The following is a 56,832-nucleotide window of genomic DNA, read 5'->3' as shown; positions in this document are numbered from 1 at the left end:
TCAGATGTGACCATTGCTTTTCCACCGTCCGGAAGGGGGCCGCTCGCGTGAGTGTGCTCGACGAGATCATCGACGGAGTCCGTGCCGACCTGGCGGAACGGCAGGCGCGCGTCAGCCTCGACGAGCTCAAGGAGCGCGCGGCGAAGGCTCCCGCGGCCAAGGACGGGATCGCCGCCCTGCGCGGCGACGGCGTCAAGGTCATCTGCGAGGTCAAGCGCTCCAGCCCCTCCAAGGGCGCGCTGGCCGCGATCGCCGACCCGGCGGGCCTGGCCGCGGACTACGAGGCGGGCGGCGCCGCCGTCATCTCCGTCCTCACCGAACAGCGCCGCTTCGGCGGCTCCCTGGCCGACCTGGAGGCCGTCCGCGCCCGCGTGGACATCCCCGTCCTGCGCAAGGACTTCATCGTCACGTCGTACCAGCTCTGGGAAGCCCGGGCCTACGGCGCCGACCTCGCCCTGCTGATCGTCGCGGCCCTGGACCAGCCCGCACTGGAGTCCCTCATCGAGCGCGCCGAGTCCATCGGCCTCACGCCGATCGTCGAGGTCCACGACGAGGACGAGGTCGACCGCGCGGTCGACGCCGGCGCCAAGGTCATCGGTGTCAACGCCCGCAACCTCAAGACCCTCGAGGTCGACCGCGGCACCTTCGAGCGCGTCGCCCCCGAGATCCCGGCCCACATCGTCAAGATCGCCGAGTCCGGCGTTCGCGGCCCCCACGACCTCATCGCCTACGCCAACGCCGGCGCCGACGCGGTCCTGGTAGGCGAGTCCCTGGTCACCGGCCGCGATCCCAAGTCGGCGGTCTCGGACCTGGTGGCGGCCGGCGAACACCCGGCACTGCGACACGGCCGTAGCTGATCGGCCGGTAGGATCCTCGCGATGACTCCGACGACCCCCTCCATGGACCGGTACGCCCGCCTCGCGCGCGGCTGCCGCCCCCGTGGCTGCCGCGCACCCGCACGCCGGGTGCACGGTCGTCGGGTGCGCTACGTCATCGGAGACGAGCCGGGGCAAGTGAACGGCATGCGATGGCAGCGGGCTTTCAGGGGCCCGGGGCTCTGATTGATCTGCGGCCACCGCCGCGCGGGTGCGACCAGTCCCCACGGACTCGCAGCCGACCAACACCCCCTGCCCCCACGGCGTTTAGTGCATTCTCCATAAACTCACCGTGAGGTTTCCGCATGCCCAGCGAGTTCTTCATCCCCGACCCCGAGGGTCAAGTCCCCAGCGCCGAGGGCTACTTCGGCGCATTCGGCGGCAAGTTCATCCCGGAGGCCCTCGTCGCCGCCGTGGACGAGGTGGCCGTCGAGTACGACAAGGCGAAGCACGACCCCGAGTTCGCCCGCGAGTTGGACGACCTGCTCGTCAACTACACCGGCAGGCCCAGCGCGTTCACCGAGGTACCCCGCTTCGCGGAGCACGCCGGTGGCGCCCGGATCTTCCTCAAGCGCGAGGACCTGAACCACACCGGCTCCCACAAGATCAACAACGTGCTCGGCCAGGCCCTGCTCACCAAGCGGATGGGCAAGACCCGGGTCATCGCGGAGACCGGCGCCGGCCAGCACGGCGTCGCGACCGCCACCGCCTGTGCGCTGTTCGGCCTCGAATGCACCATCTACATGGGCGAGATCGATACCCGGCGCCAGGCCCTGAACGTGGCCCGGATGCGCATGCTCGGCGCCGAGGTCATCGCCGTGAAGTCCGGCAGCCGCACCCTGAAGGACGCGATCAACGAGGCCTTCCGCGACTGGGTGGCCAACGTCGACCGCACGCACTACCTCTTCGGTACGGTCGCGGGACCGCACCCCTTCCCGGCCATGGTCCGCGACTTCCACCGGGTGATCGGCGTCGAGGCCCGCCGCCAGATCCTGGAGCGCGCAGGCCGTCTGCCCGACGCGGCCGTCGCCTGTGTCGGCGGCGGCTCGAACGCCATCGGCCTCTTCCACGCCTTCATCCCGGACGCCGACGTACGCCTCATCGGCTGCGAGCCGGCCGGCCACGGCGTCGAGACCGGCGAACACGCGGCGACCCTCACCGCGGGCGAGCCCGGCATCCTGCACGGTTCGCGGTCCTACGTCCTCCAGGACGAGGAGGGCCAGATCACCGAGCCGTACTCGATCTCGGCAGGACTGGACTACCCGGGCATCGGCCCCGAGCACTCCTACCTCAAGGACAGCGGCCGCGCCGAGTACCGCGCGGTCACCGACGACGCCGCCATGCAGGCCCTGCGCCTGCTGTCGCGCACCGAGGGCATCATCCCGGCGATCGAGAGCGCCCACGCCCTGGCCGGCGCGCTGGAGGTCGGCAAGGAGCTGGGCAAGGACGGGCTGATCGTCGTCAACCTGTCCGGGCGCGGCGACAAGGACATGGACACGGCCGCACGCTACTTCGGCCTGTACGACACGGACGCCGAAGTGGCGGCCAATTCCGCCGACACCGCCGAGATCGAGGGGGACGCCAAGTGAGCGGCAACATCCAACTGCTGTCCGACACCCTCGCCGCCGCCAAGGCCGAGGGATGCGCCGCGCTCATCGCCTACCTCCCGGCCGGGTTCCCGACCGTGGACGGCGGCATCGAGGCGGTCAAGGCCGCGTTCGACGGCGGCGCCGACATCGTCGAGGTGGGCCTTCCGCACAGCGACCCCGTCCTCGACGGCCCCGTCATCCAGACCGCCGACGACATCGCCCTGCGCGGCGGCGTCAAGATCGCGGACGTGATGCGCACGGTCCGCGAGGCACACGCGGCGACCGGGAAGCCCGTGCTCGTCATGACGTACTGGAACCCGATCGACCGCTACGGCGTCGAGCGCTTCACCGCCGAGCTGGCCGAGGCGGGCGGCGCCGGGTGCATCCTGCCCGACCTGCCCGTGCAGGAGGCGGGGCTGTGGAGGGAGCACGCGGAGAAGCACGGGCTCGCCACGGTCTTCGTGGTCGCGCCGAGCAGTAAGGCCGCGCGGCTCGCCGAGATCACCAAGGTCGGCACCGGCTTCGTCTACGCCGCCTCGCTGATGGGTGTCACCGGCACCCGTGAGTCGGTGGGCGCGCAGGCGCAGGACCTCGTCGAGCGCACCCGCGCCACCACCGACACGCCCGTGTGCGTCGGTCTCGGTGTGTCCGACGCCCGGCAGGCCGCCGAGGTGGCCCGCTTCGCGGACGGCGTGATCGTCGGCTCCGCCTTCGTCAAGCGGATGCTGGACGCGCCGGACGACGCGGCCGGCGTCGAGGCGGTCCGCGCACTCGCGGGCGAGCTGGCGAAGGGCGTGCGCGGACAGGCGTAAAGGAACATTGGTCCCTCGTATGGGTGGACCTGGGACCGGGGAGGCGCGCTGCGCCTCCCCGGTTCGTTCTGCGGGGTGTGAGCGAGAAGAACCGTGACGGAAAGCGCACCGCCCGCGAGCGGCTGGCGGTCGAGCGTGAGAACCAGAAGGCCGCGGAGAGGCGGCGGCGCACGCTGATCGTGGCCGCGAGCGTCGTCTGTGTGCTGGGCCTGGCGTCGGTGATCGGCGTCCTCGCCGCGAACTCCGGCAAGGACGACAGCGGCAGCGGTAAGGCGGGCCCGGTCGTGGCGCCCTCCGGGGCGACCGGCAAGGACAGCCTGGCGATCCAGGTCGGCAAGGACAGCGCGAAACAGACGCTCACGGTGTGGGAGGACTTCCGCTGCCCGGCCTGCCAGGCCTTCGAGACGGCGTACCGCTCGACGCTCCACGAGCTGACCGACTCCGGGCAGCTCAAGGTGCAGTACCACCTGGTCACCATCATCGACGGCAACCTCGGCGGCACCGGCTCCAAGCGCGCGGCCAACGCGGCGGCCTGCGCCCAGGACGCCGGAAAGTTCCGCGACTACCACGACACGCTGTACGAGAACCAGCCCAAGGAGACGGACGACGCGTTCTCCAGCAACGCCAAGCTGATCGAGCTGGCGGGCAAGGTGAGCGGCCTCGACACCCCCGCGTTCCAGAAGTGCGTCAACAGCGGTACGCACGACGGTTGGGTCACCAAGTCCGCCGCCGCGTTCCAGGCCGGCGGGTTCACCGGCACCCCGACCGTCCTCTTCGACGGCAAGAACATCTACGCGGACCAGACGATGACCCCGGCGAAGCTGAAGCAGTTGGTCCAGGCGGCCAACAAGGGGTGAGGTGGCGGGCCGGTTTTCACACCGGCCCGTTATGGAGCCGTAGCCGGGCCGCTTGCCGTGGTCGCGGTCCGGCACGGTAGCGTCGACCCTGCCATGGAACTTGCCTACATTCCCAGCCCGTCGCGCGGGGTCATCCACCTCGGCCCCATTCCGCTGCGCGGCTACGCGTTCTGCATCATCATCGGCGTCTTCGTCGCCGTCTGGCTCGGCAACAAACGCTGGGTCGCCCGCGGCGGCAAGGTCGGGACGGTGGCCGACATCGCTGTCTGGGCCGTGCCGTTCGGCCTCGTCGGCGGTCGCCTTTACCACGTGATCACGGACTACGAGCTGTACTTCAGCGAGGGCCGCGACTGGGTGGACGCCTTCAAGGTGTGGCAGGGCGGCCTCGGTATCTGGGGCGCGATCGCGCTCGGCGCGGTGGGCGCCTGGATCGGCTGCCGCCGCCGTGGCATCCCGCTGCCGGCCTGGGCCGACGCCCTCGCCCCCGGCATCGCCTTCGCCCAGGCCATCGGCCGCTGGGGCAACTGGTTCAACCAGGAGCTGTACGGCCGCGAGACCCACCTCCCCTGGGCGCTGCACATCACGTCCTCGACGGACGGCCGGGTGCCGGGCTACTACCACCCGACGTTCCTGTACGAGTCCCTGTGGTGCATCGGCGTCGGCTTCCTCGTCATCTGGGCCGACCGCCGCTTCAAGCTGGGCCACGGCCGGGCCTTCGCGCTGTACGTCGCCGCCTACTGCGTGGGCCGCGGCTGGATCGAGTACATGCGCGTCGACGACGCCCACCACATCCTGGGCCTGCGGCTGAACGACTGGACCGCGATGATCGTCTTCATCCTCGCGGTGCTCTACATGGTGATCTCGGCGAAGAAGCGCCCGGGCCGCGAAGAGGTCGTCGAGCCGGAGGCACCGGAGGCGGAGACCGCCGCCGACGCGACCGACGGCGACGACAGCGGGGCGGCCCCGGAAGAGGAGCCCAAGGAAGACGCGGACGCCGAGGACGCACCGGAAACGGACGTCACGGAGAAGAAGGACGAGGCCGAGTCGGCGAAGAAGAGCTGACGGCCGGTCCACTGGTTCCATTCCACCGGCTCACTGGTTCTACGACGATGAGGGCGTCCCGTGTCAGACGGGGCGCCCTCATCGCGTGTCAGGTGCGGCGCGCCAGCGTGAGGGTTCGCTGCGCCGCCGCCACCACGGCCGCGTCGATGAACCGGCCGTCGGGCAGGGCCTGTGCGCCCTTCTCGCGCATCGCCGCCTTGATGATCGTCTCGGCCTGTTCGATCTCCTCGGCGGTCGGGAGATAGGCACGTTCGATGACCGGGAGCTGGCGGGGATGGATCGCCGCCCGGCCGAGGAACCCCAGGGCGCGGCCGTGGGCGCAGGAGGCGGCGAGCGCTTCCAGGTCGCGGATGTCGGGATAGACGGACTGGGGCGGCGGCGCCAGGCCCGCGGCCCGGGCGGCGACGACCACCCGCGAGCGGCACCAGTCCAGGCCCTTGTCGTCGCGTACGCCCAGGTCGGCCATCAGATCCGCCTCACCGAGCGTGATGCCGCGCAGAGCGGGGTGGGCGGTGGCGACGGAGTAGGCCCGCTCGATGCCGAGGCCCGTCTCCAGAAGGGCGTACAGAGGGAGGCCGGGAGCCCTTTCCGCCACGGCCACGACCTCCTCGGCGGACGTGACCTTCGGGAGCCGTAGGCCGGACAGGCCCGGAAGGGGTGCGAGTGCCCGGAGGTCGTCCGCCGCCCACGGGGTGTCCAGGGCGTTGACACGGACATGGACGTCGGGCCGAGGCTGCGCGAGGAGTTCCGCCGTGGCCGCGCGGGCGTACTCCTTGCGGTCGGGGGCGACCGCGTCCTCCAGGTCGACGACGACCACGTCGGCGCCTGCGGCGAGGGCCTTGGCGACGATCGGGGGACGGTCGCCGGGGACGTAGAGCCAGGTCAGCGGGTACGCGGTCACAGGACGCCCGCCCGGCGGAGAGCGGCCAACTCGGTCTCGGTCAGGCCCAGTTCGGACAGGACCGTGTCCGTGTCGGCGCCGTGCGGGCGGCCCGGCCAGCGGATGGCGCCGGGGGTGGCGGAGAGGCGGAAGAGGACGTTCTGCATACGGAGGGGGCCGAGCTCGGGGTCGTCGACGGTGGTGATCGTGTCGAGGGCCTGGTACTGCGGGTCCGTCATGACGTCCCGTACGTCCTGGATCGGGGCGACCGCCGCCTCCGCCTTCTCGAAGGCGGCCAGGACCTCGGTGCGGGTGCGTCGCGCGATCCAGTCGCCGACCGCCGCGTCCAGGACATCGGCGTGCCGGGCCCGGTCCGCGCCGGTCGCGAACCAGGGTTCGTCGATCAGTTCCGGGCGGCCGACGAGGTGCATCACGCGTTCGGCGATCGACTGGGCCGAGGTCGAGACGGCGACCCAACTGCTGTCCGCCGTACGGTAGGTGTTGCGCGGGGCGTTGTTCTGGGAGCGGTTGCCGGTGCGCGGCTGGACGTGGCCGAGCTGGTCGTACCAGAGGGGCTGGGGGCCCAGCGCGGTCAGGATCGGTTCGATGATCGCCATGTCGACGACCTGGCCCTCGCCGGTGCGGTCGCGGGCGGCGAGGGCCGTCATCACCGCGTACGCCGTCGCCAGGCCCGCGATCGAGTCGGCCAGCCCGAACGGCGGGAGGGTCGGGGGCGCGTCCGGTTCACCGGTGATCGCCGCGAAGCCGCTCATCGCCTCGGCGAGGGTGCCGAAGCCGGGGCGGTGCGCGTAGGGCCCGAACTGGCCGAAGGCGGTGACCCGGGCGAGGACCAACCGCGGGTTGGCGGCGGAGAGTTCGCCCCAGCCGAGGTCCCATTTCTCCAGGGTGCCGGGGCGGAAGTTCTCGATGATCACGTCGGCGGTGGCGGCGAGGCGCAGGAGGGTGTCGCGTCCGCCCGGTTTCGACAGGTCGAGGGTGATCGTGCGCTTGTTGCGGCCGAGCAGCTTCCACCACAGGCCGACGCCGTCCTTCGACGGGCCGTGGCCCCGGGACGGGTCCGGCTTGGCCGGGTGCTCGACCTTGACGACCTCGGCGCCGAAGTCGCCGAGCATGGTCGCGGCGAGGGGCCCGGCGAAGAGTGTCGCGAGGTCCAGAACGCGCAGCCCTGACAAGGGAGTTGTGGTCGTCTCGGTCATGAGGCGTACTGCTTCTCGATCTCCGGGCGGTACGGCATCGACGCCGTCGCTCCCGGTCGCTGCACGGAGAGCGCGGCAGCCGCTGCCGCCCATCCCAGCGCTTCCCGCGTCGGACGGCCCTCGGCGAGCGCCACCGCGAGAGCCCCGACGAAGGTGTCGCCGGCGCCCGTCGAGTCCACGGCGGTGACTCGCGGTGCGGGGACGGCGAACGGCTCGGTGCCCCGGGCCGCGTACAGAATGCCCGCCGAGCCGAGGGTGATGATCACCTCGGGTACCTGGTGGAGAAGGGCGGCGGCCGCCTCGCGCGGGTCGGTGCGGCCGGTGAGGGTCGTGGCCTCGTGTTCGTTGGGCACCAACAGGTCTACGGCGGCGAGGAGTTCGGGTGGCAGGGGCTGGGCGGGGGCCGGGGTGAGGATCGTCCGGACACCGTGGCGGCGGGCCGCCTCAGCACCGGCGATCACCGCGGCGAGAGGGATCTCCAACTGGAGGAGCAGCGCGTCGGCGCTGGCGATCAGGCCCTCGTCGCCGGGGGCGAGGTGGTCGACGGTGCCGTTGGCGGCGGGGATCACGACGATCGCGTTGCCGCCCTCGTCGTCCACGACGATGTGCGCGGTGCCGGACGGGCCCTCGACGGTGCGCAGATGGTCGGTGTCCACGCCGGAGTGCTCGAAGGTGGACCGGAGTTGGGCGCCGTAGGCGTCGTCGCCGACCGCTCCGATGATGGTGACGTCGGCGCCCGAGTGGGCCGCGGCGATCGCCTGGTTGGCGCCCTTGCCGCCGGGGATCGTGCGGAACTCCCGTCCCGTCACGGTCTCTCCGCGCCGCGGGGCCTTCGCGACGTAGGCGACGAGGTCCATGTTCGTGCTGCCGAGCACGGCGATATGGGTCATGGGCGGGCGGTCTCCTGATGGGTGAGTCGGGCGAGGGTGTCGAAACCGATGCCGTTGAAGTCGCCTACGGAGGTGGCGAGTCGGTTCTTGAGGGGGGTCGTCCAGCGGTCGGGGAGTGCGGCGGGGGTGCCGGCGAGGAGGCCCGCGACGCTGCCGACCGTGGCGCCGTTGGAGTCGGTGTCCCAACCACCCGACACCGCACGGCAGATGGAGCCGCTGAAGTCGCCGTCCGCGTGGGTGAGGGCGGCGACGATCAGGGCGGTGTTGGGGATCGCGTGGACCCAGTGGTGGGTGCGCCCGTGGGTGGTGTGGAGTTCGTCCGCCACGGCGTCGAAGTCCCGGTGTTTCCGGGCCAGTTGGAGAGCGTGCTGGATCGCCTTGGCGAGGCGGGAGGCAGGCGGGACGACCGTCAGTCCGGTGCGCAGGCAGGTGTGGATGTCGTGGGTGCCGGTGGCCGCGTCGGCGATGACGGCCGCCGTGAACATCGCCGCGTAGACGCCGTTGGCGGTGTGGGTGAGGGTGGCGTCGCGGTGGGCCTGTGCGGCAGCCGCGCCCGGGTCGCCGGGGTGGGTCCAGCCGTGGACGTCGGCGCGGATCAGGGCGCCGATCCACTCGCGGAACGGGTTGCGGTGACGGGCCGTTCGCGGGGGTTCCAGGCCGGAGAGCAGATTGCGGTAGGCGATGCGCTCGGCGGTGAAGGTGCGGCCGGCGGGGAGTTCGTCGAGCCAGAGCTTCGCCACGTCCGCAGTGGTGAAGTCCTTGCCGTGGCGCTGTAGCAACAGGAGGTTCAGCAGGGGGTAGTTGAGGTCGTCGTCCTCGGGCATGCCGTCGATGTTCTCGGCGAGGGAGGTGGGGGCGGAGCGGCGGTTCCAGGGGTGGGCGGTGAGGAGTTCGGCGGGGACGCCCCGGGCGGTGAAGTACGAGGTGAGGGGCCAGTTGCCGGTGGCTCGGGCGAGTTGGCGGATGCCGTCGAGGGTGATCTTCTCGACGGGTTTGCCGAGCAGACAGCCGACGGCCCGGCCCAGCCAGGCGGCGTGGAGGACGGCGGGACGGGGCGGGGAAGTGGCTTGTGCTGTGGGCCAGTTGGGGCAGAGGGCTCTGATCCTCGCCAGGTCGGTCGGCTCCTGTTCCGCCAACCTGCTGGGCAGATCGGCCAGTTCGTCGAGGAGGTCCTCGGCGAGCAACCGGAGGTAGCGGGTGGTAGGTCCGGGCGAGGCTCCCGCCCGGGCCGGTGCCTCCGCGCCCCCCGCCGCCCGCCAGCGTGCCGCGATCGCCGACGGCTCGCGCCCGTCCTGGGCCGCCTGGCGCAGCTCGTGGCCGAGCAGGTCCTCCGGCTGGACCCAGGTCAGTCGGAGCACCGCACTCCTCCGATCGCGGTGAACGCCGCCTCGTGGGCCCGGCGTCGGCGGACGTCGCGCGCGAAGACCTCGCGGGTGACGGCGGTGAGGGTCGTCGCCGGTTCCCAAAGGTCCAGGCGGCTGGCCTCGGCGACCGACTTCGACCAGTCCTGCGGGACCGGCGAACCCAGGGCGCCGGCCACCGCGCCCGCCATGGTCGCGATCGAGTCGCAATCCCGGCCGTAGTTCACCGAACCCAGCACCGCGTGGCGGTAGTCGCCGCCGGAGACGACCAACATGCCCAGGGCGACGGGGAGTTCCTCGATCGCGCGGGTGCGGGAGGGGCGGCGGGCGTCAAGGGAGGGGGCGCGGTAGTCGGGGCCGACCGTGTCGTACGGCGCGACCGCCTCCCGCAGGGGGACCAGCGCCGACTCGAAGTCCGAGTGACGGGACGCCACTTCACAGACCTTCTCGATCGCCGTACGAGTGCCGTCCTTGGCCAGTGCCAGGCAGGCGGCCACCACCGAGTCCGGACTCGCCTCCGGTGCGCAGGCCGCGGCCACCGCCGCCGCGAAGACACCGGCCGCCTCACGGCCGTACGACGACTGGTGGGCGCCCGCGATGTCGAGGGCTTCCGCGTAAGCCCCCGCCGGATGGGCCGCGTTGACGAGACCGACCGGTGCCATGTACATCGCGGCACCGCAGTTGACGATGTTGCCGACGCCGGCCTCGCGGGGGTCGACATGGCCGTAGTGGAGGCGGGCCGCGAGCCACTTCTCGGCGAGGAAGACACGTTGGAGGGGGATGGCCTCCGACTCCAACTCCGGGATCCAGCGCGGGTTCGTCATCAGGTCGGGGACCAGGTGGTCGGCGATCGCGAACGCGTCGAGGTGGTCGCGGACGGTCGCGTAGACCCGTACCAGAGCGTGGGTCATCAAGGTGTCGTCGGTGACGTGGCCGTCGCCCTTGTGGTACGGCGCGATGGGGCGGGCGGTGCGCCACGCGTCGCCGTTCCAGGGGCCGACGATGCCGTGCACGCGACCGCCGTGCCGTTCGAGGATCTGGTCGGGGGAGTAGCCCTCGACGGGACCGCCGAGGGCATCGCCGACCGCGGCACCCACGAGGGCTCCGGTGATCCGGTCCTCAAGGCTGCTATCTGGTTCTTTGGGCGTCATGCCCCGAATCATCCTCCTGGTGGGGCCGGTTGCGTGGCTTCCAGGAGTTCGGCGAGTTCTACGAGATCGGTGCCGGTGAGGCGGGGGAGGGCGCAGCCGGAGAGGGTGCGGCAGGCGTCCCGCCAGGTGGCGGGGATTGCTTGTCCGCCGCTCAGTGCTCCGGTGAGGGCGCCGGCGAGGGCGGGCGCGGAGTCGGCGACGCGGGAGAGGCAGGCCGCGGCGGGGACCGCTTCCGCGATACGGCCGCGGGACGCGGTGGCGAGGGCGAGGGCGACCGGGACGGTTTCGGCGGCGGCGATGCCGTAGCTGTAGACGTGGTCGACGATCTGGTGTTCCAGGAGGGGGATCAGGGCGAACGCGCTGTCGCTGTCGCGCGCGAGTTCGAGCGCGTGGCGGGCGTTGCGGCCGATCTCCGTGGCTTCGGGGAGTTCGGCGAGGGCGGCCGCCACGCAGTCGTCCACGGTGGCGCCGATCAGGGCGAGTGCGAGGGCTGCCGCCATGGCCCTGGCACCGTGGACGCCGTCGCCGTCCTGGGTGTAGCGGGCGTCGAACTCGGCGAGGGCGGCGGCGAGTTGGGGGTCGCCGGGGTGCGCCACCGCGAGGACGCAGGCCCGTACGCAGGCGGCGTCGTCGAAGTAGTGCGGGTTGTCGTGGCCGGTCGCGGGTGGGCGCAGACCGGCGGCGAGGTTGCCGAGTCCGGCGCGTACGGAGATGCGGGCGCGGAGGGGGAGCACGGCCGACTCGACCTCTGGCGCCCGGTCCGCCGCGGCGGCGACTTCGCTGGCAATGGCGTTCCAGGTGAGGTCGATCGCGGCTCTGGTTCGGCGTTCCCTGCTGAGGTCGCCGAGGACGGTGTCGTCGCCGGCCCGCAGCACGGCCTCCGCGGCGAAGGCCGCCCACTCGGCGTCGTCGGAGGGGCCGAGGCGTAGGGGCTCGGGGGGTTGGTTCAGGGCGATGGGGACGGGGAGTGTCGTGGTCGCGTTCTGCTCGGCGAAGGTGTCGAGTTCGCGAGTGAGGCGCCGCGTCCACTCGGGCATACGAGCGGCCCGGTGCCTCGCCGCGGGCCAGCCGGCGGCATCACCTGCGGCGAGGCCTAGGAGGAGGCCTTCGATGCGGCGGGGTTTGTTGTCGGGTGCGGGTGGCGCCAGTAGGGCCGACAGGTCAGGTGCAGGTCGCGCCAGCAGTCCCAACTCGCTCTCCGTGTCCGCGAGTTCGAGCACCCTTGCCTGTCCCGTGACCCCCGCCTGCCTTCCCCGTGCCTCCCCGTCCTCACCGTGCCTCACAGCTCCGCCTCCTCCTCGTCCGCCGCCAGCACGTACTCCGTCCGATCCGATACCGGACTCACCGCGCCCCACTTCCCGCCCTCCCCTGGCACCAGCAACTCCGCGATGTCCAGGACGTGGTGGCCCGCCATCGCGGGCAGACAGCTACCCCGTGCCGGACCGATCGCCGTCGCCCAGTCGGGCGGGATCGAGGACGCGCCCCGGGTCGCGCCGGCCAGGGCGCCTGCAACCGCCGCTGTCGTGTCCGCGTCCCTGCCCATGTTGACGGCGGTGAGGACGGAGTCCACGAAGTCGCCGTCCGCCGCCGCGTAGGCGCCGAAGGCGAGGGCGACCGCCTCGGGGGCCAGGTCGGTCCAGGGGTAGCCGCCGATCACGACCGCCGAGCGGACCGCTCGCTCGCCTCGGTGGGCGACCGCCACCGCTCGGCGCAGGGAGCGGGCCGTCCAGGAGTCGTCCGGGACTACCGCGAGGGCCGATGCCACCACCGCGATCGTGGGGGCGCCCGCCATCGCCGCCGCGACACCCGCCGCGACCGCCTGGCCGCCGTAGATGCCCTCGCCGTCGTGGCTCACCGAGCCGTCGATCGCGACCAGGCGGGCCGCCTCGGCCGGGCGGCCCGCCGCGAAGACGCCGAAGGGGGCCGCCCGCATGGCTAGGCCGTCGCTCCAGGCGTGGCGGTGCTGGGCGGAGATGGGGGCGGCCAGGCCTCGGCGGAGGTTCTCCAGCGTGCCGCGTTCGCTGAAGCCCGCGCCCCGGAACTGGCCCTCGTCCCGGTCGGCGATCCACTCGTGCCAGGCCGACTCCACATGGGAGGGGGTGAGGGCCGAGCCGTGCCGGGCCAGCAGCAGGCCGGAGAAGATCGCGTACTCGGTGTCGTCCGTGCCCGCGGGGTGCTCCGCCACGTATCCCGTGATGCGGCCCCAACGGGCGCGGATCTCCGAGGGTTTCATGTTCTCCGCCGGTGCCCCGAGCGCGTCCCCGACGGCCAGGCCGAGCAACGCGCCGCGTGCCCGTTCGCGGAGATCGGTGGCGTTCTCGGGCGCCGGGACCGGGGGAATGCAGGCGATCGATGCCATACGCGGCCTCTCCTACGGGGTTCCCGCTAGAGCGCGGAACCCTTTGCGGATGTCTCCCACGGGAGGCCTTCCGCAGAGCCCGCCCCAGGGCAAACGTCACCCGGTCGACATCTGATGGGGCAACGGCGCGGATGAGCGTTCGAGGGTAAAGGCGCTGGTTAGCGCAGCCTTTCCTTGCTGGCGAGGGGGAAATGAACGGCGTAGGTTTGGTGTTGTCGAAGAGTAGAAGATGTCTAAACTTAGCCTTACCTAAGGATTTTGGGGGAGCCGGCATGGCCATCATCGAGACCGAGGCGACGCTTCACGAGGCGCACCGCGACAACCACACCCACCGCGATGTCAACGGCGGTTGGCTGCGGCCCGCGGTGTTCGGTGCGATGGACGGTCTGGTCTCCAACCTCGCCCTGATGACCGGTGTGGTGGGCGGTGCCGTGAGTCATCAGACCGTCGTCATCACGGGGTTGGCCGGGCTTGCCGCCGGTGCCTTCTCCATGGCGGCCGGTGAGTACACCTCCGTCGCCTCCCAGCGCGAGTTGGTCGAGGCCGAGCTGGATGTCGAGCGGCGGGAGCTGCGCAAGCACCCGGAGGACGAGGAGAGCGAGCTGGCCTCCCTGTATGAGAGTCGTGGCGTCGAGGCCGGGTTGGCCCGTGAAGTCGCCCGGCAGCTCTCGCGCGACCCCGAGCAGGCCTTGGAGATACACGCCCGCGAGGAGCTGGGGATCGACCCCGGTGATCTGCCTTCACCGCTCGTCGCCGCCGTGTCGTCCTTCGGCTCGTTCGCGCTGGGCGCGCTGCTTCCCGTACTGCCGTTCCTGCTCGGGGCGACCACGCTCTGGCCTGCTCTGCTGCTCGCGCTGATCGGGCTGTTCGGCTGTGGTGCGGTGGTGGCCCGGGTGACCGCGCGGACCTGGTGGTTCAGCGGGCTGCGGCAGCTCGCGCTGGGCGGTGCGGCGGCCGGTGTGACGTACGCCCTGGGCACAGTGTTCGGAACGGTCGTAGGATAGGTCGACGCGCACTTATGCGATGGGCCGCATAAGTAGCCGTTACTCGCTGGTTTCGAACGCTTAACCACCGGGCATGAGCCGTAAGCGCTGCGGGCAACGACGCCTGTGGCGCACCCGCGGGATGGGCGACGCCGCTCCCTCTGCCCCGGACCGACGGACATCGATCTGTCCGCTTTTGGTCCCCCTGGACTTCACCGCCTGGCGCGGTGCACCGCCGTGAACCCCGCGGCGTCCGCATGTTGGAACGGAGTATCCGGTTCCCGAGAACCGTCCCATCATGTAACCTGCACGAAATTTTGCGCTAACTCGCAGAGGGCCAACGTCGTCCCTATGCCCATGCATATGCCACGACGACGACGGGAGAGCCGATGCGTACGCCGCGCCAGCCGTCCCAGCAGACCACGAACGGCCAGAACTGGTCCTTCATGGATGCTCGCCCTGCCGCGCAGGGTATGTACGACCCCCGCAACGAGCACGACGCCTGTGGCGTCGGCTTCGTGGCCACCCTCACCGGCGAGGCGAGCCATGCGCTGGTCGAGCAGGCGCTCACGGTGCTGCGCAACCTGGAGCACCGCGGTGCGACCGGTGCCGAGCCCGACTCGGGCGACGGCGCGGGCATCCTGTCCCAGGTACCGGACTCCTTCTTCCGCGAGGTGGCCGGATTCGACCTCCCCGCCGCCGGTGGTTACGCGGTTGGTATCGCCTTCCTGCCCCCGGACGGCGCCGACGCGACCGTCTCACAGGTCGAGACGATCGCCGCGGAGGAGGGCCTCACCGTCCTCGGCTGGCGCGAGGTCCCGACCGCCCCCGAACTCCTCGGCGCCACCGCGCGCTCCACCATGCCGGTCTTCCGGCAGCTCTTCGTGGGCGACGGCCGGAGCCAGGGCATCGACCTCGACCGCAAGGCCTTCGCGCTGCGCAAGCGCGCCGAGCGCGAGGCCGGCGTCTACTTCCCCTCGCTGTCCGCGCGGACCATCGTCTACAAGGGCATGCTCACCACGGGCCAGTTGGAGCCCTTCTTCCCGGACCTGTCCGACCGCCGCTTCGCCTCCGCGATCTCGCTCGTGCACTCCCGGTTCTCCACCAACACCTTCCCGTCGTGGCCGCTCGCCCACCCGTACCGCTTCGTCGCGCATAACGGCGAGATCAACACGGTCAAGGGCAACCGCAACTGGATGGCCGCCCGCGAATCGCAGATCGCCTCCGACCTGTTCGGCGACCAGGAGAAGATCGACCGGATCTTCCCGATCTGCACGCCCGACGCCTCCGACTCCGCGTCCTTCGACGAGGTGCTCGAACTCCTGCACCTGGGCGGGCGTTCGCTGCCCCACTCCGTGCTGATGATGATCCCGGAGGCGTGGGAGAACCACGACTCCATGGACCCGGCCCGCCGCGCCTTCTACCAGTTCCACGCCACGATGATGGAACCCTGGGACGGCCCGGCCTGTGTCACCTTCACCGACGGCACCCAGGTCGGCGCGGTCCTCGACCGCAACGGCCTGCGCCCCGGCCGCTACTGGGTCACCGACGACGGCCTCGTCGTCCTCGGCTCCGAGGTCGGCGTCCTCGACATCGACCCCGCGAAGGTCGTCCGCAAGGGCCGCCTCCAGCCCGGCCGGATGTTCCTCGTGGACACCGCCGAGCACCGCATCATCGAGGACGACGAGATCAAGGCCGGCCTCGCCGCCGAGAAGCCGTACGGCGACTGGCTGGAAGCCGGCGAGATCGAGCTGTCCGACCTGCCCGAGCGTGAGCACATCGTGCACACCCACGCCTCGGTCACCCGCCGCCAGCAGACCTTCGGCTACACCGAGGAGGAGCTGCGCGTCATCCTCGCGCCGATGGCCAAGGCCGGTGCCGAGCCGATCGGTTCGATGGGCACCGACTCCCCGATCGCCGCGCTCTCCAGCCGCCCGCGCCTGCTCTTCGACTACTTCACCCAGTTGTTCGCGCAGGTCACCAACCCGCCGCTGGACGCCATCAGGGAAGAGCTCGTGACCTCCCTGCGCTCGTCCCTCGGCCCCGCGAGCAACCTGCTCGAGCCGACGGCCGCTTCCTGTCGTAGCGTCACCCTGCCCTTCCCGGTGATCGACAACGACGAGCTGGCCAAGCTCATCCACATCAACGCCGACGGCGACATGCCCGGCATGAAGGCCGCGACCCTCTCCGGCCTGTACCGGGTCTCCGGCGGCGGCGACGCCCTCGCCGCCCGCCTCACGGAGATCTGCACCGAGGCCGACGCGGCCATCGAGAACGGCGCCCGGCTGATCGTCCTCTCGGACCGCCACTCCGACGCCGAGCACGCGCCGATCCCCTCGCTGCTGCTCACCGCGGCCGTCCACCACCACCTCATCCGCACCAAGCAGCGCACCCAGGTGGGCCTGCTGGTCGAGGCCGGTGACGTGCGCGAGGTCCACCACGTCGCGCTGCTCATCGGCTTCGGCGCCGCCGCCGTCAACCCGTACCTGGCGATGGAGTCCGTCGAGGACCTCGTCCGCGCCGGCACCTTCCTCACCGACATCGAGGCCGAGCAGGCCATCCGCAACCTGATCTACGCGCTCGGCAAGGGCGTCCTCAAGGTCATGTCCAAGATGGGCATCTCGACCGTCGCCTCCTACCGGGGCGCCCAGGTCTTCGAAGCGGTCGGCCTCGACGAGCAGTTCGTCAACGCCTACTTCAGCGGTACGGCCACCAAGATCGGCGGGGTCGGCATCGACGTCGTCGCCCAGGAGGTCGCCGCCCGGCACGCGAAGGCGTACCCCGCGAGCGGCATCGCGCCCGCGCACCGCGCCCTCGACATAGGCGGCGAGTACCAGTGGCGCCGCGAGGGCGAGCCGCACCTGTTCGACCCGGAGACGGTCTTCCGCCTCCAGCACTCCACGCGCACGGCCCGCTACGACATCTTCAAGAAGTACACGGACCGGGTGAACGAGCAGTCCGAGCGGCTCATGACGCTGCGCGGCCTCTTCGGCTTCAAGTCGGACCGCCCGTCGATCCCCATCGACGAGGTCGAGCCCGTCTCCGAGATCGTCAAGCGCTTCTCCACCGGCGCCATGTCGTACGGCTCCATCTCCCTGGAGGCGCACGAGACGCTCGCCATCGCCATGAACCAGTTGGGCGGCAAGTCCAACACCGGTGAGGGCGGCGAGGACCCGGACCGCCTGTACGACCCGGCGCGTCGGTCCGCCATCAAGCAGGTCGCCTCCGGCCGCTTCGGCGTCACCTCCGAGTACCTGGTCAACGCGGACGACATCCAGATCAAGATGGCCCAGGGCGCCAAGCCCGGCGAGGGCGGCCAGCTCCCCGGCCACAAGGTCTACCCGTGGGTCGCCAAGACCCGGCACAGCACCCCCGGTGTCGGTCTGATCTCCCCGCCGCCGCACCACGACATCTACTCCATCGAGGACCTCGCCCAGCTCATCCACGACCTGAAGAACGCGAACCCGCAGGCGCGGATCCACGTGAAGCTGGTCTCCGAGGTCGGTGTCGGCACGGTCGCGGCCGGTGTGTCGAAGGCGCACGCGGACGTCGTCCTGATCTCCGGCCACGACGGCGGTACCGGCGCCTCGCCGCTGACCTCCCTCAAGCACGCCGGTGGACCTTGGGAGTTGGGCCTCGCCGAGACCCAGCAGACCCTGCTGCTCAACGGACTGCGGGACCGGATCGTCGTCCAGACCGACGGCCAGCTCAAGACCGGCCGTGACGTCGTCATCGCCGCGCTGCTCGGCGCCGAGGAGTTCGGTTTCGCGACCGCGCCGCTCGTTGTCTCCGGCTGCGTCATGATGCGCGTCTGCCACCTGGACACCTGCCCGGTCGGCATCGCCACCCAGAACCCGGTGCTGCGCGACCGGTTCGCCGGCAAGGCCGAATACGTCGTGAACTTCTTCCGGTTCATCGCCGAGGAGGTCCGCGAGATCCTCGCCGAGCTGGGCTTCCGCACCATCGAGGAGGCCGTCGGCCAGGCCGGCACGCTCGACGTCGAGCGCGCCGTCGACCACTGGAAGGCGCAGGGCCTGGACCTGGCCCCGCTGTTCTACGTCCCCGAACTCCCCGAGGGCGCTGCCCTGCACCAGGTCATCCAGCAGGACCACGGCCTGGAGAAGGCGCTCGACAACGAGCTGATCAAGCTCGCCGCCGACGCCCTCGCCGCGTCCAGCGCCACCGACGCCCAGCCGGTCCGCGCCCAGGTCGCGATCCGCAACATCAACCGCACGGTCGGCACCATGCTCGGCCACGAGGTGACGAAGAAGTTCGGCGGTGCCGGTCTGCCCGACGACACCATCGACATCACCTTCACCGGCAGCGCCGGCCAGTCCTTCGGTGCCTTCCTCCCGCGCGGTGTCACGCTGCGCCTGGAGGGCGACGCCAACGACTATGTCGGCAAGGGCCTTTCGGGCGGCCGGGTCATCGTCCGCCCCGACCGGGGCGCCGACCACCTCGCCGAGTTCTCCACCATCGCGGGCAACACCATCGCCTACGGCGCGACCGGCGGCGAGCTGTTCCTGCGCGGTCGTACCGGCGAGCGGTTCTGTGTCCGCAACTCCGGTGCCACCGTGGTCTCCGAGGGCGTGGGCGACCACGGCTGCGAGTACATGACCGGCGGCCGGGCGGTCGTCCTGGGCGAGACCGGCCGCAACTTCGCGGCGGGCATGTCCGGCGGCATCGCCTACGTCATCGACCTGAACCCGGACAACGTGAACGTCGGGAACGCGGGCGCCGTCGAGGAGTTGGACGACACCGACAAGCAGTGGCTGCACGACGTGGTGCGCCGCCACGCCGAGGAGACCGCTTCCACGGTCGCCGAGAAGCTGCTCGCCGAGTGGCCCGTGTCCGTGGACCGCTTCAGCAAGATCATCCCCAGTGCCTACAAGGCAGTGCTCGCCGCCAAGGACGCCGCCGAGCGAGCGGGTCTCTCCGAGACCGAGATCACCGAGAAGATGATGGAGGCGGCGACCAATGGCTGACCCGAAGGGCTTTCTGAACCACGGGCGCGAGGTCGCCAAGTCCCGCCCCGTCGACGTACGTCTCAAGGACTGGAACGAGGTCTACGTCCCCGGTTCGCTGCTGCCGATCATCGGCAAGCAGGCCGGCCGGTGCATGGACTGCGGCATCCCGTTCTGCCACAACGGCTGTCCGCTGGGGAACCTGATCCCCGAGTGGAACGACTACGCCTACCGCGGCGACTGGACGGCCGCCTCCGAGCGGCTGCACGCGACGAACAACTTCCCCGAGTTCACCGGGCGGTTGTGCCCCGCGCCGTGCGAGTCGGCCTGTGTGCTGGGCATCAACCAGCCGCCGGTCACCATCAAGAACGTCGAGGTCTCCATCATCGACAAGGCGTGGGAGACCGGGGACGTAGCCCCGCAGGCCCCCGAGCGCCTCTCCGGCAAGACCGTCGCGGTCATCGGCTCGGGCCCGGCGGGCCTCGCCGCCGCCCAGCAGCTCACCCGGGCCGGTCACACCGTCGCCGTCTACGAGCGCGCGGACCGCATCGGAGGCCTTCTCCGGTACGGCATCCCCGAGTTCAAGATGGAGAAGCGGCACATCAACCGCCGTATCGAGCAGATGCGCGCGGAGGGCACCCGCTTCCGCACCGGCATCGAGATCGGTCGCGACCTCAAGGCGACCGACCTGCGCAAGCGCTACGACGCGGTCGTGGTCGCCGCCGGTGCCACCACCGCGCGTGATCTCCCTGTCCCCGGGCGGGAGTTGACCGGTGTCTACCAGGCGATGGAGTACCTGCCCCTGTCGAACAAGGTCCAGGAGGGTGACTACGTCACCACCCCGGTCTCGGCCGCGGGCAAGCACGTCGTCGTGATCGGCGGCGGTGACACCGGCGCGGACTGCGTCGGTACGGCGCACCGCCAAGGGGCCGCCTCCGTCACGCAGTTGGAGATCATGCCGCGCCCGGGCGACGAGCGGGACGCCGTCTCGCAGCCCTGGCCGACCTTCCCGATGCTCTACAAGGTCACCTCCGCGCACGAGGAGGGCGGTGAGCGGGTCTACTCCGTCAACACCACTCACTTCGAGGGCGACGAGGACGGCAACGTCCAGTGGCTGCACCTCGTCGAGGTCGAGTTCATCGAGGGCAAGCTGACCCCGAAGCCGGGCACCGAGCGCAAGATCCCGGCCCAACTGGTCACGCTGGCCATGGGGTTCACCGGCACCGACCGCGAGAACGGCCTCGTCGAGCAGTTCGGCCTGGGCCTGGACGAGCGCGGCAACATCGCCCGCGACACCGACTTCCAGACCAACGTCCCCGGTGTGTTCGTCGCCGGTGACGCGGGCCGCGGCCAGTCCCTCATCGTGTGGGCGATCGCGGAGGGCCGCTCGGCCGCCCGCGGCGTCGACCGCTTCCTCACCGGCGCCAGCGAACTGCCGGCCCCGATCCGCCCGACGGACCGCTCGCTGATGGTCTGACGGCCCGAGAAAAAGAGAGGGAACCCCCTCAGAGGGGGAATCCCCTCAACAGACGTCCCGTACAACGGCGTACGGAACACTCCGCGGCGCTTGCCCTGTCCCCGACCGGACCTGGGCGGGCGCCGCGGCATTTTCACGGCACCTGGTACGTCTCCCCGTACACCTTCCACACCAGCGGCGTCCGCAGCTCCAGGTTCCCCTCCTCCAGGAACTTCCGCTGGGCCGTGTCGATGCGCGAGGTGTCGATCCCGGGATGCTTGGCCCGCATGGTGGCGCGACGGACGTCGAGGAAGGCGCTCAAGTAGGCCTTCTCGGAACCTCCTTCGGCAGGAGGCTTCACCCGCTCCGTCGCGCGCTCCCGGATGCCGTAGAAACCGTCCGTGCCCGGCCCGTGGAAGACCATCGCGTCGTAGTAGATGAACTGCCCGAGCGCGCCCAGGCCGTCACGTTTCGCGGCGGCGACCGCGGGGTCGAAGTAGATGCGGTCGCGCTCCGCGTCCTGCGTCGCCTGGAACGCCGGGACCTCCGCCTCGGCGCGCCAGGCGGCCGGGAAGCCGGGGTCCAGGCCCTGGTGCGAGTCCGTGCCGTCGACCGCGCGCAGCGCGGGGAGATAGCGGGCGAGGCCGTTGCCGGGGTGGGCGGCGGTGTAGCGCTCGACGAGGACGAGCAGGTCGTGGGTGCCGGTGCAGAAGCCGATGATGCCCGCGGTGTAGCCCTGGCCGTCGCCGATGTCCTGGACGTAGGCGTACGCGCTGCGCCAGTCGAGCGTCGAGTTCTCGGCGCTGGCCACCAGTTCCTGCGCGAGGTTCTTCATGGCCGGCGCGTCCAGATCCTCCGGCTCTCTCCGCTGCGCCGCGCCGGACGGGTGCGCGGGCCGCGGATCGTCGTGGACGGTGGGTGAGAAGCCGCAGGCCGTCGCGGCGAGGGCGACGGCCACGGCGGCGGGCATCAGGACGCCGACGCGTTTCATGGCCCCACCCTAGGGGCGGTTACGTCCCATATGCCGGGGGTTGGGAGGACTTTGATCCCGCCAAACCTCCATGGCGTAATCTCGATCCTTTCGCCGCGATCCGAAGGGAGCCCTGTGGCCGCGATCTCGCTCAGCAAGGTCGAGGAGACCGCGCCCGCGCTGGTCAGCCTGTACAAGAGCGCCGGGGTCTCCCTCCGTAAGCACGGGCTGGACGGACAGCGCGCGGCCGTCTACCTCGTGGTCGACTATTCGGGTTCCATGAAGCCGTACTACAAGGACGGAAGTGTCCAGGCGCTCGCGGACCGGGTGCTCGGGCTGTCGGCGCATCTGGACGACGACGGGACGGTGCCGGTCGTCTTCTTCTCGACGGACATCGACACCGTCACGGACATCGCCCTCGACAGCCATCAGGGGCGGATCGAGCGGATCGTGTCCGGGCTCGGGCACATGGGGCGGACCAGCTATCACGTGGCCATGGACGCCGTCATCGACCATTACCTCGACAGCGGCGCGAAGGATCCGGCCTTCGTCGTCTTCCAGACCGACGGCGGCCCGAGCAACAAGGCCGCCGCGGAACGGTACTTGTGCAAGGCGGCGGGACTTCCGCTGTTCTGGCAGTTCATCGGATTCGGCAACGCGCGAAGCAAGAACTTCGAATTTCTGCGCAGGCTGGACGAGTTGGCGGTGCCGCAGAAGCGGGTGATCGACAACGCCGGCTTCTTCCCGGCCGGTTCGAACCCGCGGAGGATGTCCGACGAGGATCTGTACGACAGGATGATGGGCGAGTTCCCGCAGTGGCTTGTGGCGGCCCGGAAACAGGGGATCGTCCGATGACCCGGTTCCTGCCCGCCTCGGCGCGAACCGCCGTGCCCTGGAAGAACGGTGGCGGTGTCACCCGCGAGATCGCCGCCTGGCCCGAAGGCTCGGGCATGGACGACTTCGGCTGGCGGGTGAGCCTGGCCGAGGTGGGCGCGGACGGCCCGTTCTCCGCCTTCCCCGACGTCGACCGGACCCTGGCCCTCGTCGAGGGTGCCGGCATGGACCTCACCGTCGACGGCACCCGGCACCTCGTCAACGCCCGTTACACGCCAAGGGACTTCAGAGGCGACGTATCGACCGACTGCCGGCTGCTGGACGGCCCGGTCGTCAACCTCAACGTCATGTGGCGCAGGGGCGCGGCCGCCACGGCCCCCACGGTGGCCGTCGTCCGAGGGCGGCTGCGGCTGCGCGCGGACACCCTGATCGTGGCGCTCGACGGGAGCGCGGAGGTGGCCGGACTGACTCTCGGGCCGTACGACGCCGTGCAGTTGGGCGAGGAAGCGGTGCTGCACGCGCGGGGCCGCACCGCCGTGATCGGCTTGCCGATACCGCCCGCTGACGCACCGTTGGCATAGTCACGCCCCCGTGACACTCTGTGGGGTGATCCGACGGGGAGGGGCGGCCAAACGTATGGACGGCGCACGATCGGTGAACGGAGCGGTGGGCACCGCGCGGCCGGGCGAGGCCGGCAAGGGGGAGAAGCTCGCCGACTGGGCGGACGGACGGCTCGGGCTGTACGCGCTGGCCAAGGCCAATATGCGCAAGGTCTTCCCGGACCACTGGTCCTTCATGCTGGGCGAGATCTGCCTCTACAGCTTCATCATCCTGATCCTCACCGGCGTCTATCTCACCCTGTTCTTCGAGCCGAGCGGCGTCGAGGTCATCTACCACGGCTCGTACACGCCGTTGAACGGCATCCCGATGACCCGCGCGTTCGAGTCCACGCTCGACATCAGCTTCGACGTGCGCGGCGGGCTGCTGATCCGGCAGATCCACCACTGGGCGGCCGTCGTCTTCATCGCCGGCATGCTCATCCACATGATGCGGGTGTTCTTCACCGGCGCGTACCGCAAGCCGCGCGAGATCAACTGGGTGTTCGGCTGGACCCTGTTGTTCCTCGGCATCATCACCGGCCTGACCGGCTACTCGCTCCCCGACGACCTGCTCTCCGGCACCGGCATCCGCTTCGCGGACGGCGCGATCCTGTCCGTACCGATCGTCGGCACGTATATGTCGATGTTCCTGTTCGGCGGGGAGTTCCCGGGGCACGACATCATCTCGCGGCTCTTCCCGATCCATGTCCTGCTGCTTCCGGGGATCATGCTGGGTCTGGTGGTCGCGCATCTGATCCTGGTCTTCTACCACAAGCACACGCAGTACCCCGGGCCCGGACGCGACCAGAAGAGCGTGGTCGGCATGCCCTTCCTGCCCGTCTACATGGCCAAGGCGGGCGGCTTCTTCTTCCTCGTCTTCGGGGTGCTCGCCGTCATGGGCGGGATCGCCAGCATCAACCCCGTGTGGGCCTTCGGACCGTACCGCCCCGACCTGGTGACGACCGGCGCCCAGCCCGACTGGTATCTCGGCTTCTCCGAGGGGCTGATCCGGGTGATGCCGGGATGGGAGCTCAACGCCTGGGGCCACACACTGGAGTTGGGCGTCTTCATCCCCTTCACGCTCTTCCCGCTGATCCTGGCCGCCATCGGCGCCTACCCGTTCATCGAGTCCTGGATCACCGGCGACAAACGCGAACACCACATCCTGGACCGGCCGCGCAACATGCCCGTGCGCACCGGGCTCGGGGTGGCCTGGCTCAGCCTGTACGGCGTGCTGCTGATCGGCGGCGGCAACGACGTGGTCGCCACCCACCTGAATCTGTCGATCAACGCGATCACCTGGTTCGTACGGATCTCGTTCTTCGTGATGCCGGTGGTCGCCTTCATCGCCACCAAGCGGATCTGCATGGGACTCCAGCGCCGGGACCGCGACAAGGTCCTGCACGGCCGCGAGTCCGGCCTCATCAAAATGCTGCCGCACGGTGAGTACATCGAGGTCCACGAACCCCTCACGCAGGACGAGCGGTTCAGGCTCACCCAGCACGAGCAGGAGCCGCCGTACGCCATCGGACCGCTGGTCGACGCGAACGGCGTGCGGCGGCAGGTCAAGGGCGGGCAGCGGGTACGGGCCCGGCTCGCCAAGGCGATGTTCGGACCCGAGACACGCATCGCGAAGCCGACGGTGGAGGAGTACAAGGAACTCACCAGCGGCGATCACCACCACTGAGCACGGCCGCTCTACAGGTGCTCGGGTCACCCCAAGCACCGCGCAGAGCACGGGCCTTGGTCAGCCACAGCGACAGGTCGTACTCGGCGGTGTAGCCGATCGCACCGTGCAGTTGAAGCGCCGTACGGGCCGTCGCGTACGCCGCCTCGCACGCCGCGACCTTCGCGGCCGCCACGTCCGACTCCGTCATGCTGAGCGCGGCACCGAAGAGCAGGGGCCGCGCGAACTCCAACGCGATCTTCGCATCGGCCAGTTGATGCTTCACGGCCTGGAACGAGCCGACGGGCACCCCGAATTGGCTCCGCCGCTTGACGTATTCGACGGTCCTGTCGAGCAGGGCGAGCCCGACCCCGAGCGCTTGGGCGGCGGTGGCGAGGCGGGCCCAGGTGAGGGCGTGGGCGGTGGGCGGTTCCGGGGTGAGGAGTTCGCCGCCCCGGAGCAGACGGGTGAGGCGGCGCGCGGGGTCCAGGGAGGCCCGCACCGGTCCGTGCCCGGGGGCCATCCGCAGACCGTCCGAGTCCCAGGTCAGGCGCATCGTCGCCACATCACCGTCCAGCGCGTACGACCCCTCCGGCGCCGCCGTGGCCATGGCCTCGCCGGACGCCAGCGAAGGCAACAGGCGTTTGGCGAGCCCCGGTTCGGACAGCAGCGCGGCTGCCATGACCGTCTCCACCACCGGCCCCGGTACCGCGTGCCGCCCCAACTCCACGAACGCCACGGTGAGTTCGACCGGTCGGGGACCCAGCCCCTCGTACGCCTCGGGTACCGCGAGTGCGAACACCCCCGCCCCGGCGATACGGCGCCACAGCGCGCGCCCGCTCGCGTGGTCGCCGCGGCTCCAGGACCGTACGACCGACGGAGTGTCCGCGGCCGTGAGCATCGCCTTCAACGAGTCGGCGAACGCGCGCTGTTCGGTGTCGAGGAGGAAGCGCATCAGCGGCGGCCCTTCGGCAGGCCGAGCAGGCGCTCGGCGATGATGTCGCGCTGGATCTCGTTCGTACCGGCGTAGATGGGGCCCGCGAGAGCGAAGACGTAGCCGTCCGACCAGTCGGTTGTCGTCAACTCGCCTTCCGCGCCCAGGAGATCGAGGGCCGTTTCGTGCAGGGCTATGTCGTACTCGGACCAGAAGACCTTGTTCAGGCTGGACTCCGGGCCGATGGACTCGCCGTCGAGGAAACGGGAGGCGTTGGCGTAGGTGAAGAGCTGGTAGGCGCGGGCGCCGATCACCGCGTCCGCCACCCGGTCGCTCGTCGACTGTGAACCGCCCTGCGCGCGCCAGAGGTTGAGGAGGCGTTCGGCGGACGCCAGGAAACGGCCGGGGGAGCGGAGGGTGAGCCCGCGTTCGTTGCCCGCTGTCGACATGGCGACCCGCCAGCCCTGGCCCGGCTCGCCGATCACGTCCTCGTCGGGCACGAACACCTCGTCCAGGAAGAGTTCGGCGAAGGCCGGCCTGTTGTCGAGGCGGCCGATCGGGCGGACCGTGACGCCGGGGGCACGCAGGTCGAACATCAGGTAGGTGAGGCCCTGATGGGGCTTCGGGGTGTCCGGCTCGCTGCGGAACAGGCCGAACGCGCGATCCGCGAAGGCCGCGCGCGACGACCAGGTCTTCTGCCCGCTCAGCAGCCAGCCCCTGTCCGTGCGCACCGCCCGCGAGGTGAGCGACGCCAGGTCCGAACCCGCCTCCGGCTCCGACCACGCCTGCGCCCACACCACGTCACCGGTCGCCATCGGGGGCAGCACACGCGCTTGCTGCTCCGGCGTGCCGTGGTCGAAGAGGGTCGGGGCGAGCAGATTGATGCCGTTCTGACCGACCCGGCCCGGCGCGCCCGCCGCGTAGTACTCCTCCTCGAAGACCAGCCACCGCACGATGTCCGCACCCCGGCCGCCGTACTCCTCGGGCCAGGACACCACCGACCAGCGGTCCGCGGCGAGTTGGGCCTCCCAGACGCGGTGGGCGGCGAAACCCTCCTTGGTTTCGAGGGAGGGGAGCGGTGTGGTCGGCACATGCGTCCGCAGCCAGGCGCGGGCCTCGGCGCGGAACGCCTCCTGGCCGGGCGTGAAGTCGAGATCCATGGACCGACCCTCCTTCCCTCATTCTTCCCTAACAAGTGTTTGGTAGGTTAGCGTGGCGGTATGACAGGCGTCGAGAGTCCGGCATACGTCCCCGGGCACGGGCTGCTGAAGGGGCGCACCGCCGTCGTCACCGCCGCCGCAGGCGCGGGCATCGGCGGGGCCACCGCGCGCCGCTTCCTCCAGGAGGGCGCGCGCGTGCTGATCAGCGACGCGCACGCGCGGCGGCTGAAGGAGTACGAGGCCGAGCTGGCCGGGGAGTTCGGAGCCGGGGCGGTGGCCGCGCTGGCGTGCGACGTCACCGACGAGGCGCAGGTGCGGGCCCTGTTCGACGCGGCCGTCGCGGCCCACGGACGCCTGGACGTGGTCGTCAACAACGCGGGCCTGGGCGGCACTTCGGACCTCGTCGACATGACCGACGAGCAGTGGTCGAAGGTGCTGGACGTGACGTTGAACGGCACCTTCCGCTGCACCCGCGCCGCCCTGCGCGCCATGCGTACGACCGGCGGCGGCGTGATCGTCAACAACGCCTCCGTCGTCGGCTGGCGCGCCCAGGCCGGACAGGCGCACTACGCGGCGGCCAAGGCCGGCGTGATGGCCCTGACCCGGTGCGCGGCGATCGAGGCCGCCGAGTACGGCGTGCGGGTCAACGCGGTCTCGCCGAGCCTCGCCATGCACCCGCACCTCGTGAAGGTCACGACCCCCGAGCTGCTGGCGGACCTCACCGCGCGCGAGGCCTTCGGCCGGTACGCCGAGCCCTGGGAGGTGGCCAACGTGATCGTGTTCCTGGCCTCGGACTACTCCTCGTACATGACGGGCGAGGTCGTCTCCGTGAGCAGCCAGCATGCGTAGCGGTAGCGGCAGCGGCACTGGAGGGCGGGACGGTGGCGCGACAATGGTCCCGTGCCGACCAAGAAGAAGCCCCAGGTGACCGCCGCTCCGGCCCGCCGTCGTGAACTCCTCGACACGGCGGCCGAGGTCTTCGCCGAACAGGGGTACAACGCCACCACCGTACGGAAGATCGCGGACCACGCGGGCATGCTCGCGGGCAGCCTCTACTACCACTTCGACTCCAAGGAATCGATGCTGGAGGAGATCCTGCGGACCTTCCTCGACGAGCTCTGGGGCGGCTACGACACCGTCCTGGACGCCGAGTTGAGTCCGCGCGAGACGCTTGAGGCCCTGGTCACCGAGTCGTTCCGGGAGATCGACCGGCACCGCGCCGCCGTCGCGATCTACCAGAAGGAGAGCAAGCACCTGGTCGCGCAGGAGCGGTTCGCGTTCCTCGCCGAGTCGCAGCGCAAGTTCGAGAAGGCATGGCTGTCCACGCTGGAGCGCGGGGTCGCCGCCCGGGTCTTCCGGGCCGACCTCGACGTCCGGCTCACCTACCGCTTCGTGCGGGACACCGTGTGGGTCGCCGCGTCCTGGTACCGGCCGGGCGGACAGCACAGCGCGGAGGAGATCGCCCGGCAGTACCTGTCGATGGTGCTGGACGGGATCGCCGTACGTACGTAACTCACGGGCACGGATGGGGAGATGGGGAGTTGACATGGCCGAGGCCTATATCGTCGAAGCGGTCCGGACGCCCGTCGGGCGGCGCGGGGGAGGGCTGAGCGGGGTGCATCCGGCCGACCTCGGGGCGCATGTGCTCCAGGCGCTGGTCGCGCGCTCGGGGATCGATCCCGCCGCCGTCGAGGACGTCGTCTTCGGGTGCCTGGACGCGGTGGGGCCGCAGGCCGGGGACATCGCGCGGACCGCCTGGCTGGCGGCCGGGCTGCCCGAGGAGGTGCCGGGGGTGACGGTGGACCGGCAGTGCGGCTCCTCGCAGCAGGCCGTGCACTTCGCCGCCCAGGGCGTCCTGTCCGGTACCCAGGACCTGGTCGTCGCCGGTGGCGTCCAGAACATGTCGCTGATCCCCATCGCCTTCGCCTCCCGCCAGGCCGCGGAACCGCTCGGCCTCACGGACGGCCCCTTCGCCGGCAGCGAGGGCTGGCGCGCGCGATACGGCACACAGCCGGTCAACCAGTTCGCCGGGGCCGAGATGATCGCCGCGAAGTGGGGGATCAGCAGGCAGGACCAGGAGGAGTTCGCCCTCCGCTCGCACCGGCGGGCCCTGCGCGCCATCGACGAGGGCCGCTTCGAGCGGGAGACGGTGGCCTACGGCCCGGTCGCCGTGGACGAGGGGCCGCGGCGGGACACCTCGCTGGAGAAGATGGCCGGTCTGAAGCCGGTCGTCGACGGTGGCACCATCACCGCCGCCTGCTCCTCCCAGGTCTCCGACGGCGCGGCGGCGATGCTGCTCGCCTCCGAACGGGCGGTGCGGGAGCACGGGTTGACGCCCCGGGCCCGCGTGCACCACCTCTCCGTCCGGGGCGAGGACCCGATCCGCATGCTCTCGGCCCCCATCCCGGCCACCGCCCACGCCCTGAAGAAGACCGGCCTGACCATCGACGCCATCGACCTGGTCGAGATCAACGAGGCTTTCGCGCCCGTCGTCCTCGCCTGGCTGAAGGAGACGGGCGCGGACCCCGCCAAGGTCAACGTCAACGGCGGCGCGATCGCGCTGGGCCACCCGCTCGGCGCCACTGGCGTCAAACTCATGACCACCCTCCTGCACGAACTTGAGCGCACCGGCGGCAGGTTCGGCCTCCAGACGATGTGCGAGGGCGGCGGCCAGGCCAACGTGACGATCATCGAACGGCTCTGACGGGCCGGACCGGTTCAGGTGTCGGCCCGGACCAGCGTCCACAGCACCTCGTCGGCCTCCTTCATCACCCGTTGTACCAACTCCGCGCACGACGGCAGGTCGTCGATCACCCCGGCGACCTGTCCGGAGGCCATCACGCCGAGATCCGTCCGCCCGTCCACCATCGACGCCTTGAGCAGCATCGGTGTGTTCGCCGCCAGCAGCACCTGGCTCCAGGACAGCTCCTTGCCGTGTTTCATGGCCAGGCCGTCACGGATCATCCGACGCCAGGTCAGCCCGGACAGCCGACGGAAGCCCGCCGCCCGCCGTACCGCCTGGAACAGACCCCTCGTGCGGCCGGAGCGCTCCAGCGTCTCCACCAACTCCGTACGGAGCATGCGGTGCGGCAGGCCGTCCACCGCTCGCGTGACCGTGACGTCCTTGACCGTCGCCGCGAGATAGGCCGCCTTCACCGCGTCCGGGACCGTCGAGTCGGAGGTGAGGAGGAAACGGGTCCCCATGGCGATGCCCGCCGCCCCGTACGCCAACGCCGCGACCAGTCCCCGGCCGTCGAAGAAACCGCCCGCCGCCACGACCGGTATGTCCACCGCGTCCACGACCTGCGGCAGCAACACCGTCGTCGCCACCTCCCCGGTGTGCCCGCCGCCCTCCCCGCCCTGCACGATCACCGCGTCCGCGCCCCAGGCCGCGACCTTCTCCGCGTGCCGCCGCGCCCCGATCGACGGGATCACGACCACCCCCGCCTCCTTCAACTCGGCGATCAGCTCTGCGGACGGCGCGAGTGCGAAGGACGCGACCCGCACGCCCTCCTCGATCATGATCCGCACCCGGTCCCCGGCGTCCGCCGCGTCCGCCCGCAGATTCACCCCGAACGGCGCCTGCGTCCGGGACTTGACCTCCCGGACCGCCTCCCGGAGCCGGTCGGTGCCCATGGTCGCGGAGGCCAGGATGCCCAGCGCGCCCGCGTTCGCCGCGGCCGACACCAGGCGCGGTCCCGCCACCCAGCCCATGCCCGTCTGCACGATCGGATGCCGGACCCCGACCAGCCGGGTCAGCGCGGTCTCCATCAGATGCCGACCTCTCTGCGGCGGGTGTCCGCGGGGTCGATGACCTCACGGATCAACCGCAGCTCCTCCGGGGTGGGTTCGCGGGTCGACGGCACCTCGTCAGGGACGGTCAGCTCGAAGCCGGTCGCCCCCCGGACCTGCTCCACCGTGACCCCCGGATGCAGCGAGGCCAGCCGCATCGAGCGGTCCGGGGTCGCGAAGTCGAACACACCGAGGTCCGAGACGACCCGCGGGATCCGGTGGAAGCGGGCCGTCCCCGGGTGCTCGGCGACCCGGTCGTACCCCACCCCGCACACCATGTCGACCTTCTCCACGAACACCCGCGGAGAGTGCCGGGGTATCCAGTAACTCGTCGGATTGTTCAGGGTGTTGATCGGCGCCCCGCGCACCCCGAGCAACTGCCGCTTCGGGCGCGCCCAGTCGCCGACGCACGAGATGTTCTGGTTGCCGTACCGGTCGATCTGGCTCGCGCCCATCATCACGTGCCGCCGTCCGCCGGAGACCAAGGACAGATGGTGCCGGTACGGCAGCCAGCCCTCGGGTGTGCCGTCCGGACGCACCAACAGGGCCTCGCCGTCGGTCAGCAGCAGATCCGGGGCGAAGGTGAGCCGGGCGAGCCGGGCGCCGACGGACGGGATCAGCCCCATCGGGCTGGCCAGGATCTCGCCCGCGTCACGCCAGGCCTCGGCACAGGCGATCACGCAGTACTCGGAGCGCCGGACGTCCGTGCCCATCTCCGCGTTCATCTCCTGGTCCATCTCCTGCTCCATCACCCTTGCTCCTCCTGCCAGTTGCGCACCGCCGACCGGTAGGCCGCCTCGTCACCGGCGAGGAAGCGCTCGGCGAACTCCGCCCACGGCGTCGTCGCGTACAGCCGCTGGAACTCCTCGTCCCTGCCGTGGTCGGGAGCGCACGACGTGAAGTGGGCGCCGCCGGGAGCCTCGACGACCCCGGTCACGCTCAGCCGCTTGACGAGCAGGGACTGCGGCGCCGCCTCCTTCGTCAACTCGGCGGTGTCCACGATCCGTTCGCAGGAGACGTAGGCCGTGTCCGCCGCCTCGCAGAACAGGTCGTCGAAGTACGGGTCCGGGCCCAGATACTGCCCGTTGCCCAGCCGATCGGCGCGGTTGACGTGCACCAGGGCCGCGTCGAGGCGCAGGGCCGGCATCGCCACGAAGGTCTCCCCGTCGTCGTACGGCGAAGTGACCGTTCGCAGGCCGGGGTTGACCCGCATGACGTCCGAGCCGATGCCCGCGCGCACCGGCAGGAACGGCAGCCGGTTCGCAGCCGCGCGCAGGCCCCACATGAACATGCCCTCGTCGACCTCCGTCAGCTCGAACGCCCCGCGCTCGCGCGCCGCCCGGTAGTGCGGTTCGAGCGGGATGGAATCGAGGGTGACGAAGGGCGCCACCAGCTTGCGGACCCGGCCGGCCGCCACCAGCATCCCGACGTCCGGGCCGCCGTACGACACCAGCGTGAGATCGCCGATGTCGCTCCGCAGCAGCGCTCTGACCAGCGACATCGGCTTGCGCCGGGAACCCCAGCCACCGATGCCCAGGGTCATGCCGCTCGCCAGCCGGGAGACGACCTCCTCGGCGGTCATCGTCTTGTCAGCCACGCTCGGTGCCCTCCTTCCCGAAGGTGTCACGGACCCGGTCGGCCACCCCGCTGACGCTCGCCTCGTACGTGAAGCCCTGCTCGAAGCGGTAGCTGCGGCGGACGTCGACGGGGTCGATGCCGTTGATCGCGGACTTGGCGAGCCGGATCAGCTCGCCGTCCTTGGCGGCTATCTCGGCCGCCAACTCCAGGGCGGCGGGCAGCAGTTCGGCGCGCGGTACGACCCGCCACACCGAGCCGTGCGCGTGCAGCTCGGCCGCCGTCGCCGTGCGCGAGGTGTAGTACAAGGCGCGCATCAGATGCTGGGGGACCAGCCGGGCCAGATGTGTGGCGGCGCCCAGCGCGCCCCGGTCCAGCTCGGGCAGCCCGAAGGTGGCGTCCTCGCTCGCCACGATCACGTCCGCGTTCCCCACCAGCCCGATGCCTCCGCCCAGACAGAAGCCCTGCACGGCCGCCACCACGGGCACCTCGCACTCGTACACCGCCGCGAACGCCTCGAAACAGCCCCGGTTCACCCCGACCAGCGCCGACTGTCCGCGCGCCTGTATCTCCTTGATGTCCACACCCGCGTTGAACCCCCGGCCCTCGGCCGCCAGCACCACACAGCGCACCCCGGGGTCGCGGCCCGCCGCGCGCACGGCGTCGGCCAGCGCGAACCAGCCGTCCACCGGCAGCGCGTTCACCGGCGGGAAGTCGACCGTGACGACGGAGATCCCCTTCTTTGAGGAGGAGTCCGAGGAGGAGTCCGAGAAGGAGTCCGAGGACGAGTTCGAGGACGATTTCGGGACGGAGGTGGAGACACCCATGGCCGCATCAGCTACCTTTCCACCAAACATTTGTTAGGTGCGATGGATCGAAGCTAGCAGCCGGGGATTCAGAGCGGGAGGCCCTGTGGATAACTCGCGCGCCCGACCGATGAACGGCCGGACCGTCCTCGTCACCGGCGGCACCCGAGGCGTCGGCGCCGGTATCGCGCGGGCCTTCGTCGACGCCGGTGCCGAGGTGCTGACCTGCGCGCGCAGACCACCCGAAAAGCCCGTCGAGGGAACGGAGTTCAGGCCCCTCGACCTCCGGGACCCGGATGCCGTAAGGGAGTTCTTCGCTGCCCTGCCCCGGCTCGACGTGCTCGTCAACAACGCGGGCGGCGCGCCGTACCGCCCACTCGTCGACGCGGAGGCCGAACGCCACGCGCGGATCATCGAGTTGAACCTCCTCGCACCGCTCTCCGCCTCCCTCGCCGCCCACGAACACCTCAAGCGGGCCGGGGGCTCGGTCGTGATGATCGGCAGCGTCAGCGGAGGCCGGCCCTCGCCCGGCTCGGCGGCGTACGGCGCGGCCAAGGCCGGACTGGAGAATCTGGCCCGCTCGATGGCGGTCGAGTGGGCGCCGGACATCCGCGTCAACACACTCGTCGTCGGCATGGTCCGCACAGAGCTGTCCCACCTGCACTACGGCGGCGAGGACGCCATCGCGGCCGTCTCCCGCACCGTCCCGCTCGGCCGCCTCGCCGCCCCCACCGACATCGGCGCCGCCGCCGTCTTCCTGGCCTCCCCCGCGGCCGCCTACATCAGCGGGGCGAGCCTCCTGGTCCACGGGGGCGGGGAGCGGCCCGCCTTCCTGGACGCCGCAACCGCCAACAAGGAGACGTGAGATGAGCCGAATCTGCGACGGCCGGGTCGTCGTCGTCACCGGCGCGGGCCGTGGCCTGGGCCGCGCCCACGCCCTCGCCTTCGCCGCCGAGGGTGCCCGGGTCGTCGTCAACGACCTCGGCGTCGGCCTCGACGGCACCCCGGACCCGGACAGCCCGGCCGCTCGGGTCGTCGCCGAGATCCGCGCGACGGGCGGCGAGGCGGTGGCCCACGGCGGCGACATCGCCACGACCGAGGGCGCCGCGTCCCTGGTGACGACCGCCCTGGAGACCTACGGCCGGCTCGACACCCTTGTCAACAACGCGGGTTACCTGCGCGACCGCATGCTCGTCAACCTCGACGAGGACGACTGGGACGCGGTGCTGCGCGTCCACCTCAAGGGCCACTTCCTGCCCCTGAAGCACGCCGCCGCGCACTGGCGCGCCGAGACCAAGGCGGGCCGCACACCGACCGCCCGCATCATCAACACCAGCAGCGGAGCAGGCCTGTTGGGCTCGGTCGGACAGGGCAACTACAGCGCCGCCAAGGCCGGCATCATCGGCCTCACCCTGGTCGCCTCCGCCGAATTGGCCCGCTACGGCGTCCAGGTCAACGCCATCGCCCCCGCCGCGCGCACCCGCATGACGGAGCACACCTTCGCGGAGACCATGACGGCCCCCGACTCCGGGTTCGACGCGATGGCCCCGGAGAACGTCTCCCCGCTGGTCGTGTGGCTCGGGTCCGCCGCGAGCACGGGCGTCACCGGCCGGGTCTTCGAGGCGGAGGGCGGGCGGATCACCGTGATGGAGGGGTGGCGTGCGGGGCCGAGTGCGGACAAGGGGGCGCGGTGGAGTGCGGGGGAGGCGGGGGAGGCGGCGTTGAAGCTGTTGGCGGAGGCGGGGGTGCCGGGGGCGGTGTACGGGGCGTAGGCGGGAGGGGTGTGCGGAGGGGTTTGTACGTCCACTCCGCGGACACCGGGCAACCTGAAGGCACCCCGCGCCCAGACCTACGTGTCGCACTCCAGCACGGTCCGGCACAGCGAACACCGTGCCCGTACCCTCCCCCGCACCGGCACCCTGATCCGCTGATGACAGGTGGGGCAGGGGAAGGACACCCGTAGGCTGCCCCGCTCGTCCCCGCTGAAGGCGTACGGCACGCCTGTCTGGACGCCGGGCGCGTGCCGCCGGTCGTGGGCGTACCGGCGCCGTCCCGCCCACCCCGCCGCCGTCAGTGGAGGCTGCTGCTCGTCGCGCCGGGCCCGGGCCATGCCCTTGACGTACGCCGTGTAGGCCTGCGGACTGGTGAACCACACCGAGGGATCCTCACCGAAGACCAGGGCCCGCTTGGCGAGGACGTACCCGAACTCCTCCGGCGTGAGATAGCCGAGCTTCTGCGAGGACGCCGAGTCCTCCCGGTACGCGTCCAGCAGCAGCCACCCCGCGCCCAGATACGTCGCCGCCGTGTCCGTGAGGATCTCGTTCTCCCGGGTGCCGGGGAAGGACAGGTCGAGGCGGTGCAGATAGACATGCATGACCTCGTGCGCGAGCGCCGCGCCGATGTCCCGGCGATGGGTGCGGAACCGGTCGTTCAACTCGACGAAGTACTCGGGCCCCGCGGTGAGTTCGACGTTCGCCGCATGCGTCATCTCACGGAAGCTGACGATCAGCCGGGCCTCGGGGAGCCGGTAGTGCCGGACCATCTCCCGGGCCACCCGCTGTGCCCCCAGATGCAGGTCGTCCGTGTCGCAGAAGGCCACGTCGACGGGGGCCACACTGGTCGCGAACGTCTGGACGGTGTCGTAGGACAACCGCTTGTAGAGCGCGGTGATGGCGTCCCGCACCGTGTCCAGATGCGGGAAGCCGTGCTCGACCGGTCCGCCGTCCGCCACGTCCGCAACCCCCAAAGACGCCCTGAACCCACAACCACTCTATGCCGAGGGGAGCGGATGCAGGCCCCCGATATTTCCCTGACAGATCACGGCCGCGAGGGCTATGCTCCCCGCGATGACGACGATGACGACTCACTCCGTTGACAGAATGGGGGTCCCGTCCGCGCAAGGTGAGTGCTGATGCACCCTCACCCCGCGAGCGGGAGTTCCCGACCTTCCTTCTGGCCGCGCGTGCGCGAGTTCGCCGTGCCGCCCTCCCTGATCGAGACCGCCACGGCCCGCCGCCACGCCGGTGACTGGGCGGGCGCCTGCGCCGCCGCGGGGGTCGACCTCGATCTCGATCTACGGTCCGTGACGCGCACCCACGGCCGGGAACTGGCGGCTCGGCTGCGCGCCGACCTCCGCCGACTAGCCCCCGACCTGCTGCGCTGGCATCTGCCGAGGATCGCCCCCGACGGACTGCTGCGCCCGGGACTGACCCTGACCCTGGCCCGCTACGGCGGCGACGGCACCGGTCCGCCGCACCTGGTGGCCCGGACGCCACCGGCCTGGGCGGACGGCGGTCAGCGGATCAGCCTCGCATTGTGGGACGGCACTCGCCGCGAGCCCGCCGACCGCCGCCATCCGCATCCCCGGCCGAGCCGACGGTTCCGTCTCGACCTGCATCGGCATCTGTGGGACGCCGACCGGAGCGGTGAGCTGCGGGCCCGGTCCGGGGCCGACCGGTCGGCCACCGACGGTCCGCACAGGGTTCCGGATCTGTTGGAGACGGTGCCTGAGGCACACCACTGCGCCGTCGACCGGTGGGCGGACGAGGTGGCGATCCTGCTCCGCGCCGAGGGGCGGACGGCCGGCACCGTCACCATGCGGTTCGGGGCCCGGCACCGGTTCGCGCTGATCCTGGACCCGGACGCGGACACCCTCCGGATCGCACCGGAACCGACGGACGGCAGCGCCGCCGCCCTGCCGGTCCTGCCCGACGCGGCGACCTGGATACCGCCCGACCTCGAACTGCTCCGCACCGGCGCGATCGAGGCCGGCCGACTGCATCCCCTGGTCGCCGCCGCACTGGCCCCCGATCGACCCCGGCCGGACGGTTCCGCACGGGCCCCGGACCGGGCGCCAGGCCAACCACACCTGGTCGACTGTCAGGGCGCCCGGCACCGGATCGGACTGGTCGACGGAGTCCTCGCACCCCTGGACCACGATCCGGCCGAACTCCGGCGCGAGGAACTGCTCGTCGCGCTGACCGGCACTCCGCTGCCCTGCCTCCAGGCCATCGACGAGGCCCACCGCCGCCCGGACTGCCTCACCGGCGTCCGTGAACGCCTCATCCATGGTGACACCGCCGGCGCGCTGGCCGTCGTAGAGGGACTGCTCGGTCCCGACGCGGTGCTGCGCGGCGGCGCGTTGCGGGACGAACTCGAAGCGGCGGCGGAGCGACGGCTCGCGTACGGACTGTTCCGGGCGGGCCTGGCCGACCCCGCACCCCGAACCGGCCGCTCCTACCCGGGACTTGAGCACCCCAGGAGCCACCGCCTCCGCCGCAACGGTCGCTGACCGCTCACCCACGCAACGCCGTACCACTCCACTCCACCCCAACCCCAAAGGTGACCACATATGCCCACACGCACCCTGTACGCCGCTGCCGACGCCCCCTCCGAGACGCCCCAACTCGACATCGCGGGAGACCTGTTGACCCTCCTGCGCGACACCACCACCGAACCCCGCCCCGACATCCAACTGGAGGCCCTGACCCTGGCCGTCGCCGCCGACCTCCCCGTGCTGCTGTGGGGCGAGCCGGGCATCGGCAAGACGGCGGCCCTGACCCAGCTCGCCGCGGCCCTGGACCTGCCGCTGACCACGGTGATCGCCAGCGTCCACGAGCCGTCCGACTTCTCCGGGCTGCCCGTCGTGGGCGACGATCCCGCCGAGCAGGGCGTCCCGATGGCCCCGCCGGACTGGGCCGTACGGCTGGTGCGGGCGGGCCGGGGGCTGCTGTTCCTGGACGAGCTGTCGACCGCGCCGCCCGCCGTGCAGGCCGCGCTGCTGCGGCTGGTGCTGGAGCGGCGGATCGGTGCGCTGCGGCTGCCGCCGGGGGTGCGGATCGTGGCCGCCGCCAACCCGCGGTCCTCGGCGGCCGACGGCTGGGAGCTGAGCCCGCCACTGGCCAACCGGTTCGTGCACCTCCAGTGGACCCACGACCACGAGGTCGTCGTACGGGGCCTCGGCGGCACCTGGCCCCGGGCGACCCTGCCGCGCCTCGACCCGGAGGCGCTGCCGGGGGCCGTGGACTTCGCCCGCCGCGCGGTGTGCGGCCTGCTCACCGGCCGGCCCAAGCTGGTCCACCAACTGCCCGGCAGCGAGACCCGGCGGGGCGGTGCCTGGCCGTCGCCCCGGAGCTGGGAGATGGCCCTGGGCCTGATCGCGTTCGCGACCGCGGCCGGTTCCTCCCGGGAAGTGCTGTCCCTGCTGGTCAGAGGAGCGGTGGGGGACGGCCCCGGGCTGGAACTGCTGGCCCATGTGGACCGGATGGACCTTCCCGACCCCGAGATCTTCCTCGCCGATCCGACCGCCGGCGAGCTGCCCGAGCGCGGGGATCTGCGCCAGGCCGTGCTCGACGCGGTGGTGGCCGCGGTCCGCAACCGTCCCGACCGGGCCCGCTGGGACGCGGCCTGGGCGCTCCTGGTCCGGGCGCTGGAGACCGGGGCCCCCGACCTGGTCGTGGTCCCCGCGACCACCCTCGCCTCGCTGCGCCGGGAGGACTGGGCCGTCCCCGAGTCCATCGAGCGGCTCGCCGGAGTGGTCACCCTGTCGCAGCGCGCGGACCGCGCCGCCGTAGCCGCGAAGGGCGGCCGCCGATGACCGCGGACCCGGCGACCGCCCCCGCCCCCGCCCTCGACTTCGACAAGCTCTTCGCCGCCCGCCTCTACGCCGCCCGGGTCCGCCCCTACCTCGCCACCGCCCTGTTCGCCCTGCACCCGGTCGAGTCGCGGCAGGTACCGACGATGGCCGTCGACCGGCACTGGCGCTGCTACGTCTCGCCGGGCTTCGTGGACCGCATGTCGGTCGAGGACCTGGCCGGGGTGTGGGTCCACGAGGTCTCGCACCTGCTGCGCGACCACCACGGGCGCAGCGACCGGGTCGCCCGGGAGCGCGAACTGACCGGCGCGGGGGAGCGGTTGCGGATGAACATCGCCGCCGACTTCGAGATCAACGACGACGTGTACGGCGAGGGCCTGGTCACCCCCGAAGGAGCCGTCCAGCCGGGGCTGTTGGGACTGCCGGAGGGGAACCTGATGGAGGACTATCTGCGTTGGTTCCGACTGGGCTCGCGTACCCAGGACCTGGCCTGGCTGGACTGCGGCAGCGGCGCCGACGGCCTCGACCGGGGCTGGGACCTGGGACCGGACGGCGCGCACGGGCTCAGCGAGCAGCAGCGCGACGCGGTCCGCTTCCGGGTGGCCCAGGGCATCACCGGCCACCCGGGCAGCGCCCCGAGCGGATGGCGGCGGTGGGCGGAGGAGGCGTTCCATCCGCCGCAGCCCTGGCGGGAGTTGCTGGGCGCGGCGATCCGTTCGGCGGTCTCCGGTCCCGGCGCGGGCGAGGACTACAGCTACGGCAGGCCCGCGCGCCGCTCGGCCGGACTGCCCGGCGTGGTGCTGCCCAGCCTGCGCCGCCGACCGCCCCGGGTCTGCGTGGTCATCGACACCTCCGGGTCGGTCAGCGACGCCGAGTTGGGCAGCGCGCTGCTCGAAGTCGCCGCGATCTCCCGGGCGGTCGGTGGCCGCCGCGACCTGGTCACCGTGGTGTCGTGCGACGCGGCGGCCCGGATCGCACAACCACTGTGCCGCGCCGAGGGCATCGAGCTGCTGGGCGGCGGCGGCACGGACCTGCGCACCGGCTTCACCAGGGCCTTGCGCACCCAGCCCCGCCCCGACGCCGTCGTCGTCCTCACCGACGGCCAGACCCCCTGGCCGGAGTCCCGCCCACCGTGCCGGACCGTGGTGGGCCTGTTTCCGCGCGGGTACGGGGGCGGGTACTACGACGAGAGCAACCCCGACTATGTGCCGGACACACCGCCGGACTGGGCGCGGGTGGTCGAGATCGGGTCCGCCCCCGTGTCCCGGTGACGGCGTCCCGTCCGGCAGTTCGAGAACGGGGCCGCCGCGCCGCGCACCGCGGCAACCCCCTCATGCCCCCGCCGCATTGCGCGCCGCCGGTGATCGTGTGGCCGCTCACCACATAGGCCCGCTGATCGCGTGGTCGCGCGCCGCGTAGGGTGGTCGCCCATGACCACCAGCACCAATGGAACCGGTGACGTCGACCCCGCCGTGCGCGAGGAACTCGCCCGTTTGCGCGACAGCATCGACAACATCGACGCCGCCGTCGTCCACATGCTCGCCGAACGCTTCAAGGCCACCCAGCAGGTCGGTTTCCTCAAGGCCGCCCACCAACTGCCGCCGGCCGACCCGGCCCGTGAGGCCCGTCAGATCGAGCGGCTGCGGGCGCTGGCCGAAAACGCCAAGCTCGACCCGGCGTTCGCGGAGAAGTTCCTCAACTTCATCATCGCCGAGGTGATCAGGCACCACGAGCGCATCGCGGAGGACACCGTGAACGGCGGTTCACCCACGGCGAACTGACCCCGCCGCTCCGGCAATTGGCGTGACAACGGGGTGGGTTCGGGGTGATGCTGCGCTGTGCACTTGCTTGTGCACTCGTCGTCAGCCGACGGGCACACCCCGTCAGCGCCTGCGTCATAAGCTGGTTGTCCCACGCGGGAGGGACCTCGGGCCATGCCGTCGGATGCCAAGATCCTCATCGTCGACGACCATGAGGACACGCTGTACGCGCTGGAGAGTGCCCTGGCCCCGCTGAGCTGTCCGCTCGCCCGCGCCACCAGCGGCGACGAGGCGCTCAAGCAGGTGCTCCGCGGCCAGGTCGGGCTCCTCCTGCTCGACGTCCGCATGCCCGGCGTCAGCGGCCTGGACGTGGTCCGCTACCTGCGCCGCCTCGAACAGACCCAGCACATCCCCGTCCTCCTGCTCACCGGCTTCGGCGCCGACCCCGAACTGACCGCCGCCGCCTTCGCCCTCGGCGTCGCCGACCTCGTCACCAAACCCGTCGACCCCTGGATCCTGCGCACCAAGGTCCGCTACCTCTACGACGCCCACCTGCGCCACCAGGCCCTCGAACAGGAGGTCCGCGAACTGCGCGCCCTCCTCAAGGACCCGCCCGAGGCCCGCCGGGCCCTGCCCCACCCGGACGCGCGCGTGCCCTACCAGCGCGACGCGCAGAACCCCGCCCCCGCCCCCGAGCGGACATAAGCGGTGTAAGGGACCTCCCCTGTGTGCTGTCGGTGCCATCAGGCAGCATGTCCTGCATGTCCGTACTGACGCGCGACGAAGCGCAGACCCGTGCCAGGCTCCTCGACGTCCACCGCTACACGATCGAACTCGATCTGACGACGGGCGAAGACACCTTCGACTCCCGCACCGTCATCAGGTTCACCGCTCGTGCCGACGCGGACACCTTCGTCGAACTGAAGCCGGCCGAGCTGCGCTCCGTCACCCTGGACGGCCACCCCCTCGACCCCGAACAACTCGTCGAGAACCGGCTGCCGCTGCCCGGCCTCACCGCCGGCGAGCACGAACTGCGCGTCGACGCGAGCATGCGCTACTCCCGCACCGGCGAGGGCATGCACCGCTTCACCGACCCCACCGACGGCGAGACCTACCTCTACACCCAGCTCTTCATGGAGGACGTCCAGCGCGTCTTCGCCGCCTTCGACCAGCCCGACCTCAAGGCCGTCTTCGACCTCTCCGTGAAGGCCCCCGAAGGCTGGACCGTCCTCGCCAACGGCATCACCGAACACCTCGGTGAAGGCCGCTGGCAGGCCGCCCCCACCCCCCTCATCTCGACCTACCTCGTCGCCGTCGCCGCCGGCCCCTGGCACTCGGTCCGCACCGAACACCGCGGCCTGCCCTTCGGCATCCACTGCCGCCGCTCCCTGGCCCCCCACCTCGACGCGGACGCCGAGGAGATCCTCGACATCACCCGCCAGTGCTACGACCGCTACCACGAGAAGTTCGAGGAGCCCTACCCCTTCGACTCCTACGACCAGGCCTTCGTCCCGGAGTTCAACGCGGGCGCCATGGAGAACCCCGGACTCGTCACCTTCCGCGACGAGTTCATCTACCGCTCCGCCGTCACCGACACCGAGCGCCAGACCCGCGGCGTGGTCATCGCCCACGAGATGGCCCACATGTGGTTCGGCGACCTCGTCACCCTCCAGTGGTGGGACGACATCTGGTTGAACGAGTCCTTCGCCGAGTACATGGGCTACCAGACCCTCACCGAAGCCACCCGCTTCACCGACACCTGGACCGACTTCGGCGTCGTCCGCAAGGCCTGGGGCTACGACGCCGACCAGCGTCCCTCCACCCACCCCGTGGCCCCCGAGAACGTCGACGACACCGCCTCCGCCCTCCTCAACTTCGACGGCATCTCCTACGCCAAGGGCGCCTCCGCGCTACGGCAGTTGGTGGCCTGGCTCGGCGAGAAGGACTTCCTCGCCGGCATCAACACCCACTTCGCCCGCCACAAGTTCGCCAACGCCACCCTCGCCGACTTCATCGACTCCCTCGCCTCGGGCACGGACCGCGACGTCCACGCCTGGGCGGACGCGTGGCTGCGCACAACGGGGGTCGACAAGCTCACGCCCGAGGTCGGCGCCGACGACGGCCACTGGCACTTCACCATCCAGCACGAGGGAAGCCGCGGAGTCTGGTCCACGCCCGACCCCACCCAGGACCACGCCGGGCTCACCCACCTCACCACCCTCGAATCACCCCCCACCATCCGCCCGCACCGCATCACCATCGGCCTCTACGACCACGACCTCCACGACGCGAGCCGCCTGATCCCGCGCGACCGCTTCGAGGTGGACCTCGCCCGCCACGGCGGCAACCTCATGAGCATCGGGGGCCCACGCCCAGCCCTCGTCCTCCTCAACGACGGCGACTTCACCTACGCCAAGATCCGCTTCGACGCCGAGTCCCTCGAAACGGTCCGCACCAGCCTCTCCGGCCTGCCCGACCCCCTCACCCGCGCGGTCGTCTGGAACGCCCTGCGCGACGCGGTCCGCGACGGCGAACTCCCCGCCTCCGCCTATCTGGACGCCGCCCGCGCCCACCTCCCGCACGAGACGGACCTCGCCCTCGTCCAGGGCGTCCTCGCCTTCGCCTCCGCCCAGGTCACCGACCGCTACCTCACCCCCGAGGCCCGCCCGGTAGCCCTCGCCACCCTCACCGCCCTGTGCCGCGACCTCATCCGCCGCACCGAGGACGGCTCCAACCCCGGCCTGCGCCTCATCGCCGTACGCCACTTCATCGACGTCGCCGCCTACCCCGAGACCATCGCCGCCTGGCTCACCGAAGGCACCGTCCCCGGCGGCCCGGAGCTGGACCCCGAACTGCGCTGGCGCGTCCTGGGCCGCCTGGCCGTCCTCGGAGCCACCGACGACACCGCCATCGCCGCCGAGTTGGAGCGCGACCCCTCCGCCACCGGCCAGGAAGGCGCCGCCCGCTGCCGCGCGGCCCTCCCCGACCCCGAGGCCAAACGCACGGCCTGGCAGGCGATGTTCACCGACGACGGCCTCTCCAGCTACCTCTTCACCGCCACCGCCCAGGGCTTCTGGCAACCCGAACAGGCCGACCTCGTGCGGGAGTACGTACCGCGCTTCTACGCCGACGTGGTCGCCCTCGCCGCCCGCCGCGGCCCCGCCATCGCCGAGGCCGCCGGCCGCTGGGCCTTCCCCACCCACGCGGTCGACAGCGAGACCCTCCGCCTGGGCGAGGAATGCCTCCGCGACGCCGACCTCACCCCGGCCCTGCGCCGCAAACTCGTCGACCAACTCGACGACCTGGCACGGGCGTTGCGGGTACGGGAGATGAGCGCCTGAGCCCGGTGGGGGCCCTGCCCTCTCGGCGCATGCCGGCGAAATCAGACGCGCTGGGACGAGCGCGGTCGTACAACTCGGTCTCCCGCCGCCCCCGGCGCGGGGTACGGACCGTGCCGCCCCGTGACCGGCACGGAGTACTCCGCGGGTCCAGGGTCTCCGCACATCACCTGGTCAACTTCCCGTCCAACCCGGCAGGTCGGAAAGAGCTCCGTGTCCCTGAAGAAGGTCAATAGGCCGCGAGCAACTGCTCGAGCAGAGCCGCGGTGGCTTCGCCGGTCGAGGTCCGTGTCACGACGTTGAGCTCCCAGGTGATGCGCTCCTTCAGAGGGACGACTGCGATGCCTTCGCTTGGCGGGATCAGCAGTTCGGGAAGCAGTGCGATGCCGAGGCCGTTGGCGACGAAGACCGGGATCGAACTGGTCTCGGTCGCCTCGGCTTTGACGTCGCGCACGACCCCGCGTGTGCTGAGTTCGGCATCGAGGACGTCCCTGTTGCCGAAACCGGCAGGCGCGTCCACGAAGCGCTCATTCGCGAGGTCCTTCAGTGCCAGTCCCGCGCGCGACGCGAGTTCATGGTCGGCCGGGACGATGACCGCGTAGGGCGTTGTGGCGAGCCGGTGCACGGTGAGGCCCGGGCCCGCGGTGGCCGCTGGGAGCCCGTACATGCTGAGATCGAGCCGCCCCCTCCGCACGGCGTCGGCGAGCTCCGCAGAGCCGGACGCGGACGCGCGCAGTCGGAGGTCGACGAGCGGGTGTTCGCGGTGGAAGGCGCCGATGACGCGCGGGATCGCGAGGTAGCTCACGCTGGAGAACACCCCGATGCGCAGCTCGCCCCGTAGTTCGCCTCGCGGGTCGGCCGCGGTACGGGCGCGCGCCTCGGCGTCGGCGAGCGCGCGAAGCGCGGGCAGCACCGCCTCTCCGGCCGGGGTGATCCGCACCCCTCGCTGGTCTCGCTCGAAGAGCGCGGTGCCGAGCTCCCGTTCCAGCGCCCGAACGCCGGCGGAGACGGTCGACTGCCCTGCGTGGACCCGTTGCGCGGCACGGGTGAAACTCAGCTCGTCGGCGACCGCGATCACGTACTCGACCAGTCGGGTCTCCATCTCTCCGCCTCCCGGCTCCATCGTTCACATCGATAACTGTCACCAAGAGTATGCGTTGGACGCGATGGCATGAGGAGTCGAGCATGGAGGAATGACGACAACCTCGGCCCGCCCGCTGACTCCGGCCCAGACCCCGGCCAACGGACGGCTCCCGCATGGGGTGGGCTTCTGGATCATCGCGCTCGCCTTCAGCACCGAACTCGCGTTCTGCGCCGTCCCGACGCCCCTCTACGCGATCTACCAGCAGCGCGACGGCTTCGCGACGATCGTCCTCACCGTCATCTTCGCCGCATACGCGGTCGGAGTGATGCTGAGCCTGTATCTCGCGGGCCATGTCTCCGACTGGCTCGGACGCCGCCGCGTGATCCTCGGCTCCCTGCTCGTCAACCTGCTGGCCGCGGTCCTCTTCCTCGTCCGCAACGACGTCGCCGGCCTCATCACCGCCCGTTTCATCAGCGGACTCGGCATCGGCATCCTCACCGCCACGGCGACCGCACACCTCTCCGAACTCGGCGCGGCCGCCCACCACGCCCAAGGTCGCGTCGCCCTCGTGTCGACCTTCGCGAACCTCGGCGGCATCGGCCTCGGCCCTCTGATCGGCGGGCTCATCGCGACATGGTCCACGCGACCGCTCACCGTGCCTTTCGTGGCCTTCGCCATCCTCCTGGTCGTCGAAGGGATCCTGCTCGCCTTCGTTCCCGAGACGGTCGAGCGCCGTGAGGAGCGCCCTGCCTACCGGCCGCAGCGCGTCGCGGTGCCGACGGCAGGAAGGGGCGCGTTCTGGGCGGCCGGAGCGGCGGCGTTCGGGGCGTTCGCAGTGTTCGGCACCTTCATGGGACTGTCCTCGACCTTCCTCGTCGGTCTCCTCGGGCTGCATTCGCACCTGCTCGCCGGTCTGGCGCCCTTCGTCGTCTTCATGGCGGCGGCCCTCGCGCAGATCTTCACCGTGCGGCTGGCGACGCGCGCTCAGATCAAGCTCGCCCTCACGCTCGCCGTGCTCGGACTCGCGAACATAGGCGTTGCCGCCGTCGTCGCCTCGCTTCCGCTCTTCCTCATCGGCGGCGGGATCGCGGGCGCGGGGATCGGCATCCTGTTCCGAGCCGCCCTCGCCACCGTCACCGCGGTCGCGGATGCGGAGCGTCGAGGCGAGGCGCTCGCCGGAGCCTTCCTCATCGCCTACGCCGGCATGACCGTCCCGCCGCTGCTCACCGCCGTCGCACTCGACGTCTGGCCCACAGTCACCGTGCTCGTCGGCCTTGTCACCCTCACCGCGACCATCGTCGCCATCTCCGGCTCCCGGATGCTTCGCCGCTGAAACAGATCAGCTCCTCGTCCTCCGAGCCCCGCGCGGCGACGCGGCGGGGGCTGGAAAGGCAAGGGACACCCCTTCTGGACCGGTGGGGTTCTTGGGGTCGCGGATGTGGACCGTCGATGGAGTGGTCGCCATCTCGACGCCGTTCGAACTGCCGCCGCTGTAGGGGGACTTCGGCGGAGACTCGCCTCTCCTCCGCTTCGGCTGGGGCATGAACCCCATGTCCTGCGGATCGCGTGCGCCGATCTCGACGTCTACTCCGCTGACGTGTGCGCCGTGCTGGCACCGCGAATGCGCTGACTGAGGAAGAGAGCCGCACGGTCCAGTGCCTCGTCCGCCTCGTCCAGAACGCCGACGAACGACTGGAACACGTGCGGCACATCGGCGGTGATGTCCAGGATGACATCCACTCCGGCCCCCCTGGCGCGCGCGGCCAGGCGCGTGGAGTCGTCCAGCAGGATCTCATTGGTGCCCACCTGGAGCAGCAGCGGGGGGAAGCCGGTCAGGTCGGCGTGGACGGCCGGGCTGAGCAGGGGCTGCTGCGGGTCGGCTCCGGCGAGGTACATCGCACCGGTGTGTTCAACGGCCTCGCGGGTGAAGATCGGGTCGACGCCTTCCTTGGTGACCATGCTCTCGCCCGTTCGGGTGGCGTCGACGCCCGGGGAGAACGCCACGATGACGGCAGGCAGCGGAAGACCTGCGTCGCGGGCGGCGAGGCAGGTGGTGATGGTGAGCCCGCCGCCGGCAGAGTCGCCGACGAACGCGATGGTCGAGGGATCCTTGCCGCTGTCGAGGAGGGCACGGTAGGCGCCCAGGGTGTCTTCGATCGCGGCCGGGAAAGGATGCTCGGGGGCAAGCCGGTAGTCCACCGAGTACGCCCCGAAACCAGTCCTGGCCACCAAGCTTCCCGTCAGGGACAGGGCGGTCTCAGGAGAGCCGAACACCCAGCCGCCGCCGTGGAAGTACAGGATCGTCCCCGCGCGGCGTCCGTTGTCCGGCTCGACTTCCAGTGCGGGTCGGTTGCCGAGCGTCGTCCGCGTGACGCGGATGTTGCCGGGCACGATCATCTGGGCCATCAGCGCCTTGAATCCGGCTCGTATCGCCTCGACCGATCGGGGGCCGTCGGGCCGCGGCTGTCGCATCATCGCGTCGACCTGGGCGCGCTGTTCCTTGCTCACGGGTGTGCTCCTGCCGTAAGTAGATTCCGCTACACTATATGCCATGGCATCTAAATCGACGGGTGACGCAGTCGACCTCCTGGGCTTCTTCGCCGATCTGGTCCGATGCGAGACGCGTCTGTACAACGCCCTCAATGACCGTCTCCGTGAACGGCACGGGATCGTCACCTCACAGTTCGAGGCCCTGCGCTACCTGCGCGACCACCCCGGATCCCGCGTGGCGGACCTTGCCGCCGAATTCGCCATCGGTATCGGCGCGACCAGCAAGAGCGTCGACCGCCTGGAAAGGCGGGGGTGGGCCGTCCGGCAGCCGAATCCATCCGATCGCCGGTCCTCACTGCTGGCCCTGACCGACGACGGCGCGCAACTCGCCGACGCGGCGGAGGCGACCGTGACCGACGCGCTGGCCGAGCTCGTCGGAGGCACTCTCGACGGTTCCTCGGGGCTGACCGCCCAACTGGCCATCTCTGAAATGCGCTTCGTGCTCGAACGCGACCAGGTCGGCACACCCACAGGCTGACGGCCATCGCCAGCCAAGTCGACTTGGACACCATTTCAGTCGGTGAGCCTGCGGTGGCATATGAGGGTCGCGACGAGGGCGGTGAAGGCGAGGAAGTGTTTCCACGACCCGGCGATGCCGGCCCAGGCGTCGGGACGACTCCATGCCCTGAGCACCGGTCTCCGTGTAGCTTGCCGGTTTCCGGTGTCGGCGGCTGCGACGAGAACGCAGGGGCGGGAGACCGCGGACCAGGGCGGGGGCCTGGGGGCGGCAGCCCCCAGAAGACGCCCACACCGACACCCCGCACCGCGCAACCGCCAAAGCGCCGCAGGCCCCCGTACCCACTTTCGGGTTCTGATCGTTGTTCTCCCGGGCGCGTCGACCCAACCAGGTCCAAGCTGGAACCCTCCCCGCCCCGCGCCCCGGAGGACAGCCCATGAGCCACGTGCCCCTCGCCTCAGGACCCGAAGGCCCCGACGCCCTGCGGCCGTTGCTCGACACCGTCCTCGACGCCCTCGACAGCGGACGGCGGGCACGCGGTGGACCCCTCCCCGCCGGCGGCCCGGACGCCGTCGCCGCACACATCGCGGACGCCGTGGGAGACGTACTCCCCGACGAGGGCGACCCGGACGCCCTGCGCACCCTCGTGCACGCCCTCGCGGAAGGCGCCGCCGACCCCGCCGACCCGCTCTGCGCAGCCCACCTGCACTGCCCGCCGCTCGCCGTCAGCGCCGCCGCCGATCTCGCCGTCAGCGTCCTCAACCCGTCGCTGGACTCCTGGGACCAGGCCCCCGCCGCCTCCGCCCTCGAAGCCCTCGTCACCCGCACCCTCGCCCACGAGATCGGCCTCGCCGACGCCCTCGTCACCACCGGCGGCACCGAAGCCAACCAACTCGCCCTGCTGCTCGCCCGCGAAGCCCACGGCTCCGCCGTCCAGTTGGTGTGCGGAGGCAACGCCCACCACTCCCTGCCCCGCGCCGCGTGGCTCCTCGGCCTGCCCGACCCCGTCGTCGTCCCTGCCCCGGCCGGCACCCTCGACCCCGCCGCCCTCGACAAGGCCCTCACCGCACTGCCCCGCGCCCGCGGCTCCGTCCTGGTCGCCGCCACCGCCGGCACCACCGACGCCGGCCTCATCGACCCGCTCCCCGAGATCGCCGGCCTCTGCGCCGCCCACGGCGCCCGCCTCCACATCGACGCCGCCTACGGCGGAGGCCTCGCCTTCAGCGACCGGCACCGCGACCAACTCGCCGGCCTCGACCGCGCCCACACCGTCACCCTCGACCTGCACAAACTCGGCTGGCAGCCCGCCGCCGCAGGTCTCCTCGCCGTACGGCACCCCCGCGACCTCGCCGCCCTCACCCAGCGCGCCGACTACCTCAACGCCGACGACGACACCGAAGCCGGCCTCCCCGACCTCCTCGGCCGCTCGACGCGCACCACCAGACGCCCCGACATCCTCAAGATCGCCGTCACCCTGAAAACCCTCGGCCGCACCGGGCTCGGCACCCTCGTCGACCAAGTCTGCGCCCGCGCACGGGAGTTCGCCGCCCTCGTCCACGACCACCCCGGTTTCGAGCTCTACGGCCGCCCCGTCATCAGCACCGTCCTGTTCCGGCCCGCCGATGCCACCGACGAGACCGTGGCCGCCGTACGCCGACAACTCCTCACCGACGGACGGGCCGTCCTCGGCCGAGCCGCGCTCGACGGCCGACTCTGGCTCAAGGCCACCCTCCTCAACCCCCACACCCGGCCCGACGACCTGGCCGCCCTCCTGAAACTGGTGGAAGGACACACCCCCCGATGAACCACCCCTCACGCCACGAACCCGATCCACCCCGCGACCTGGTCGGCATCGGTATCGGACCGTTCAACCTCTCCCTCGCCGCCCTCGCCCACCCCCTCACCCACCTCGACACCGCCTTCTACGAACAGCGCCCCGGCTTCGGCTGGCACCCCGGCCTGCTCATCGACGGCACCACCGTCCAAGTCCCCTTCCTGGCCGACCTGGTGACCCTCGCCGATCCCGCCAGCCCCTGGTCCTTCCTCAACTATCTGAGGGCCCGCGACCGCCTCTTCCCCTTCTACTTCGCCGAGCGCTTCCACATCCAGCGCGCCGAGTACGACGCCTACTGCCGCTGGGTCGCGGACAGCCTCCCCGGACTCCACTTCGGCCACCAGGTCGACGCCGTCCGCTTCAACCCCGAACGCGACGTCTTCGAGGTCGACTTCACCCAGCTCGACAGCGACGGCGAAGCCGAAGCCCTCGGCCGGACCTACACCAAGAACATCGTCCTCGGCATCGGCACCGCCCCCTACGTCCCCGACCCGCTCAAGCCCCTCGTCGAGGCCCCCGGCGTCCCCGTCGTCCACGCCGCCGACTACCTCGCCCACCGCGAGGACTTCCTCGCCGCCGAGCACATCACCGTCATCGGCTCCGGACAGACCGGCGCCGAGGTCTTCCTCGACCTGCTCCGCAACCGGCCCGCAGGACACGAGAAGCTCCACTGGATCGGCCGCAGTGAGGCCTTCGCCCCCATGGAGTACTCCAAGCTCGGCCTGGAGCACTTCACCCCCGACTACACCCGCTACTTCCACGCCCTCGCCGAACCCGTCCGCGACCGCCTCGTCACCGCGCAGTGGCAACTCCACAAGGGCATCGACGCCGACACCATCGCCGCCATCCACGACGAGCTCTACCGCCGTACCCTGCACGGCGGTTGGCCCGACGCCGTCCTCACCCCCGGCGTCCGCGTCCGCACCGCCGGCCGCATCGCGACCACCAAGGTCGAACTCCACCTGGAACACGTCCAGCAGAACACCCGCTCCCGCCTCACCACCGACGCCGTCGTCCTCGCCACCGGCTACCGCGAACGCCCCCTCGACCGCATCCTCGCCGGACTCGACCCCTACCTCCGCCGCGACAGCGCCCAACGCCCTTGCGTCGACGAGGAGTTCAGGCTCGTCCTCGACCCCTCCGTCACCGGCGCCGGCTGCCAGGTCTACGTCCAGAACGCCGAACTCCACACCCATGGAGTCGGCGCCCCGGACCTCGGCCTCGCCGCCTGGCGCAGCGCCACCATCCTCAACTCCGTGACCGGCAAGGACCCTTACCCACTGCCGGGCCGAACGGCCTTCACGACCTTCGGACTCGACCCGCAGGCCCAGATCCCCCCGGCCCGCCAGACGCGCGCCCTCACCCCACTCGTCGAGGGACGCTGAGAACAGGAAGGGGCAGCCCTAGAACACCGGCGTCCCGTTCCGCGTCAACTTCCAGTCCACCGAGGCGAAGTCCGCCGGATCCAGCACACCCTTCGCGGTCACCCACTCCGCGATCCGGGTCCGGATCTCCGTCGACTCCGACCACACCTCGGTCGCCGACGCCACATGCGGGAACGCGCCGCCGCCGTTCGCCCGGTAGTTGTTCACCGCCAGCACGAACCGCTGGGCGTCGTCCAGTGCCGCACCGCCGTAGGTGAGGTTCTTGATCCGCGAACCGGCCGCCTGCGCGATGTCGATCTCGTACGAGAACCCCGACACATAGTCGTAGTTGTAGTCCGGACGGCCGTTCGCGTTCGTCAGCTTCTCCGTGTCGACGGCCGCGTCCGCCGCCGTCCGCACGAAGTACTCCGCCGAATACTCCAGGTACGCCCGCACCTGAGCACCCGTCAGCACCTTGGCCACCAGAGTGTTGTCGTACACGTACAGACCCGACAGATCCCGGATCGTCACCTCGCCCGCCGGGATCTCCGAGGTCCGCGAGAACGGCGACGCCTGCGCGATCACCGGCAGCGAGGCGTACGCCGTCCCCGCCAACGCCGCCTTCACCACGTCCTCCTGAACCTTGGTGATCAGGTCGATGATCGGGGCGTCCTTGTACCGCGCCTCCACCGTCGTCAGCGTCGAAGTCGCCGTACCGACAACCTGGTTGACGTACTCCACGACCAGCGCGTGCTCGTCCTTCAGCAGCCTGGTGATCTTCGGGTCGTCCGCGACCGTCTTCGCGTCGCGCAGCGAGGCCGCCACCGACTCGACCGTCCAACGCCCCTTCTCGAAGACCAACTCGAAGTCGAACACGCTCAACCGCTCGGCGTAGCACAGCGGTTCGGACAGCACGACCGTCTTCCCCGTCGCCGCGTTCACGACCTTCAACTCCGGGATCTCCACATGCGCGTGCCCGACGAGGATCGCGTCGATCCCCGGCACCTGCTGCGCGACCAGCGCCGCCGAGTTCTCCACATACGGGAGCTGGTCACCGTACGACGACGTCCCCGACGACCCCGAGTGCGCCGACACCACGACGACGTCCGCCCCCATCGACCGGAGCTTCGGCACCCACTTCGCGGCCTGCTCCTCAAGACCCGGGAACGTCAACTTCCCCTGCACATACGCCTTGTCCCAGATCGCGATCCCCGGGTTGGTCAGCCCCAGCACCGCCACCTTCACCGGCGGAGCGCCCGGCACCTGGAACTTCTTGATGAAGTACGGCGGGAAGGCCGGCTTCAGCGTCTTCGCGTCCAGCGCGTTCGCCCCGAGCAGCGGGAAACGGCACTGGTCCTCGAACTTCCGCAGCGTCTCGATGCCGTAGTTGAACTCGTGGTTGCCCAGCGCCGCAGCGTCGTACCCGATCGCGTTCATCGCCTGCGCCATCGGATGCACCGGCCCGCCCTTCGCGGTGATCGGATCCACCTTCGCGAAGTAGTACGTCAGCGGGGTGCCCTGGATCGTGTCGCCCGCGTCCAGCAGCAGCGTGTTCCGCCGGCCCTTCTCCGCGCGGATCTGGTTCACCAGGGTCGAGACCCGCGCCAGACCCATGGCGTTGCCCTTGGTGTCCGTGTACTCGGCGTCCTTGAAGTAGTCCCAGTTGAAGACATGACCGTGCAGGTCGGTCGTGCCCATGACGGTGAGGGAGTACCGCTTCACGTGCCTGCCCGGCTTCTTCTTCTCCACGGCCTGCGCCGCCGGAGCCGCCGCCCCGGCCAGCGCGACCCCCGCGCCCGTCACGGCGGACTTCTTCAGGAACTTCCGGCGGTTCAAGGGCATGTCTTGTTCTCCTCGAGGAACGGTCAACGACGCGCGTAGATTCTTACTCGCTTCTTACCGCAGGCGACAGGCCCCGCAGGTTTCGATCCGATGACCGGCAGACGGCACACCTGACAGAGTGGGACGTATGACCACCCCCACCCCGGACGAACCCCAACCCGCCGTCCCCTACGGCACACCCGACGCCCCGCGCATCGCCGTCCGCGGCGAAGCCCGCCTCGAAGTCGACCCCGAGATCGCCCGCATCGGCATCACCGTCGCCGCCCGCGGCCGCGACCGCCGCGCCGCCCTCGACGACCTCACCCGCCGCAACACCACCGTCCTCGACCTGGTCAAGAGCTATGGCGAAGCAGTCGAACGCCTGGAGACCGGCGGCTTCTCCATCACCCCCGAACTCGCCGAACACGGCCGGGGCGAACGCATCCGCCGCTATCACGGCAGAGTCAACATCACCGCCGAACTCACCGACTTCACCGCCCTCGGCGAACTCACCACCCGCCTCGCCGACCTCGAACTCACCCGTGTCGACGGCCCCTGGTGGGCCCTGCGCCCCGACTCACCCGTCCACCGCCAAGCCCGCCAGCAAGCCGTACGCGAAGCCGTCCAACGCGCCCGCGAATACGCCGAAGCACTCGACACCACCCTCGCCGCGCTCGTCGAACTCGCCGACATCGGCGCCGAGAACGCCCCGCCTTACGGCACACCCCCCACCCGCATGCGCTCCATGTCCCACGCCGGAGCGGCCGCCGAGGACACCGCCGCCGCGCCCCTCGACCTCGAACCCCAACGGCAACATGTGTACGCCCAGGTCAACGCACGCTTCACGATGGCACCGCCGAGACTGTGAACGGAGTCCGTAATTCGACCGTTCGAACGCTCATTGGAGCACCCGGCCGCACATTCAAGCCTTGTCAATAACCCTTCACCCAAAGGTTGTTGAGTAGTCATGCGCGGCGAATTCCCTACCCGTCGGTAAGCCCTAGGCTCGCCTCATGCGCCGAGCAAAAATCGTCTGTACGCTGGGGCCCGCCACCGACTCGTACGACCAGATCAAAGCCCTGGTCGACGCCGGAATGGACGTAGCCCGCTTCAACCTCAGCCACGGCACCCACGCCGAACACGAGGAGCGCTACCAACGCGTGCGAAAGGCCTCCGACGAGACCGGCCGCAGCGTCGGAATGCTCGCCGACCTTCAAGGTCCGAAGATTCGACTCGGCCGCTTCACCGAAGGCCCCGTACTCCTTGAACGCGGAGACACCTTCACCATCACCGTCGAAGAAGGCGCCGAAGGCGACCGCCAGTCCTGCGGAACGACCTACACCGGCCTCGCCGCCGACGTCACCCCCGGCGAGCGCGTCCTCGTCGACGACGGAAAGGTGTGCCTCGAAGTCACCTCCGTCGACGGCCCCCGCGTCCACACCAAGGTCGTCGAAGGCGGGATGATCTCCGACCACAAGGGCCTCAACCTCCCCGGAGTCGCCGTCTCGGTCCCCGCCCTCTCCGACAAGGACGAGGACGACCTCCGCTGGGCGCTGCGCTCCGGCTTCGACGTCATCGCCCTCTCCTTCGTCCGCAGCGGCAAGGACATCGACGACGTCCACCGCATCATGGACGAGGAGGGCCGCCGCCTCCCCGTCATCGCCAAGGTGGAGAAGCCCCAGGCGGTCGACGCCATCGACGACATCGTCGCCGCGTTCGACGGCATCATGGTGGCCCGCGGCGACCTCGGCGTCGAAATGCCCCTGGAACAGGTCCCGATCGTCCAGAAGCGCGCGATCAAACTCGCCAAGCGCAACGCCAAGCCGGTCATCGTCGCGACCCAGATGCTCGACTCGATGATCGAGAACTCTCGGCCCACGCGCGCGGAGGCCTCGGACGTGGCCAACGCCGTGATCGACGGCACGGACGCGGTGATGCTCTCCGGCGAGACCAGCGTCGGCAAGTACCCCATCGAGACGGTCCGCACGATGGCGAAGATCGTCGAAGCGGCCGAGGAGGACATCCTCGCCAAGGGCCTCCCGCCCCTGACCGAACGCAACAAGCCCCGCACTCAGGGCGGCGCGGTCGCCCGCGCGGCGGCGGAGATGGGCGACTTCCTCGGCGCGAAGTTCCTGGTCGCCTTCACCCAGTCCGGCGACACAGTCCGCCGCCTCTCCCGCTACCGCTCCCCGATCCCCCTGCTCGCCTTCACCCCCGAACCGGCCACCCGCTCCCAACTCACCCTCACCTGGGGCGTGGAGACCTTCCTCGGCCCCCATGTCGACTCCACCGACGCGATGGTCGACCAGGTGGACGAACTCCTCCTCAAATACGGCCGCTGCGAAAAGGGCGACATCGTCGTCATCACGGCAGGTTCCCCACCCGGAGTGGCCGGCTCGACGAACCTCGTCCGCGTCCACCACATCGGCGAGGACGACAGTCCCAAGTAGGGCTCAGTGTTTGGGGCCTATGTGGGTGTCCATGAGGGCGACTGAGGTGCGGCGGGCGACGGATACGTTGTGGGCGTTCGCCTGCTTCCAACTGACTCCGACCTTGTCGAGGGTGTCCGTATAAAGATGCCGGATGTCCACGGACAGGTTGGTGAAGAAGTACCGCGGATATTCGTAGCGCCTGCTCTCACCGGCGATGATGCGGGTCGTCCAGTTGGTGATACGGCAGCCGTCGGAGTGGACGAGGCCGCGGATGAATTCCCAGGGGTGGGCATCCACGATGTCCTGCTGCCAGGGCTCGAGGGCGAGGCGTCGCTCGTGTTTCTTACCGGAGCCGTGCTGAGGAAAGAGGTGTGGCCAGTGCCGGGAGTAGCTGGTCACCATTGAGTAGCCCTCCTTTTGGAGGGCGTAGACGCCGATTCCCGGGCGCACTTTGACGACGGCCTCGCGGCACAGTCGGAGCAGCCCTGGCCACGCGTCAGCGCACGCGATCCTGAGGTAGTAGCCGGTACCGCGAGGGTGTGCGCTGATGCAGCCGTCGCCGAGATACAGCCCCAGCAGGTAGGCATAGGCGCGATCGTCCGCAGGCGGCCCGGGATCCGGAGTCGCGATGCCGGGCAGCGGTTCAAGCCGGTCCTGCCAAGAGCGGATCGCGGCACGGGAGATGCCGGTCTCGCGGCTCACCGAGTTGAGGCTGCGGCCCTGTTCGACCAGAGCCAGCGCTCGCTTGCGTGTGCTGATGTCGTACATGTGGACACTCTGTGAGAGTGATCCCGACAGCGCCCAACGAAAAGCGGATGTTCACGAGAACGTGGACATCCGCTTCGGTTGGGCAACCTTCGAATTGAAGGAAAAGTGCCCCGGGTCGGACTCGAACCGACACTGTACGGGTTTTGAATCCGTTGCCTGCTGCCAATTGGGCTACCGGGGCTCGTGGAATCAAAGGTTTCCCCTGACCCTCCGCGCACCCACCTTACCGCAGCTAGGTAGGCTCTTGCTCAGCACTACCCCCGTGCCCTGAACAAGGAGCCCCCGTGACCGCCCCCGAGTCGCCCCAGCCCGTGGACGCGCCCGACGACGACAAGTCGCACGTGCCTCCGCTGACGACCCGTGTCGTCATCGCCGAGGACGAGGCCCTGATCCGGCTCGATCTCAAAGAGATGCTGGAGGAGGAGGGGTACACCGTCGTCGGCGAGGCCGGTGACGGTGAGGAGGCCGTCGAGCTGGCCCGTGAGCACAAGCCCGACCTCGTGATCCTCGACGTGAAGATGCCCAAGCTGGACGGCATCTCCGCGGCCGAGAAGATCGCCGAGGAGTCCATCGCGCCCGTGCTGATGCTCACCGCCTTCTCGCAGCGCGACCTCGTCGAGCGGGCCAGGGACGCCGGTGCGATGGCGTACCTGGTGAAGCCGTTCAGCAAGAGTGACGTCGTGCCCGCGATCGAGATGGCCGTCTCGCGCTTCACGGAGTTGAAGCAGTTGGAGCAGGAGGTCGCCGACCTCACGCTGCGGCTGGAGACCCGCAAGCTGGTCGACCGGGCGAAGTCGATTCTGCAGACGGAGTACGGCCTGAGCGAGCCCGCCGCGTTCCGGTGGATCCAGAAGACGTCCATGGACCGTCGGATGTCGATGCAGCAGGTCGCCGAGGCGGTCATCCAGGACGCCGACGAGAAGAAGTCCGGGAAGGGCTGACACCGGCTGCGGTACCTACTCCTGTAGCGCGTCCGCAGATGCTCGGCCAGTGCCGAGGTGGACGACGCCAGCACCACGTCCCCCGCGGTGATCGGTTT

At 70.7% G+C, this 56,832-nt stretch carries 49 protein-coding genes and 1 tRNA gene; 29 read left to right on the top strand and 21 right to left on the bottom strand.

The window, feature by feature from the left end:
• Nucleotides 1-47: 47 nt before the first annotated feature.
• The 5 genes from trpC (at nt 48) to lgt (ending at nt 5,195) form a co-directional block, all read left to right on the top strand.
• On the top strand, nt 48-857 hold the full coding sequence (trpC, locus tag ABZT04_RS29415; RefSeq protein ID WP_356060005.1) for an indole-3-glycerol phosphate synthase TrpC: 810 nt from the start codon (nt 48-50) through the stop codon (nt 855-857).
• A 323-nt stretch (nt 858-1,180) separates the two neighbouring features.
• Nucleotides 1,181-2,464 carry a tryptophan synthase subunit beta gene (trpB, locus tag ABZT04_RS29410; RefSeq protein ID WP_356060004.1) on the top strand — a complete coding sequence of 428 codons (1,284 nt, stop codon included), beginning with the start codon at nt 1,181-1,183 and terminating at the stop codon, nt 2,462-2,464.
• Nucleotides 2,461-3,276, top strand: coding sequence for a tryptophan synthase subunit alpha (gene trpA, locus ABZT04_RS29405; RefSeq protein ID WP_356060003.1), 816 nt, complete (start codon nt 2,461-2,463; stop codon nt 3,274-3,276). The genes trpB and trpA overlap by 4 nt, the downstream gene beginning before the upstream one ends.
• Nucleotides 3,277-3,353: 77 nt before the next feature.
• The gene (locus tag ABZT04_RS29400) at nt 3,354-4,133 is read left to right on the top strand and encodes a thioredoxin domain-containing protein (protein WP_356060002.1); all 780 of its coding nucleotides are present in this window, start codon (nt 3,354-3,356) and stop codon (nt 4,131-4,133) included.
• A gap of 93 nt (nt 4,134-4,226) precedes the next feature.
• Entirely contained in the window at nt 4,227-5,195 is a 969-nt protein-coding gene (gene lgt / locus ABZT04_RS29395) for a prolipoprotein diacylglyceryl transferase (protein WP_356060001.1), read from the top strand.
• An 88-nt stretch (nt 5,196-5,283) separates the two neighbouring features.
• On the opposite strand, the gene ABZT04_RS29390 is transcribed toward lgt, so the two are convergent.
• From ABZT04_RS29390 to ABZT04_RS29360, 7 genes are all read right to left on the bottom strand, one after another.
• Nucleotides 5,284-6,096 (bottom strand): CoA ester lyase, encoded by an 813-nt coding sequence (locus ABZT04_RS29390; protein WP_356060000.1) that lies wholly within the window; start codon nt 6,094-6,096, stop codon nt 5,284-5,286.
• Nucleotides 6,093-7,292: a CoA transferase gene (locus ABZT04_RS29385; protein ID WP_356059999.1), complete on the bottom strand. Its 1,200-nt coding sequence runs from the start codon at nt 7,290-7,292 to the stop codon at nt 6,093-6,095. The genes ABZT04_RS29390 and ABZT04_RS29385 overlap by 4 nt, the downstream gene beginning before the upstream one ends.
• Nucleotides 7,289-8,182 carry a ribokinase gene (rbsK, locus tag ABZT04_RS29380; RefSeq protein ID WP_356059998.1) on the bottom strand — a complete coding sequence of 298 codons (894 nt, stop codon included), beginning with the start codon at nt 8,180-8,182 and terminating at the stop codon, nt 7,289-7,291. The genes ABZT04_RS29385 and rbsK overlap by 4 nt, the downstream gene beginning before the upstream one ends.
• The gene (locus ABZT04_RS29375) at nt 8,179-9,540 is read right to left on the bottom strand and encodes an ADP-ribosylglycohydrolase family protein (protein ID WP_356059997.1); all 1,362 of its coding nucleotides are present in this window, start codon (nt 9,538-9,540) and stop codon (nt 8,179-8,181) included. The genes rbsK and ABZT04_RS29375 overlap by 4 nt, the downstream gene beginning before the upstream one ends.
• Nucleotides 9,528-10,694: an ADP-ribosylglycohydrolase family protein gene (locus ABZT04_RS29370; RefSeq protein ID WP_356059996.1), complete on the bottom strand. Its 1,167-nt coding sequence runs from the start codon at nt 10,692-10,694 to the stop codon at nt 9,528-9,530. Before ABZT04_RS29370 ends, ABZT04_RS29375 begins: the two co-directional genes overlap by 13 nt.
• Nucleotides 10,695-10,702: 8 nt before the next feature.
• The gene (locus ABZT04_RS29365; protein ID WP_356060058.1) at nt 10,703-11,854 is read right to left on the bottom strand and encodes an ADP-ribosylglycohydrolase family protein; all 1,152 of its coding nucleotides are present in this window, start codon (nt 11,852-11,854) and stop codon (nt 10,703-10,705) included.
• 119 nt (nt 11,855-11,973) lie between these two features.
• On the bottom strand, nt 11,974-13,053 hold the full coding sequence (locus tag ABZT04_RS29360) for an ADP-ribosylglycohydrolase family protein (RefSeq protein ID WP_356059995.1): 1,080 nt from the start codon (nt 13,051-13,053) through the stop codon (nt 11,974-11,976).
• A 272-nt stretch (nt 13,054-13,325) separates the two neighbouring features.
• Here ABZT04_RS29360 and ABZT04_RS29355 point away from each other — a divergent pair, with 272 nt between their 5' ends.
• From ABZT04_RS29355 to ABZT04_RS29345, 3 genes are all read left to right on the top strand, one after another.
• Nucleotides 13,326-14,057 (top strand): VIT1/CCC1 transporter family protein, encoded by a 732-nt coding sequence (locus ABZT04_RS29355; RefSeq protein ID WP_356059994.1) that lies wholly within the window; start codon nt 13,326-13,328, stop codon nt 14,055-14,057.
• A 368-nt stretch (nt 14,058-14,425) separates the two neighbouring features.
• The gene (gene gltB / locus ABZT04_RS29350) at nt 14,426-19,021 is read left to right on the top strand and encodes a glutamate synthase large subunit (RefSeq protein WP_356059993.1); all 4,596 of its coding nucleotides are present in this window, start codon (nt 14,426-14,428) and stop codon (nt 19,019-19,021) included.
• Entirely contained in the window at nt 19,014-20,477 is a 1,464-nt protein-coding gene (locus ABZT04_RS29345; protein ID WP_356059992.1) for a glutamate synthase subunit beta, read from the top strand. Before gltB ends, ABZT04_RS29345 begins: the two co-directional genes overlap by 8 nt.
• A gap of 133 nt (nt 20,478-20,610) precedes the next feature.
• Here ABZT04_RS29345 and ABZT04_RS29340 read toward each other — a convergent pair whose 3' ends face one another.
• Complete coding sequence (locus ABZT04_RS29340; protein ID WP_356059991.1) at nt 20,611-21,447, bottom strand: chitosanase; 837 nt, start codon at nt 21,445-21,447, stop codon at nt 20,611-20,613.
• Nucleotides 21,448-21,561: 114 nt separating this feature from the next.
• Between ABZT04_RS29340 and ABZT04_RS29335 the strand changes: the two genes are divergently transcribed.
• The 3 genes from ABZT04_RS29335 to ABZT04_RS29325 are packed head-to-tail and all read left to right on the top strand — an operon-like array spanning nt 21,562 to nt 24,546.
• A complete protein-coding gene (locus tag ABZT04_RS29335) occupies nt 21,562-22,281 on the top strand; it encodes a VWA domain-containing protein (RefSeq protein ID WP_356059990.1) in 720 nt (239 codons plus the stop codon).
• Nucleotides 22,278-22,841 carry a HutD family protein gene (locus ABZT04_RS29330; RefSeq protein ID WP_356059989.1) on the top strand — a complete coding sequence of 188 codons (564 nt, stop codon included), beginning with the start codon at nt 22,278-22,280 and terminating at the stop codon, nt 22,839-22,841. The genes ABZT04_RS29335 and ABZT04_RS29330 overlap by 4 nt, the downstream gene beginning before the upstream one ends.
• Nucleotides 22,842-22,896: 55 nt before the next feature.
• Nucleotides 22,897-24,546, top strand: coding sequence for a cytochrome bc complex cytochrome b subunit (locus tag ABZT04_RS29325; protein WP_356059988.1), 1,650 nt, complete (start codon nt 22,897-22,899; stop codon nt 24,544-24,546).
• Here ABZT04_RS29325 and ABZT04_RS29320 read toward each other — a convergent pair.
• Entirely contained in the window at nt 24,521-25,480 is a 960-nt protein-coding gene (locus tag ABZT04_RS29320) for an acyl-CoA dehydrogenase family protein (RefSeq protein ID WP_356059987.1), read from the bottom strand. The two genes, ABZT04_RS29325 and ABZT04_RS29320, sit on opposite strands and share 26 nt — an antisense overlap.
• Nucleotides 25,480-26,619 (bottom strand): acyl-CoA dehydrogenase family protein, encoded by a 1,140-nt coding sequence (locus ABZT04_RS29315; protein WP_356059986.1) that lies wholly within the window; start codon nt 26,617-26,619, stop codon nt 25,480-25,482. Before ABZT04_RS29315 ends, ABZT04_RS29320 begins: the two co-directional genes overlap by 1 nt.
• A 60-nt stretch (nt 26,620-26,679) precedes the next feature.
• Between ABZT04_RS29315 and ABZT04_RS29310 the strand changes: the two genes are divergently transcribed.
• The 3 genes from ABZT04_RS29310 to ABZT04_RS29300 are packed head-to-tail and all read left to right on the top strand — an operon-like array spanning nt 26,680 to nt 29,323.
• Nucleotides 26,680-27,468, top strand: a complete 789-nt coding sequence (locus ABZT04_RS29310) for an SDR family oxidoreductase (protein WP_356059985.1) — start codon at nt 26,680-26,682, stop codon at nt 27,466-27,468.
• 51 nt (nt 27,469-27,519) lie between these two features.
• Complete coding sequence (locus ABZT04_RS29305) at nt 27,520-28,131, top strand: TetR/AcrR family transcriptional regulator (protein ID WP_356059984.1); 612 nt, start codon at nt 27,520-27,522, stop codon at nt 28,129-28,131.
• Nucleotides 28,132-28,165: 34 nt separating this feature from the next.
• Nucleotides 28,166-29,323, top strand: coding sequence for an acetyl-CoA C-acetyltransferase (locus tag ABZT04_RS29300; RefSeq protein WP_356059983.1), 1,158 nt, complete (start codon nt 28,166-28,168; stop codon nt 29,321-29,323).
• A gap of 14 nt (nt 29,324-29,337) precedes the next feature.
• Here the strand turns inward: ABZT04_RS29300 and ABZT04_RS29295 are convergent, their stop codons facing one another.
• The 4 genes from ABZT04_RS29295 to ABZT04_RS29280 are packed head-to-tail and all read right to left on the bottom strand — an operon-like array spanning nt 29,338 to nt 32,813.
• A complete protein-coding gene (locus tag ABZT04_RS29295) occupies nt 29,338-30,390 on the bottom strand; it encodes a nitronate monooxygenase (protein ID WP_356059982.1) in 1,053 nt (350 codons plus the stop codon).
• Nucleotides 30,390-31,160 carry a CoA-transferase gene (locus tag ABZT04_RS29290; RefSeq protein ID WP_356059981.1) on the bottom strand — a complete coding sequence of 257 codons (771 nt, stop codon included), beginning with the start codon at nt 31,158-31,160 and terminating at the stop codon, nt 30,390-30,392. The genes ABZT04_RS29295 and ABZT04_RS29290 overlap by 1 nt, the downstream gene beginning before the upstream one ends.
• Nucleotides 31,160-32,008: a CoA-transferase gene (locus ABZT04_RS29285; protein ID WP_356059980.1), complete on the bottom strand. Its 849-nt coding sequence runs from the start codon at nt 32,006-32,008 to the stop codon at nt 31,160-31,162. Before ABZT04_RS29285 ends, ABZT04_RS29290 begins: the two co-directional genes overlap by 1 nt.
• On the bottom strand, nt 32,001-32,813 hold the full coding sequence (locus ABZT04_RS29280) for an enoyl-CoA hydratase family protein (RefSeq protein ID WP_356059979.1): 813 nt from the start codon (nt 32,811-32,813) through the stop codon (nt 32,001-32,003). The genes ABZT04_RS29285 and ABZT04_RS29280 overlap by 8 nt, the downstream gene beginning before the upstream one ends.
• A 109-nt stretch (nt 32,814-32,922) precedes the next feature.
• Here ABZT04_RS29280 and ABZT04_RS29275 point away from each other — a divergent pair, with 109 nt between their 5' ends.
• Together ABZT04_RS29275 and ABZT04_RS29270 are read left to right on the top strand one after the other, a co-directional pair.
• Nucleotides 32,923-33,657 (top strand): SDR family oxidoreductase, encoded by a 735-nt coding sequence (locus tag ABZT04_RS29275; protein ID WP_356060057.1) that lies wholly within the window; start codon nt 32,923-32,925, stop codon nt 33,655-33,657.
• A gap of 1 nt (nt 33,658) precedes the next feature.
• Nucleotides 33,659-34,564 carry an SDR family oxidoreductase gene (locus ABZT04_RS29270; RefSeq protein WP_356059978.1) on the top strand — a complete coding sequence of 302 codons (906 nt, stop codon included), beginning with the start codon at nt 33,659-33,661 and terminating at the stop codon, nt 34,562-34,564.
• A 77-nt stretch (nt 34,565-34,641) separates the two neighbouring features.
• Here ABZT04_RS29270 and ABZT04_RS29265 read toward each other — a convergent pair whose 3' ends face one another.
• Nucleotides 34,642-35,523, bottom strand: a complete 882-nt coding sequence (locus tag ABZT04_RS29265; protein ID WP_356059977.1) for a hypothetical protein — start codon at nt 35,521-35,523, stop codon at nt 34,642-34,644.
• 180 nt (nt 35,524-35,703) lie between these two features.
• Here ABZT04_RS29265 and ABZT04_RS29260 point away from each other — a divergent pair, with 180 nt between their 5' ends.
• The 6 genes from ABZT04_RS29260 (at nt 35,704) to pepN (ending at nt 43,486) form a co-directional block, all read left to right on the top strand.
• Nucleotides 35,704-37,083, top strand: coding sequence for a hypothetical protein (locus ABZT04_RS29260; RefSeq protein WP_356059976.1), 1,380 nt, complete (start codon nt 35,704-35,706; stop codon nt 37,081-37,083).
• 60 nt (nt 37,084-37,143) lie between these two features.
• Complete coding sequence (locus tag ABZT04_RS29255; protein WP_356059975.1) at nt 37,144-38,388, top strand: AAA family ATPase; 1,245 nt, start codon at nt 37,144-37,146, stop codon at nt 38,386-38,388.
• Nucleotides 38,385-39,656 (top strand): VWA-like domain-containing protein, encoded by a 1,272-nt coding sequence (locus tag ABZT04_RS29250; RefSeq protein ID WP_356059974.1) that lies wholly within the window; start codon nt 38,385-38,387, stop codon nt 39,654-39,656. Before ABZT04_RS29255 ends, ABZT04_RS29250 begins: the two co-directional genes overlap by 4 nt.
• A gap of 159 nt (nt 39,657-39,815) precedes the next feature.
• Entirely contained in the window at nt 39,816-40,166 is a 351-nt protein-coding gene (locus ABZT04_RS29245; RefSeq protein WP_355912415.1) for a chorismate mutase, read from the top strand.
• 153 nt (nt 40,167-40,319) lie between these two features.
• On the top strand, nt 40,320-40,850 hold the full coding sequence (locus ABZT04_RS29240; RefSeq protein WP_356059973.1) for a response regulator: 531 nt from the start codon (nt 40,320-40,322) through the stop codon (nt 40,848-40,850).
• A gap of 47 nt (nt 40,851-40,897) precedes the next feature.
• Nucleotides 40,898-43,486, top strand: a complete 2,589-nt coding sequence (gene pepN, locus ABZT04_RS29235) for an aminopeptidase N (protein WP_356059972.1) — start codon at nt 40,898-40,900, stop codon at nt 43,484-43,486.
• 226 nt (nt 43,487-43,712) lie between these two features.
• Here pepN and ABZT04_RS29230 read toward each other — a convergent pair whose 3' ends face one another.
• Nucleotides 43,713-44,585: a LysR family transcriptional regulator gene (locus ABZT04_RS29230; protein ID WP_356059971.1), complete on the bottom strand. Its 873-nt coding sequence runs from the start codon at nt 44,583-44,585 to the stop codon at nt 43,713-43,715.
• A gap of 91 nt (nt 44,586-44,676) precedes the next feature.
• Between ABZT04_RS29230 and ABZT04_RS29225 the strand changes: the two genes are divergently transcribed.
• Nucleotides 44,677-45,900 carry an MFS transporter gene (locus ABZT04_RS29225; RefSeq protein ID WP_356059970.1) on the top strand — a complete coding sequence of 408 codons (1,224 nt, stop codon included), beginning with the start codon at nt 44,677-44,679 and terminating at the stop codon, nt 45,898-45,900.
• Between the two features lie 6 nt (nt 45,901-45,906).
• Here ABZT04_RS29225 and ABZT04_RS29220 read toward each other — a convergent pair whose 3' ends face one another.
• Nucleotides 45,907-46,110: a DUF397 domain-containing protein gene (locus tag ABZT04_RS29220; protein WP_356059969.1), complete on the bottom strand. Its 204-nt coding sequence runs from the start codon at nt 46,108-46,110 to the stop codon at nt 45,907-45,909.
• Between the two features lie 41 nt (nt 46,111-46,151).
• The gene (locus ABZT04_RS29215; protein WP_356059968.1) at nt 46,152-47,075 is read right to left on the bottom strand and encodes an alpha/beta hydrolase; all 924 of its coding nucleotides are present in this window, start codon (nt 47,073-47,075) and stop codon (nt 46,152-46,154) included.
• A 43-nt stretch (nt 47,076-47,118) separates the two neighbouring features.
• On the opposite strand from ABZT04_RS29215, the gene ABZT04_RS29210 reads away from it, so the two are divergent.
• The 3 genes from ABZT04_RS29210 (at nt 47,119) to ABZT04_RS29200 (ending at nt 50,793) form a co-directional block, all read left to right on the top strand.
• On the top strand, nt 47,119-47,595 hold the full coding sequence (locus ABZT04_RS29210; protein ID WP_356059967.1) for a MarR family transcriptional regulator: 477 nt from the start codon (nt 47,119-47,121) through the stop codon (nt 47,593-47,595).
• Between the two features lie 415 nt (nt 47,596-48,010).
• Nucleotides 48,011-49,378: a pyridoxal-dependent decarboxylase gene (locus tag ABZT04_RS29205; RefSeq protein ID WP_356059966.1), complete on the top strand. Its 1,368-nt coding sequence runs from the start codon at nt 48,011-48,013 to the stop codon at nt 49,376-49,378.
• On the top strand, nt 49,375-50,793 hold the full coding sequence (locus tag ABZT04_RS29200) for a SidA/IucD/PvdA family monooxygenase (RefSeq protein ID WP_356059965.1): 1,419 nt from the start codon (nt 49,375-49,377) through the stop codon (nt 50,791-50,793). The genes ABZT04_RS29205 and ABZT04_RS29200 overlap by 4 nt, the downstream gene beginning before the upstream one ends.
• An 18-nt stretch (nt 50,794-50,811) precedes the next feature.
• Here the strand turns inward: ABZT04_RS29200 and ABZT04_RS29195 are convergent, their stop codons facing one another.
• Nucleotides 50,812-52,614, bottom strand: coding sequence for a 5'-nucleotidase C-terminal domain-containing protein (locus tag ABZT04_RS29195; RefSeq protein ID WP_356059964.1), 1,803 nt, complete (start codon nt 52,612-52,614; stop codon nt 50,812-50,814).
• Nucleotides 52,615-52,741: 127 nt separating this feature from the next.
• On the opposite strand from ABZT04_RS29195, the gene ABZT04_RS29190 reads away from it, so the two are divergent.
• On the top strand, nt 52,742-53,461 hold the full coding sequence (locus ABZT04_RS29190; RefSeq protein ID WP_356059963.1) for an SIMPL domain-containing protein: 720 nt from the start codon (nt 52,742-52,744) through the stop codon (nt 53,459-53,461).
• 145 nt (nt 53,462-53,606) lie between these two features.
• Nucleotides 53,607-55,043, top strand: a complete 1,437-nt coding sequence (gene pyk, locus ABZT04_RS29185; RefSeq protein WP_356059962.1) for a pyruvate kinase — start codon at nt 53,607-53,609, stop codon at nt 55,041-55,043.
• A 3-nt stretch (nt 55,044-55,046) separates the two neighbouring features.
• On the opposite strand, the gene ABZT04_RS29180 is transcribed toward pyk, so the two are convergent.
• Together ABZT04_RS29180 and ABZT04_RS29175 are read right to left on the bottom strand one after the other, a co-directional pair.
• Nucleotides 55,047-55,793 carry a helix-turn-helix domain-containing protein gene (locus ABZT04_RS29180; RefSeq protein WP_356059961.1) on the bottom strand — a complete coding sequence of 249 codons (747 nt, stop codon included), beginning with the start codon at nt 55,791-55,793 and terminating at the stop codon, nt 55,047-55,049.
• Nucleotides 55,794-55,899: 106 nt separating this feature from the next.
• Nucleotides 55,900-55,974, bottom strand: a tRNA-Leu gene (locus ABZT04_RS29175).
• Between the two features lie 103 nt (nt 55,975-56,077).
• On the opposite strand from ABZT04_RS29175, the gene ABZT04_RS29170 reads away from it, so the two are divergent.
• Nucleotides 56,078-56,734, top strand: coding sequence for a response regulator (locus tag ABZT04_RS29170; RefSeq protein WP_355912388.1), 657 nt, complete (start codon nt 56,078-56,080; stop codon nt 56,732-56,734).
• Nucleotides 56,735-56,832 lie beyond the last annotated feature (98 nt).

Origin of the sequence: Streptomyces sp. NPDC005492 (assembly GCF_040605995.1) — a bacterium.
Lineage (GTDB): Bacteria > Actinomycetota > Actinomycetes > Streptomycetales > Streptomycetaceae > Streptomyces.
Note: the sequence above shows the minus strand (reverse complement) of the source record. Positions and strands in the feature narration are given on the sequence as shown.

What these genes read in the sequence shown, in the direction of transcription:
- trpB (WP_356060004.1), top strand. Translation starts at nt 1,181, where the DNA reads ATGCCCAGCGAGTTCTTCATCCCCGACCCCGAGGGTCAAGTCCCCAGC.
- lgt (WP_356060001.1), top strand. Translation starts at nt 4,227, where the DNA reads ATGGAACTTGCCTACATTCCCAGCCCGTCGCGCGGGGTCATCCACCTC.
- ABZT04_RS29385 (WP_356059999.1), bottom strand. Translation starts at nt 7,292, where the DNA reads ATGACCGAGACGACCACAACTCCCTTGTCAGGGCTGCGCGTTCTGGAC.
- rbsK (WP_356059998.1), bottom strand. Translation starts at nt 8,182, where the DNA reads ATGACCCATATCGCCGTGCTCGGCAGCACGAACATGGACCTCGTCGCC.
- ABZT04_RS29370 (WP_356059996.1), bottom strand. Translation starts at nt 10,694, where the DNA reads ATGACGCCCAAAGAACCAGATAGCAGCCTTGAGGACCGGATCACCGGA.
- ABZT04_RS29360 (WP_356059995.1), bottom strand. Translation starts at nt 13,053, where the DNA reads ATGGCATCGATCGCCTGCATTCCCCCGGTCCCGGCGCCCGAGAACGCC.
- ABZT04_RS29355 (WP_356059994.1), top strand. Translation starts at nt 13,326, where the DNA reads ATGGCCATCATCGAGACCGAGGCGACGCTTCACGAGGCGCACCGCGAC.
- gltB (WP_356059993.1), top strand. Translation starts at nt 14,426, where the DNA reads ATGCGTACGCCGCGCCAGCCGTCCCAGCAGACCACGAACGGCCAGAAC.
- ABZT04_RS29345 (WP_356059992.1), top strand. Translation starts at nt 19,014, where the DNA reads ATGGCTGACCCGAAGGGCTTTCTGAACCACGGGCGCGAGGTCGCCAAG.
- ABZT04_RS29340 (WP_356059991.1), bottom strand. Translation starts at nt 21,447, where the DNA reads ATGAAACGCGTCGGCGTCCTGATGCCCGCCGCCGTGGCCGTCGCCCTC.
- ABZT04_RS29330 (WP_356059989.1), top strand. Translation starts at nt 22,278, where the DNA reads ATGACCCGGTTCCTGCCCGCCTCGGCGCGAACCGCCGTGCCCTGGAAG.
- ABZT04_RS29325 (WP_356059988.1), top strand. Translation starts at nt 22,897, where the DNA reads ATGGACGGCGCACGATCGGTGAACGGAGCGGTGGGCACCGCGCGGCCG.
- ABZT04_RS29320 (WP_356059987.1), bottom strand. Translation starts at nt 25,480, where the DNA reads ATGCGCTTCCTCCTCGACACCGAACAGCGCGCGTTCGCCGACTCGTTG.
- ABZT04_RS29315 (WP_356059986.1), bottom strand. Translation starts at nt 26,619, where the DNA reads ATGGATCTCGACTTCACGCCCGGCCAGGAGGCGTTCCGCGCCGAGGCC.
- ABZT04_RS29310 (WP_356059985.1), top strand. Translation starts at nt 26,680, where the DNA reads ATGACAGGCGTCGAGAGTCCGGCATACGTCCCCGGGCACGGGCTGCTG.
- ABZT04_RS29300 (WP_356059983.1), top strand. Translation starts at nt 28,166, where the DNA reads ATGGCCGAGGCCTATATCGTCGAAGCGGTCCGGACGCCCGTCGGGCGG.
- ABZT04_RS29295 (WP_356059982.1), bottom strand. Translation starts at nt 30,390, where the DNA reads ATGGAGACCGCGCTGACCCGGCTGGTCGGGGTCCGGCATCCGATCGTG.
- ABZT04_RS29290 (WP_356059981.1), bottom strand. Translation starts at nt 31,160, where the DNA reads ATGGAGCAGGAGATGGACCAGGAGATGAACGCGGAGATGGGCACGGAC.
- ABZT04_RS29280 (WP_356059979.1), bottom strand. Translation starts at nt 32,813, where the DNA reads ATGGGTGTCTCCACCTCCGTCCCGAAATCGTCCTCGAACTCGTCCTCG.
- ABZT04_RS29275 (WP_356060057.1), top strand. Translation starts at nt 32,923, where the DNA reads ATGAACGGCCGGACCGTCCTCGTCACCGGCGGCACCCGAGGCGTCGGC.
- ABZT04_RS29270 (WP_356059978.1), top strand. Translation starts at nt 33,659, where the DNA reads ATGAGCCGAATCTGCGACGGCCGGGTCGTCGTCGTCACCGGCGCGGGC.
- ABZT04_RS29260 (WP_356059976.1), top strand. Translation starts at nt 35,704, where the DNA reads ATGCACCCTCACCCCGCGAGCGGGAGTTCCCGACCTTCCTTCTGGCCG.
- ABZT04_RS29255 (WP_356059975.1), top strand. Translation starts at nt 37,144, where the DNA reads ATGCCCACACGCACCCTGTACGCCGCTGCCGACGCCCCCTCCGAGACG.
- ABZT04_RS29250 (WP_356059974.1), top strand. Translation starts at nt 38,385, where the DNA reads ATGACCGCGGACCCGGCGACCGCCCCCGCCCCCGCCCTCGACTTCGAC.
- ABZT04_RS29245 (WP_355912415.1), top strand. Translation starts at nt 39,816, where the DNA reads ATGACCACCAGCACCAATGGAACCGGTGACGTCGACCCCGCCGTGCGC.
- ABZT04_RS29240 (WP_356059973.1), top strand. Translation starts at nt 40,320, where the DNA reads ATGCCGTCGGATGCCAAGATCCTCATCGTCGACGACCATGAGGACACG.
- pepN (WP_356059972.1), top strand. Translation starts at nt 40,898, where the DNA reads ATGTCCTGCATGTCCGTACTGACGCGCGACGAAGCGCAGACCCGTGCC.
- ABZT04_RS29230 (WP_356059971.1), bottom strand. Translation starts at nt 44,585, where the DNA reads ATGGAGACCCGACTGGTCGAGTACGTGATCGCGGTCGCCGACGAGCTG.
- ABZT04_RS29225 (WP_356059970.1), top strand. Translation starts at nt 44,677, where the DNA reads ATGACGACAACCTCGGCCCGCCCGCTGACTCCGGCCCAGACCCCGGCC.
- ABZT04_RS29220 (WP_356059969.1), bottom strand. Translation starts at nt 46,110, where the DNA reads ATGCCCCAGCCGAAGCGGAGGAGAGGCGAGTCTCCGCCGAAGTCCCCC.
- ABZT04_RS29210 (WP_356059967.1), top strand. Translation starts at nt 47,119, where the DNA reads ATGGCATCTAAATCGACGGGTGACGCAGTCGACCTCCTGGGCTTCTTC.
- ABZT04_RS29205 (WP_356059966.1), top strand. Translation starts at nt 48,011, where the DNA reads ATGAGCCACGTGCCCCTCGCCTCAGGACCCGAAGGCCCCGACGCCCTG.
- ABZT04_RS29200 (WP_356059965.1), top strand. Translation starts at nt 49,375, where the DNA reads ATGAACCACCCCTCACGCCACGAACCCGATCCACCCCGCGACCTGGTC.
- ABZT04_RS29195 (WP_356059964.1), bottom strand. Translation starts at nt 52,614, where the DNA reads ATGCCCTTGAACCGCCGGAAGTTCCTGAAGAAGTCCGCCGTGACGGGC.
- ABZT04_RS29190 (WP_356059963.1), top strand. Translation starts at nt 52,742, where the DNA reads ATGACCACCCCCACCCCGGACGAACCCCAACCCGCCGTCCCCTACGGC.
- pyk (WP_356059962.1), top strand. Translation starts at nt 53,607, where the DNA reads ATGCGCCGAGCAAAAATCGTCTGTACGCTGGGGCCCGCCACCGACTCG.
- ABZT04_RS29180 (WP_356059961.1), bottom strand. Translation starts at nt 55,793, where the DNA reads ATGTACGACATCAGCACACGCAAGCGAGCGCTGGCTCTGGTCGAACAG.